Source organism: Oceanobacillus indicireducens (genome assembly GCF_014647195.1).
Lineage (GTDB): Bacteria > Bacillota > Bacilli > Bacillales > Amphibacillaceae > Oceanobacillus > Oceanobacillus indicireducens.
The window spans coordinates 1-42,545 of record NZ_BMOS01000017.1 but is presented as its reverse complement, the minus strand read 5'-3'; the positions used below and the strand labels follow the sequence as shown (position 1 = coordinate 42,545).

The window sequence follows — 42,545 nt, the reverse complement described above, 5'->3', positions numbered from 1 at the left end:
AGGGATAAGAAGACATCTTACGGATTGAAGACGATGCGGGAGCGTAGTGAAGAGCTCGGTGGAACATTTCAGCTTCGTTCAAACCCGGATGAAGGAACATATATCGATATAAGAATACCATTTTAAAGGGGGAGTAATATGGTCCGAGTAGTCGTTGTCGATGATCATGATGTCGTACGGAAGGGTATTATCGCTTATTTGACGACAGAGCCCGAGATAGAAGTCGTCGGTGAAGCAAGTAGCGGGAATGCAAGCATTGCGATTATTGAAAAGGAAAAGCCGGATGTCGTTTTAATGGATCTAATGATGGAGGACGGCGATGGTGTTGAAGCGACACAAAAGATTTCAGAAGTGCTACCAAGCTGCAAGGTAATTATTTTAACAAGTTTTTATGATGATGAACAAATCTTTCCGGCACTGGAGGCAGGGGCATTCAGTTATTTACTTAAAACGGCTTCCGCAACAGAAATTGTGCAAGCTATATTAAAAGCGGTAAAAGGGGAAAATGTGATTGAACCGAAAATAGCCGGGAAAATGCTTTCAAACTTTCGCCAGCCAGAGAAGAAACTGCATGATGAATTGACGGAGCGGGAACTGGAAGTACTCCTTTGCATCGGAAACGGAATGACGAACCAGGAGATTAGCGAACACCTATTCATCGGAATTAAAACGGTGAAAACCCATGTAAGTAATATCCTTTCTAAACTTGAAGTAAAGGACCGGACACAGGCTGCGGTCTATGTTCACCGAAATCAACTGCTCTAACGTCATGAAATAGTCATAAATTCCGAGGCGTAGAAATTGTATTATCATTTTTCCATTCGTATAATGATAAGGTGAAACTCATTCAGTGGGGGTATTACAGACCGTTAATACGTGATAAAGGAAAAGAGTCAGAAAGGACCCAAACTTATGCATTCATTGACAAAAAAGGCAGAAAATCTTTTGCTGATTATTTGGGTACAAGCCTTTGTAGCAACTACCGGAAGTTTGTTTTATTCCGAAGTAATGGGTTATATCCCTTGCGAGCTATGCTGGTATCAACGGATTTTAATGTACCCGTTAGTCATCATCTATGGATTGGCACTATGGAAAAAAGATGTAAAAATGACATTGTCAGGACTGATATTAAGCGGGATTGGGATGTTTGTCTCCACGTATCACTACTTACTTCAAAAAGTTCCGGCCTTTCATGAAATGGGAGGATCATGTAGTGGTGCCGTACCATGTAATGCAATCTATGTGAATTACTTCGGTTTCATCACGATTCCATTTATGGCTGGTGTAGCATTTATTGTCATCTTTGTTTTACATCTACTTTTGCTTAAAGAAATAAGGAGGAACTGATTCGAATGGGTAAGAAAGTCACAATAATTGTCTCCGTGGTTGTGGTACTATTTATAGCGTTATTCTTTGCGCTCAATTATAAAAACAACAAAGCGCTTGAAGGAGATAATCCATATGGAACCAATGATTTAGATCAAGCGACAATCGACCAATTAGGAGATCCATTATACGGTAATCAAATTTTACCGGATGATTTGATTGAGCAGGTGGAGAGTGGGGAACCAACTACTGTTTATTTTTACAGCCCGACCTGTGTATACTGTCAGCAGACAACACCTTATCTCGTTCCATTGACAGAAGATATGAATGTAGATATGAAGAAGCTGAACTTGCTTGAGTTTGGTGAAGAAGCGGAACCATTTGGCATTCGCTCCACACCTACTCTTATTCATTATGAGAATGGTAAAGAAGTAGCTCGCCTCGAAGGCCAGTACTCTGAAGAACAATACGAGCAATTCTTTAATGAATTCGTCTTGGCTGGTGAATAAACGAAACGAAAAAAGGTTATCCGCTTTAATACAAGCGGGTAACCCTTTTTAAACTGCTGAGTACTTTCATTCAGCGTGAGAGCAACTTAGGTCTCGAGGTCAGCAGTCCAGGTGTCTGAACTGCTCCGTGGAAGGACACCATTTTGTACGCTATTTTTATTCTTCCTCCTCTTCCTCTACATACATATCATAAGTTGCTATATAGGTGTTTTTGAAAAAATAGGAAGATGGCTTCACTTGGTCTAATTCATGTGCTTCTTGGAACTCGCCAGACTCCTTCCAGTATTCAAAATCCTTTTTTGAGGACCATTGGGTTAAAATGACATATGTTGTTCCTTTATGGGGGCGTAGTACCCGGAATGCTTGAAAGCCTGGCATTGCTTCGACGGAATGTTTCCGCCGCTTAAAACGGTCTTCGAATAAAGCTCTGCTTTCTTCAGCCACAGGGATATTATTCATGACGACATAACCTCTTTGTTGTATCTCCCCTGTCGCTTCCAGGATCTCATATTTCCGGCCAGATTGAAAAATCTCTTTTGTCGGATGTTCATAATAGAGAAGCCCACCCGCATTATTTTCCATGAGTTTTAGTTCTAATTCTTCATGTTTGTTTTCCATTTGCAGCAAGAAGTCAATCGTACCGTTTGTCATGTATGCATTCAATTTTATTCCCCTTTCTAAATTCCTCTTTACTCCTATTCTACCCTAAAACCGAACTCTGTACGCAACGACAGAAGTACTGAATGAAGTTTCACTTTATCACGTATTAACGGTCTGTAATATCCCCACTTCTAAAGGGAGGCCTAGCATGTGAAAGTGGGGGATAAACAGTCCGTAAATTCCTGCTTCTGTTCAACTAACATTCAGTGGAGGGAAAGGAACGCCCCACTGAATGAAGTTTCACTTTATCACGTATTAACGGTCTGTAATATCCCCACTTCTAAAGGGAGGCCTAGCATGTGAAAGTGGGGGATAAACAGTCCGTAAATTCCTGATTCTGTTCAACTAACATTCAGTGGGGGAAAGGAAGCCCCCCACTGAATGAAGTTTCACTTTATCCCTGTAGAAGATTGTCGTATAATGCAGAGGTAGAGGTGGAATAATGGTGAAACCGAATCAAAGGAAGATGAATCGAAAACTGAAATGGATAATCATTACGCTTGTTTCCATTATAGGTTTGGCTTTAGCTGGTTATGCTATGATTATCTACTTCGGTAGTCAGATTGTCGATGAGGATGCGCTCATCCTTGCCCAGACGACAACGATTGAAACCGCTGATGGAGAAGTCATTGCGGAACTCTATCAGGAAAATCGTGATTATATTCCGCTGGATGAGATACCTAAACATGTACAAGATGCTTATATTGCGATTGAAGACAGACGGTTTTATGAACATGCCGGTATTGATATCAAGTCGGTTACGCGGGCTGTGTATAAGGATATCATCGCGATGAGCAAAGTAGAGGGTGCGAGTACAATTACGCAACAGCTCGTAAAGAATCTGTTTTTATATAATGATAAAACCTGGACCCGTAAAGCGAAAGAAGCGGCAGCGGCTATTTATTTGGAAAGAAAGCTGTCTAAAGAAGAAATTTTAGAACTTTATCTCAATGAAATTTACTTCGGTCACGGAATCTATGGCATTGAGAAAGCAGCAAACTTTTATTTTTCGAAACATGCGAGCGAATTATCAATTGGAGAAGGGGCGCTGCTTGCTGGAATGGCTAAGGCTCCAAACGGCTACTCCCCAATAAACCATCCGGAAAAAGCTTTGGAGCGAAGGAATATCGTCCTTGCCGCGATGGAGCATGCTGGGATGATTTCGATAGAGACAAAACAAGCAGAACAAGGGAAAACGCTTGGTTTACAATTGGAAGAAGCAGCTAATACCCCGTGGATCGATAGTTATCTTGACTTAGTCATAAAAGAAGCACAGGAAAAGAGTCAGCTGCCGATCGAACAATTGAGAAGGGGAGGTTACCGGATTATCGTCGGAATGGAAGATGACGTTCAGCAAACAGCTTACGAAATGTTTACCAAAGATGATTATTTCCCTGGAAATACTTCTGGTGCAGAAGGGGCATTTGTTATGATGGACCAGGATACAGGGAAAATTATTGCCGCAATTGGTGGCAGGGATTATACTTTCGGCGATTTAAATCGCGTTACAGTCAATCGGCAACCGGGTTCAACATTCAAGCCGTTAGCAGTCTATGGTCCTGCACTGATGCAAGAGGGAACATTTACACCGTATTCGTTACTGCCGGATGAAAAAGCCGTGAATGGAAATTATCCTGTTGCCAATGTCGACGATACGTATCAAAAGGTAGTGAGTATGTATGACAGTCTCGTAACTTCAAAAAACGTGCCAGCCGTTTGGTTGCTAGATCGCATTGGTATTCCCTATGCGAAAAGCTATTTAGAAAAGTTGGACATGCATATTGAGGATGAAGACTTAGCGATTGCACTTGGTGGGCTTTATGAAGGAGTTACACCACTTAATCTCGTTGAAGCATACCGAACGTTTGCCAAAGAGGGGAATTTCATCAAAGCTTATACAATTGAAGAAATCTATGATTATAACGATACACGCATTTATAAACATAAGTCAGAAGAAAAGGAAGTATTTACGCCACAAGTCGCTTGGGACATGACAGAAATGCTCCGAAAAGCAGTGGAGTCCATGCCGGAAGCAGCTGGAACCTATTCGAAAGCACTCGCCGGAAAGACAGGAACAACACAACATCCACTCGTGGAAAACGAAGTGAAGGATGCATGGTTTGTCGGCTATACTCCTGAATACGTAATGGCTGCTTGGACTGGTTATGACGAGTCCGATGCAGATCACTATTTAACGGGTGGAAGTATTTATCCGACTCGGTTTATTCAAGATATATTGACAGAAATCGACAAGCTACACCCATTAGCTGAGAAATTTGAAAAACCGGATACGGTGGAAGCACTCGCGGAACCAGTCCGGATTGCCCCGGTAACCAACGTTCAAGCAAATTATGTATGGGGCGGTATTTCTTTAGTGCAAGGAAAAATCAGTTGGGACCCTTTAGATGATGAGCGAGCAATCTACCGGATTTATGAAGAACGGGATGGTATCGATAAAAGAATCGCAGAAGTGGAAGGGGAAAGTGAATATATGATAGAACATGCATTGTTTAAGCATAAAAAATATTATGTCGTCACCTATGACCCATTCACAAAGCTTGAAAGCGAAAGATCGGAAACAGTTATTTTGAACTAACGTTTTAGACAAATTAGTGACATTCAAGTCGAAAACCTATACAGGCTTATTAAGAATCGTTATAGTTTAAGATGGCGAAAGTGATAATGACAAAAGGATGAAATAAATGACGAAAAAGATGAATGACACAATTTTACAAGCATATCGCGGTAAAGAAACAAGCTATACACCTGCTTGGTTCATGCGCCAGGCAGGAAGATCTCAACCGGAATACCGGGAGATCAAGAAAAAGTATTCCCTGTTTGAAATCACACATCAGCCTGAGTTGAGTGCATATGTCACAAGACTCCCAGTTGAAAATTATAATGTGGATGCAGCAATTCTATACAAAGATATTATGACGCCACTACCGGCAATGGGGATTGATGTAGAAATCAAGGCAGGCATCGGCCCGGTCGTCGATAATCCAATCCGCAGCTTTCAAGATGTAGAAGCACTTGGAACGATTAATCCAAACGCGGACATTCCTTATATTTTGGATACAATTCGTATCCTGACGGAGGAGCAGCTGGAAGTCCCGCTTATTGGCTTCAGCGGAGCGCCTTTCACATTGGCAAGTTATATGATTGAAGGCGGACCATCAAAAAATTATCACGAAACCAAGAAACTCATGTATCGTGAACCGGAAACATGGTTCCTGTTGATGGACAAATTGGCGGACATGATTATTACATACGTTGAAGCCCAGGTGGAAGCGGGAGCCCGAGCAATCCAGCTTTTTGATTCTTGGGTAGGATCACTGAATGCTCCAGATTACCGTGTGTTCATTAAACCGGTAATGACAAGAATTTGTAGTGAGTTACGGAAGCTTGACGTCCCGCTCATTATTTTCGGTGTAGGTGCCCGTCACCTCCTGCTTGAGTGGAACGATCTTCCAGTAGACGTAATCGGGTTAGACTGGAGAACATCGATTACAGAAGCAAGGAATATGGGAGTAACGAAAGTGTTGCAAGGTAATCTTGATCCCGTTATGCTCTTAACCGAATGGGAAAATATCGAGAAACGCACAAAGAATATCTTAGATGAAGGCAAAGAGCAAGGGAAGCATGTCTTTAATCTCGGCCACGGTGTAACACCGGAAATTAAGCCGGAAACATTGAAAAAACTGACAAATTTAGTTCATGAATACAGCAAGCGTTCTTAAAAATAGCAGGACGCAATGAATATTAAAGATGAGGTGTTGAAAAATGGCGAAAAAAATAAAAGGCTTATTAGTAATGGCATATGGAACTCCAACTAAAGAAGAGGATATTGAACCTTATTACACACATATCAGACACGGCAGAAAACCTGAACCAGAAGCACTTCAAGATTTGAAGGAGCGCTATGATGCAATTGGCGGCGTATCCCCGCTTGCAAAAATTACAGAAGACCAAGCGAATAGTCTATGTGCTAAGTTAAATGAAGTACAAGATGAAGTGGAATATAAGGTATATATCGGTCTCAAACATATTACGCCATTTATTGAGGAAGCCGTAGAGAAAATGGCGCAGGATGGAATTAAGGAAGCTGTTTCCATCGTATTAGCTCCACATTATTCTACATTCAGCATTAAATCATATAACGAACGGGCAAAAGAAGAAGCAGATAAACATGGTATAACGCTCACTTCTGTCGTCGATTGGTATAACGAACCAGGCTATATCAAATTCTGGGCAGACGGTATTAAAGCTATTTATGACGAGCTACCGAAAGAGGAACAAGAAAAAACAGTGCTGATTGTTTCAGCTCATAGCTTACCAGAGAAAATTATCCAAGCCGGTGACCCGTACCCGGAACAGCTGGCAGAAACCGCGAAGCTTATTTCTGAAGCTACCGGAATTAAAAATTATGAAGTAGGTTGGCAGAGTGAAGGGAACACGCCTGACCCATGGCTCGGTCCTGATGTTCAAGATTTAACTCGTGATTTATACAATGAAAAAGGTTACCGTTCCTTTATTTATGCTCCAGTCGGATTTGTTGCCGATCATTTGGAAGTTTTATATGACAATGATTACGAATGTAAAGTTGTCTGTGATGAAGTCGGTGCGAACTATTATCGTCCAGAAATGCCAAACGTGGCTCCGTTATTCATCGAAACATTGGCAGATGTTGTTTTAAAAACGGAAAAGCGTGACGCACATGCGTAATATTGTAATTATCGGCGGCGGTATAACAGGTTTATCCGCCGCCTTTTACTTACAGCAAGAAAGCAAGCGTAAGCAAGAACCGATTAACCTGAAGTTGATCGAAGCAAGTGAGCGTCTTGGTGGTAAGATAAAGACGATGAAACGGGATGGTTTTACAATCGAACAAGGACCAGATTCCTTGCTCTCTAGAAAACCAGCCATTGTTGAACTTACGAAGGAGCTTGGGTTAGAAGATGAGATGATTTTTAACGAGACAGGCTCGTCTTTTATTCTCGTAGACGGAAAGCTGCATCAAATGCCAGCAGGGACGTTTATGGGAGTACCAAAAGAAGAAAAGGCAATTGTAGACACGGAAATCTTTACAGAAGCAGGGAAGAAGCGAGCGCTAGAGGAGCTTGAGATTCCAAAGGGCGAGCCGGTGGAAGACCAGTCCCTCGGTTTATTTATGCGCCGAAGATTTGGTGATGAAGCGGTGAACCGTTTAATTGCTCCGATGCTTGCTGGGATCCACTCTGGTGATATTGATGCGATGAGCTTGATGGCAATCTATCCGCTATTTTACGAACTGGAACAGAAATACGGAAGTGTCATGAAGGGATTACAGGAACATATGCCTAATCAACCTGTCACGAAGGAAAAACGTTCATCCGGAATATTTTTCTCCTTTAAAGACGGTCTGGAAACATTAATTCACCAGTTGCATGAGAAATTAGCTGAAGATACCGTCAGCACAGGAGTGGCGGCTGAACAGATTGTAAAGACAGACTCCGGCTATGAAATTTACCTGGAATCAGGAGAGAAGCTTGCTGCAGAAGCTGTTATCCTTGCAACAGAGCATTCGGCCGTTCCGAACCTTTTTGACGATCATCCCTTTTTACAGGATCTGAAGCAAATTCCTGCTGTCTCAACGGCAAATGTAGTGATGGCATTTGATGCGGATGCGATTGAAAATGATCTTGATGGGACCGGATTTCAAGTAGCTCGTGAAGGAGATATTGAAATTACAGCTTGTACGTGGACAAATAAGAAATGGCCATCAACAACACCGGAAAATAAAGTATTACTCCGTGTCTATGTCGGACGTCCAGAAAAACAAGCATTCATGAAGTTAAGCGATGAGGCGTTAACGGAACTTGTGTTGGATGAATTGAAGAAAGTAATGACGATAAAGGCAGATCCTCAGTTTACAGTCGTTACACGCTGGAAGGATGCCCGTCCGCAATATCAAGTCGGTCACCGTAAGTTCATTCAACGTATCCGCGACGAACTTTCGACTCAACTCCCCGGTATCCAAATCATCGGTAGCTCTTACGACGGTGCTGGTATTCCCGATTGTGTAGCAAATGGAAAGAAAGCCGCACTAGAAGCTTTACAATTTTTGCAGAATAATTGATAAGGAAAAACACCAGTCAGATAGCGCTAATGAATTAAGAAAACATGTATGCAAAGTTGGCGTGGCATTTATACTACGCCAACATGATTATTTTTACCTTCTTTCTTTGCTTGATTGATGGCTTTATTACAAAACTTTTCTAACAAATAGTAAACAATTCCCCTCCCTCATAGATTAACTAATAACACAAATTTCAATTAGATTTGGTATACTATTTAAAAACAAAAGTTATATTTCTCTCAAAGGGAGGGGGGATATTGTTCAAAAAACTTAAAAAAATATCTAAGCTCTTTATAATATTAATTGTTTGCTCGTGTTTTGTCTCGATATTTGTTTTTTACGACTTGGTTAAAAAAGAGCACTTTGTAATTAAAGAAATGGATAATATAGAAAATGGGCTATATCTTACACTAAAAAGTAATAAAATTTTATATCCTACTGCTAGAAATATTCTAGTAAAAGTAGATGAGTACACGACAATTATTGATAACCATGGGAATAAGTCAGTGATTGAAAAGGGGATGAAAGTGTTAATAGAATATAAAATTGTGGGTTTCTCGAATCCCCCTGTTACGAAAGCAACTAAAATCATTACGTTATCCTTAAATTAATTTCAGTCCTTACTGAAAAGACAAATACATAGTATTCTTTCTATCTTGAGGGCGGTGAGGCATATCGTTGTGTTTGTTGCTATTTTAATTGCGATTCTTGTTTACTATGCTTGGCAACTTGTTCGTGTCTTGTTAGAGTTGAAGAAAGAGATTATTTTTCCCGTAACAACAGAAGACATGGCGTCTATTCGTAAACATCCTCAGAAGCCGAACAAGGAACCGACCTACCAAGGTCAGAAAAATGGGATTATTATGTACAGTCTCATGTTTCTTTATGTTTTCCTTATGTTCTTTTTTATCACGTTTTTTTATCCAGAACCATTCTTTACAACTTATCTACTTGTGATGTTACCTTTTTTATTCTCACGAGACATTTTAAGATTATTTGCAGTTGTAAATGATGGGATCCTTTGCGGGGCACGATTTATAAGTTGGAAGAATATCAAATCGTACAAACTCGTGAAAATAGATGTAAATCATAAATTTTACGGACATGATAAAGAAGTGAATGATCAGTACGAATTGAAAATCAAGACAAAATTCTTCAGTCATTACTGTATTATTACATCGCAAGCAACGCAAGATCGTCTGCTTGCTCTATTCCATAATAAAGGAATTGAACATGAAGATGCGGAAGTTGCGGACGGTGGAAATTCCGTAGAGAAAAATTATAGCCACTAAAAATCGCCTGAAATCAACGATAAGATTTTAGGCGATTTTTCTATTTATCACGGATTAACGGTCTGTAATACCCCCACATCTAAACATGAGGGAAGCCCAACATGTGAAGGTGGGGGATATACAGTCCGTAAATCCCTGATTCTGTTCAACTAACATTCAGTGGGGGGAAGGAACCCCACTGAATGAAGTTTCACTTTATCACGCATTAACGGTCTGTAATACCCTCACTGAATGAAGTTTCACTTTATTCATTTTCATAGCTTGCAATTAATTCATCAACCAACGAACCGACATAATCAATCGTCACTTTTATTGCATCAGGCTTAGACATATCTACCCCAGCTAGTTTAATCAAATCAAGTGGTTTCTTCGTGCCGCCAGCTTTTAATACGTCTAACCAGCGATTTATAGCAGGGCGTCCTTCTTCTTTAATCATCTGAGCAACAGCTGTTGATACTGTGAGTCCAGCAGAATATGTATACGGATAGAGTCCCATATAGTAATGCTGCTGTCTCATCCATGTTAATCCGACCCGATCATCGACTGTAATACTATCACCCCAGAAATTCTTGATCACATCGAGTTTTTGCTCCGTTAACACATCAGCTGTGAGTGGCACACCTTTTTCCGCTAAATCATAGACTCGACGCTGTAATTCGCCTTCAAGTAAGTGGGTGATGAAGTTATGGTGGTAGGTACCGAGTAATTGGGTAATGACCCAGCGCTTCATCCGGACATCTTCTGTTTCCTGCAGAAGACGTTCCGCTAGCAGCAATTCATTTAATGTCGATGGAGCCTCAATAAAATAGGTTGACGGGCGTGTATTCATGAAGGATTGATTTTTCCCGGCAAGGTAGAAATGTCCGGCATGACCCATCTCATGAGCGAGTACGAATGCACCTCGCATCGTATCTGTCCATGTAATCAAAATATAAGGATGCACTCCATATGGACTCGAACAGAAAGCCCCGTTTGCCTTTCCAATATTGTCCGCCCGGTCAACCCACCGATCATAAATAGACTTCTTCATTATTTCATGATATTCCGGACCCATGATTGATAGCGCGTCTAGAATAATATCCGTAGCTTCTTCATAAGTCGTTCTTGGATTAAGTGAAGGATCGAGTGGTGCTTTTAAATCACAATAATGTAATTCCTGAAGACCAAGTTTCTCTTTCTTTAACTTTGCGTATCGCTGCATATGTGGTGCTAATTCTTTTCCGATAATATCAAGCTGATTATGGTACATTTCTTTTGTCACCTGCTGAGGTGCAAGCAGCATATCGGTTACAGACGGGAACTTTCGGAGCTTTGCCATTGTCACTTGTTTTGTAACTTCTGTTGCATAAAGGTGAGCAAACGTATTTTTATATTTATCCAATGTTTTCGTAAAAGACTTATAGGCATTCCTTCGCGTTGTTGTATCGGCTGAGAACTCATAACGGTCCTCGTATAATGATTCAGACATCGGCAGTTCGACACCTTCCGCATTGGTGATCGGGTCAAATTGCATGTCCGCTGTTTTTGCCCGTTGATAAATCTGGTGAGGGGAACTATGGACTTCATGGAGTGCTGCCAGTGTTTCCTCCACTTCGGGTGCGTGGGTATGGGGTTTATCTTCTAATGCGTCGTAAAGAGTTTTTTCATAATTTTTTAGTTTTGGTTCACTTGCTAGGAAGTGCTGGACTTTATCGCTCGTTAATTCCAGTAATTCCGAATGGAAAAAGGAAAGTTTTGCATTTATCTTTGCTAATACACTGCTGGTAAGTGCCGCGTCCCGCTGATTGGCAGGGTCAGCCCCATCTGCACTCACTTTTAAATTCGAATAGGTAGCTACACGAACAACTTTCTCCCGGTAGCTTTCGAGGGCTTTTAGTGCTTGGAGCAGAGTAGTCGCACTTTCTGTTATTTTACCTCTAAAGACAGTCACCTGCTCTGTTTCTTTTTCCAAATTATCGAGCTCAAGCTTCCAGTTTTGAGGAGTTGGGAACAAGTCCGCTAGGTTCCATTTTTGCTCCTCTGGTACATCCTTGCGTTCGGCACGTCTATTTGTATGAACAGTCATTTTCGCGTCCCCTTTTAGTTATTTATTTCGATTCTCTAAATGATTATAATACAAATAAAAATAAAATGATAGAATTTTTCAAAAGGAGGGAAAGAAAAAAATGACAGATGTTCTTATGAACAACTGTCTGAAAAGGAGAAATATGGTGTTATAATACAGTTGGAAACTAAACTAGAGTGAATGGGTTCTGTAAAACAAATGAAGAGCGCGATTATCTTGCAGGATGATCACATTCATCACAAATATTGCCATAGCAGTCAGCTTTTTCAAAAATATCCTGACCGCATTTGTTGCACTTCTTCTTTGGTAAACTTTTGAAAAACTCAACTAAACCTAGCATGTGTGGTTCCTCCTCGTTTGTTTGTCAATTAATTACCTGTTGAATATATTGTAATATAACAGTGTGTTATTTGTCAACGCTGTTTTAATACATTTTTGAAAAACTTTTTTGATTATTATATAATATGCGGCGAAAACGTTGTTATACTACACGTTAGCCTGGTTTTATTTATTGCTTTAGAATTTTGTTTCCATTAGAATATTTATATAGATAATCAAGAGGAGGCCAGGCAATGAAATTTATTGATAACAAAGGAATTACCGATCCAATGATCAACCTCGCCATTGAAGAATATATTTTGGAAAACTTCGGGGAAACGGATACATACTTGCTCTTTTATGTGAATGGACCTTCCATTATTATCGGAAGAAACCAGAACACGATTGAAGAAATTAACACGGATTATGTAGAAGCGAATAATATTAAAGTTGTTCGCCGATTATCCGGTGGCGGTGCAGTGTATCACGATGAAGAGAACTTGAATTTCAGCTTTATTACGAAGGATGACGGGGAGAGCTTCCAAAACTTCCAGAAGTTCACCCAGCCGATTGTTGATGCATTGAATGAAAGAGGGGTACCAGCTGAGTTACAAGGTAGAAACGATATTGCAGTTGAAGGAAGAAAAATTTCCGGAAACGCCATGTTTTCTACGAGAGGCAGAATGTTTAGTCATGGTACACTAATGTTAAATTCGAAAATCGATGAACTGACGAAAGCATTGAAAGTTAAAAAGATTAAAATAGAATCGAAAGGAATAAAATCAATTCGAAGTCGTGTAGCAAATATTAATGAATACTTAGAAGACAAGCTGACGATTGAAGAATTTAAAGAAATGATTTTGAAGCATGTGTTTAACGTCGATGATGTCAAAGACGTTCCACAATATGTATTGACAGATGAAGACTGGGAAAAAATCCATGAGATCTCCCGGAATCGTTATCAAAAATGGGAATGGAACTATGGTAAGTCACCGTCATTCAACATTCAGGAAGCTCATAAATTCCCTGCAGGCCTTGTTGACGTTCGTCTAAATGTGAAAAAAGGAATCATTGAGGATTGCACGATTTTCGGTGACTTCTTCGGAATTGGGGACATTAAAGACTTGGAGAATAAATTAATTGGTCTCCGTCATGACCGAAAAACAATTGAAGCAGCACTCGAAGACTTCCCTGTTTCACATTATCTTGGGAAAATCTCCAAAGAAGATTTCATTAATTTGATTTATTAAATCCTAGACTCCTAGTCAATAAACTGCTGATTTCTTTTATTCAGCGTGAGCCAACCTTCTCCTGGAGGTCCGCAGTCCAGACACCTCTCGCTTTCCGCGGGCGGCCGGCAAGCCTCCTCGCGCTATCGCGCTGTGGGGTCTCGCCAGGCCTATCCTCCCGCAGGAGTCTCGAGGTGTCTGGACTGCTCCGAGGAAAGGCCTAATTTGGAGCACTACTTTTCATTTTAGTAAGAGGACACCTATCATGGTGGGATACTTTCCATTAATAATAACACTCTCTAACAGTTCATTTGCGCGATGGACTGTGACTCCTGCGAGTCCGAAGATCCCGCAGAGCGGTAGCCCAAGGAGGCTTCGGCTGTGCTCTAGAATGCGCATCCGTCCACCGGGCAATTGAACGGCGATTAGAACGCGATAATTAGTGAACGAGCGAGACACTTACGTTGGATGAAAGTGATTAGGGAGATTTGAGTTAATAGACCTTGACGAAGATGGAATGTCTAGGTCTTTTTTTTGTTTTAAAAATTGATTATGTAACGACAAATCTATCAGTTTGTTGGTTTTTTTCTAAAAATTTGGTTTTATGTCTTTCTTTTTTAATGGGTCTTTGTTATTATATGTTCAAGCCACTTTCTTTTTCTCATGGAAAGGAAGTTTCTAAATGAATGCAAAAATATTTACCTCTTCTCATGAAATCAGTCCGTTGACAATGGCTATTATCGCGAGCCGTGATAAAGAGGGCAGACTCATCAGTTATATCTTGGATGAGTCGGCAGAGTACGTTAGCGATAAATCCCCAAGTAAACTCATCGATGAAGCCTGTATGTTCTTCGGGAGCAGTTTGAAGGGAAGGCAGGAAGGAAGCCGCGTCATTAGCGGGTTCACCCATAAAGTTCCTGTTTCCATTGATCCCGCAAGTGGTATGTATTTCCTGCCTACATACTCCCCGACAAGCCCAAAGTGTTCTTGGCTCTCTCATTCCCATGTTGATGACGTGATACCATTAACTGAAGGAGACACCGAAGTACTTTTTATCAATGGAAAAACAATCACCCTTGATGTGTCTTACGGTTCGTTAACCAATCAGGTACGCCGAACAGCCCAGTTCCGTTATAGATTGAATAGCCGTTTACACCATATGGGGAAAGGGATGATAGCCGAGACCCCGAATCCATTTGACGCGCCGAATACTTTTAAGAATGAACGCGATTAGAGTCAGTCTCAAGCGCTTGAATGAGATGTTCTTTGATAATCAGTTCCACTTTTTTGCGGATGGAAGGATTGAAATAGTTCCGTTTTTCCTCTCTGCCTTGGCAAAGAAACAGAAAAGAGGAGAAGGAATCATTTTTGTTTAGCGTAATGACTTCTATATTTTGTTTCTTCATCTTGAATTTTAATCCCCTTCGCTCTTCTAACGCCAAAGACTCCATTTTCTTCAAAAGTTCCAGATAGGGCGCTTTAATTTTAAACGGCCCTTCGTCAACATGCTGGATGTCTTGTCTCATTACAACAATTGCCATCGAAAGAAATAGGAAACGGGAAGCGATTGCGTATTCCTCTTCCGTAATAAATCGCATGAGCCATCCTCCTTTAAGAGAACATGTGTTTGCTTTAGTTTATTATACGACAAACTTGAAAAAAATACTATAATAAAAGAGAAAAAAGAAAGTGGCAAAATTTAGTGATGTTAAACTAGGATATTTCTGAAAGATAATTTAAACTATAAGAAACGTGTTCATCTATGCTGAGGAGAATGGGCTTACATGTACTTATTATCAACGACCATTACATTTCAAAATTGGAGAACGAAATTACAAAATGAAGAAATTGAGGAATTTATTCAACAACTATTGAACCAGTATGAAGGATTAGGCCCTTTACCGGGAATTTTATTGCCTTTTATTGAAGCGCTCTTGCCATTTTTACCGCTTATGGTATTTGTCTTGGCGAATGCTGCTGCTTATGGTTTATTGAAAGGTTTTCTCTATTCATGGATCGGTGCTTGTGTTGGTGCGATTCTTGTTTTCTTGCTCATGCGAAAGTTATCAAATGCTGAATGGGTGGAACGAAAGATTAAGCAAAACAAACAAGTCTCCCGGGTGACGAGCTGGGTAGAACGGCATGGCTTTGGACCATTGTTTCTTTTACTTTGTTTTCCATTTTCTCCATCTGCAATAATTAATATTGTCGCAGGCTTTTCAAGGATTAGCGCACAACAGTTTATTCTGGCTGTGCTGCTCGGGAAAGCGGTGATGATATTCTCTATCGCTTACGTCGGATCAAGTATGATGGAATTTGCCAAAAACCCGATGAAAACAATCGTTGTACTCATCGGAGTGGGGTTATTCTGGTTCATTGGCAAATACCTAGAAGGCCGATTACAGCGCAAAGTAATGGAGAAAAACTATCCAAAAAGAACAAACTAAAAATATAGGAGCAGGCTTATATCTCTGGTAAACTAGAGATATAAGCCTTTTGCTTTATACTCGGGTTCGGGAGGCTCAACACACCTACGCTTTCTGCGGACGGCTGATGAGCTCCTTCTGAGGCGGAGGCGCCTTGCGATGTCTCATTGCTGCCTCTTTTCCTGCAGGAACCTTTGGGGTGTTATACTCGCTCCCAGTAAAAATTGTAAATAAACGTCTGATTTTGTTTTCAATTAATTTTATTAGTTGCATAGACGATAAAAAAATTAAATTCAAAAAGCCTATTCAAAGTATCTCCTGGGAGCAGTCCAAAGCTTGAGATTCAAGCGGGAGCTTCATCACTCGTTCGTGGAAAGCGAGAGGGTTTGGGCTACGGGCCTTGGGAGATTAGACAAAGTACATTTAACAATTTGTAAATAGATTTTGATCATTAGAGGAGGATACCTATGGGAATACGCTTTATTACTGGGCGTTCCGGAACAGATAAAAGTCAAATTGTCATTGAAGAAATTAAAGAAAAACTGTTGGAAAGCCCGCACGGTAAACCAATATTTTATATCGTCCCCGACCAAATGACCTTCCAACAAGAACGCGCCCTATTCACCGCGGAAGGAATTGACGGAAGCATCCGCGCACAAGTAGCTAGCTTCTCACGACTCGCCTGGCGCATCTTGCAAGAAGTCGGCGGCGGGACAAGACAATTTATTAGCTCGATCGGTATTCAAATGATGCTCCGGAAGATTATTGAAGAAAAACAAGGGGAATGGTATACCTTTAAAAATGCATTGGAAAAACAAGGATTTCTCCAAGAGCTCGAACGGATGATAACTGAATTTAAACGATACCAGGTCACCCCGGAAATCTTGCAGCAAGAAATTGCGGGAATAGAAAAATATGTTCATAAGGAGCCAAATGAAGTAAGTCTGGAAATGAAATTGCGGGATTTGCTATATATTTATGAACGTTTAACCGAGCGCCTGGCGCCTCACTATATTGATAGCGAAGACCAGCTCCAATTGCTTGCGGAAAAAATCGGTACATCCCGTCTGCTGGAAGATGCAGAAATTTATTTGGATGGTTTTCATCAATTTACACCAAATGAACTTGCGGTAGTAGAAGCCTTATTGAAGAAATGTAAGACGGTTACTGTCGTGCTCACGGTGGACGATACGAGAGAAGAGCCAGCAGAGCTTGATCTGTTTTATCAGACGAAGGAAACCTATCATCAGCTCGTGCAACTAGCAGAAGCGAATGATGTTCCGCTTGAGGAGCAGCTGGAATTTTACCCGGAGAACGGCAGATTCAAGGAGCGTCCTTACTTTCTCCATATGGAAAAATATTTTGACACAAGACCTGCTCCAGCCTATGAAGGTGAAGTTCCGATTCAAATTGCTGAGGCGGTACATCCACGAGCGGAAGTGGAAGGAGCTGCTCAGGAAATTCTTCGGCTCGTTCGGGAAGAAGATTACCGTTATCGTGATTTTGCTGTCTTTATGCGGGAAGCAAATGTTTATCATGATCTAATTGATACAATTTTTGAAGATCATGGTATTCCTGTCTTTATTGATGAGAAGAAATCGATGTTGAACCACCCTTTTATCGAATTTATCCGTTCCATTTTTGATGTAATTGAAGGGAATTGGCGCTATGATGCCGTCTTCCGGGTGCTGAAAACGGGTTTTGTTCCACCTGCCGATAAGCACTATCCGTTGACGGCGGATGCGATTGATGAACTGGAGAATTATGTATTAGAGTATGGAATCCGTACAAGGGAGCGCTGGTTTGCTGAAGAGGAATGGATATTCCAACGTTTCCGCGGGTTTGAGGAAGCGGGTCAAACAGATCGGGAGCTCGACAAACAGAAGCGGATTAATCGTTATCGCCAGCAAATTGTCTACTCTTTACAAGCGTTTGATGAGGCGATACGGGAGGCGAAAACCGTTCGCGAAAAGTGTGAAGTTCTATTCAAATTATTTGAACAGGTGCGGGCGCCTGAACGATTGGAACAAATGCGGGAAACAGATGACGCAGCAGGGGAAATTGAAAAAGCGCGGGAGCAAGAACAAGTGTGGGATGGTGTCTTGAAAATCCTTGATGAGCTTGTTGAAATGGCAGGCGAGGAGGCACTAAGTCTTGATGTCTTCCGAACGACACTGGAAGCGGGTTTAGAGACGCTTGAATTTGCCCATGTACCACCGAGTATGGACCATGTGATTGTTGGGACGATTGACCGCTCCCGAATTGGCCGCGTTCAGGTTGCTTTTTTGCTTGGGGTCAATGATGGAGTCTGGCCGATGAAACCAGCAGGGGATGGACTCATCAATGAAAGGGAAAGAGAACTACTTGAACAAAATGGTGTCCGCTTGGCGGAAAGCAGTGTACGCCAGTTGCTTGATGATCAATTTTTTATGTATCTTGCGTTTACCGTTGCCAGGGACCGTCTGCATATTAGTTACACATTAAGCGATGAGGAAGGGAAGGGGAAAATGCCGTCCCAGCTCATCAAGCGAGTAGAGGATCTTTTCCCTGAGACGAAGGAAAGGTCCCTGCTTCAAGATCCGGATGACCTTGTGCGTGCTGAACGATTTATTACGAACCCGATCAAGACAAGAGCAGCCTTAACGGCGCAACTTGCCCGTTATCGCCGGGGCTATCCAGTGGAAGATGTCTGGTGGCATGTATTAAATTGGTATATGGAACAGGAGCCAAAAAACGATACGACTTATATGATTTTGCAAAGTCTCTACTACCGGAATTTGCCGACTGACCTAGCTGAAGATACGATTAAAGAACTTTATCCAAAACAGGTTAAAGCGAGTGTTAGTAGACTGGAAACATACTATCGCTGTTCTTATCAACATTTTGCAAGATACAGTTTAAACTTGGAAGAGAGAAGAAGGTATAAGCTGGATGCGCCAAATATCGGTCAGTTATTCCATGAAGCGCTCAAGGTCATTACCGAGTGGATTCGAACGGAGGGCAGAGATTACCGGGAATTGTCGAAGGAAGATTCCAGTGCCTATGCGCACCGGGCTGTTGGTAAGCTTGCTCCTATTTTACAGCATCAGATATTATATAGCTCGAATCGTTATAAATATATTCAACAGAAGTTACAGGAAACAATTGCTAGAGCAACGTTTATCTTGAGTGAACAAGCAAGGAAAAGTAATTTTTCACCTGTCGGATTAGAAGTCGCTTTCGGTGAGAATGCACCTCTAAAGCCAATGGTAATGCAGTTGCCAAATGGCTTTGAACTCATTCTTCGCGGCCAAATTGACCGGGTCGACCAAGCGAAAATAAATGACGAGCTTTATTTACGGATTATTGATTATAAATCAAGTGACCAAGGTTTGAAGCTCTTGAATGTTTATTACGGTCTTGCCTTGCAGATGCTTGCATACCTTGATGTCGTCTTGTCCCAAGCGGAGGAGTGGCTTGGAATGAAGGCGAGTCCAGCTGGTGTTCTTTATTTCCATGTTCATAATCCGATGATTAGTGAACAACCAGATATGGAAGCAAGCAAGCTGGAAAAGGAATTGTTCAAAGCGTTTAAAATGAAAGGACTGTTGCTTCAGGACGAGATAACTGTTCGTAGTATGGATACAGCTCTTGAAACTGGACATAGCGACATGCTGCCAATTGCGCTTACGAAAACGGGAAACTTTTATAAACAGTCTAAAGTGGCAACGAAAGATACATTCCACGATTTGCAACAATATATCCATGGACTGATCGAGCAGGCCGGGATTGAAATTACAACCGGTCAAGTCAAGCTCAATCCATATCAGGATCAGCAAATGACAGCATGTAAATTCTGTCCATTCCTTTCTGTCTGTCAATTTGATACAGGCTTGGAAGAGAATGAATTTCGCCGGCTGAAACACATGTCAGAAAGTGAAGTGCTTGAGAAAATAGCAGGGGAGGAGGAGCATTAATGGTACAGTGGACAAAAGAACAAGAAGAAGCGATTTATACAGCAGGAACGAATATCCTCGTTGCAGCCGCAGCCGGGTCTGGAAAAACGGCAGTGCTCGTCGAACGGATTATTCAAAAACTGTTGGACAAAGCGGACCCGGTCGATATCGACTCCTTACTAGTCGTAACCTTTACGAATGCAGCAGCACAAGAAATGCGTAACCGTGTAGGAACAGCTCTTGAGCGAGCGCTTGAAGTGGACCCGGATTCCGTGCACTTAAAGAAACAGTTATCCTTACTCCAGCGCGCATCGATCTCTACTCTTCATTCATTCTGTCTCGAAGTCATCCGGCAGTATGCCTATCTATTAGATATTGATCCGGGCTTTCGGATTGGCGATGATATGGAGATGGATTTAATTAAACAGGATGTACTCGATGATTTATTTGAGGAATGGTACGGTGACGAGACGAGTGCCGTTGATGAATTCTTTCAAGTAGTCGATCGCTTTTCGAGTGACCGGAGTGACGTCGATGTTGAGGAATTGATTTTAAAGTTATACACCTTCGCAATTCAGAACCCTTGGCCGGAACAGTGGCTTGATGATTTAGCGGAAAGCTATCATATTCCGGAAGATTGGGAGGAAGATGATTTAGACTTTCTTCCAATCCTTAAATATGAAATAAAGAATACATTGACAGGTATCCGGCAGCAAATGGAACAGGCACTGACGATTGCGAGGGAAAGTGATGGCCCCGACGCTTATATCGATACAATCACTTCTGACCTCGAAGGCTTACATGCTGCAGAAGAACGGATAGATTCCTGGAGTGAACTTGTCGAATGGATGGACAGTTATAAATTTATCCGCCTTTCGTCAAAGAAAATGGATTGTAACGAAGAGAAGAAAGAAGCTGTGAAAGCTTTACGAAAGAGCTATAGGGACAGTTTTAGTACGATCCAGAAAAAATGGTTGAGCAGGCCCCTAGAGCGTCATGTGGCGGAGATGCAGGAAATGTATCCAGTCATTAAAAAACTGACGGAACTTGTAAAGGAGTTTAAGAAAGAATTTACGAAGGCGAAGAAGGAAAAGGCGCTTGTTGATTTTTCCGACTTGGAACATTACTGTCTGGAGCTGTTACTGGATGAGGAGGCAAATGCGGATACACTGGTACCCTCCCGTGTCGCTCTTGATTTGCAAGCTAAATTTACAGAAGTGCTTGTTGATGAATATCAGGATACGAACCATGTGCAGGAAACGATTATCCAAATGGTGAGTAAACAGGAAAATCCGGGCAATACATTCATGGTGGGGGACGTCAAACAGAGTGTCTACCGCTTCCGGCATGCCGAACCAGGACTTTTCCTTGAGAAATATAAACGTTTCCGTACGGAGGAAGGTGCTGGAAAGCGAATTGATCTCGCGAGTAACTTCCGTAGCAGGGAAGAAGTTTTAAACGCGACGAATTATATTTTCCGGCAAGTTATTGATGAAGCTTTAGGTGAGATAGAATATGACGCGGCAGCCGAATTGATTTACGGGAATAAAAGCTATGATGATGTGCCGATTGCTCGTCCTGAGGCGGAGCTAATTTTAATTGATGGAGATAAAGAAGTGGAGCCCCTTGAGGGTGAAACGGAAGAAGCGGAAGATTTCCGCGAACTTGAAAAGGCGCAAATCGAAGGCAGAGCTTATGCCAAGCTGATTAAAAAATGGATCGGACGAGATGGGGAAGCTTTTTCAGTCCTCGATAAAGAAACAGGTGCCCAGCGCCCTGCCCAATACCGCGATATTGTCATCTTACTTCGAGGGATGAAACAAGCCCCGGTTATTGCCGAAGAATTAAAGCAGCAAGGCATACCAGTTTATGCTGATGTTTCGGAAGGATACTTTGAAGCGATTGAAATAAAAGTGATGATCAGTCTACTAAAAGTAATTGATAATCCACACCAGGATATTCCGCTTGCTTCCGTACTTCGTTCACCTATTCTCGGGTTAAATGAAGATGAACTGACTCAAATCAGGGTGGCAAACCAGTATGGTTCATTTTATGAAGCACTTGGAACCTATGTAAAAGCGAATGATAACAATACGACGGCAAAGCTTGCGCCATTTTTGGAACGCTTAAAAGAATTTAGGCGTGCGGCAAGAGACGGTGCGTTATCGGAATTAATATGGGATATTTACCGTGAGACCGGCTATTATGACTTTGTCGGCGGTATGCCTGGTGGAAGACAGCGCCAAGCGAATTTACGTGCGCTCTATGACCGGGCGCGAGGCTATGAATCAACGAGTTTCCGTGGACTATTCCGATTCCTGCGCTTTATTGAGCGGATGGAAGAAGAGGGGAAAGACTTAGGAGCTGCCCGTGCGCTTAGTGAACAAGAAGATGTGGTTCGGATTATGACAATCCATAAGAGTAAAGGTCTTGAGTTTCCAATTGTCATTGTCGGCATGATGGATAAACAATTTAATTTACGCGATTTAAATGAAAGGTATTTGTTAGATAAGACATATGGATTTGCAACAAAGTTCATTGATCCGGTCAAACGCCTGACATATACGACCCTTTTCTATGAAGCTGTTAAAATGAAGAAGTTAAGAGAGCAGCTCGCTGAAGAAATGCGTGTTCTTTATGTTGCGCTCACAAGGGCAAAGGAAAAACTCGTTATGACTGGTTATGTTAGGGAACTACAGAAACGATTGGATAATTGGGATAAAATACTTGACCATCCGGACTGGGTGCTGCCGGAACATTATCGTCTAGAAAAGAAATCGTATCTTGATTGGGTTGGCCCTGCACTCATCCGTCATGAACAGAACGAAATCCTAAGGACGAGGGAGCTACCAGTGGGATTAGGACATGAGATTCGTGAAGATCATTCGCGGTGGGAGATCACCATTGTCCATGCGCGTGATTTAACGAACTTGGATGCGGATGAAAGTATAGAGAAGGAGCAGTTGAAAGAACATATTGAAGCGTGGGAGCCGGTACCCGTGGAGAGTGATACGCTTCGGGAGTATGTCAATGAGCGGTTAAATTATAATTATCCAGACAAGGAAGCGACAATGACGAGGGCAAAGCAAACGGTGACGGAAATCAAACGTCAGCGCGAGCTCTTTGATGAATACGGTGCGGATCAATTGATCTCCGATTATAAACCACCGATCATCAAGCGGCCGAACTTCCTGCAGAAGGAGAAGACACTAAGTTCTGCGGAAAAGGGAACGGCAATGCATACGGTCATGCAGCATTTGCCATTGAATAAAGTTCTTACCGCCCCAGAGATTGCAGAAGAAGTCGAGCGGCTTGTGGAAAAGGAAATCCTGACACGAACGGAGGCAGATGTTATTGATATTGCTGCGATTGAACATTTTTACGGGACTCCTTTAGCGGAATACATGAGGAAGATTGAAGGGGTGTATCGCGAGGTTCCGTTCAGTCTCATGCTCAAGGCTGAAGAAGTCTATTCGGAATTTGATCCGGAGAAAAAAGAAGAAGTACTCATTCAGGGGGTAATCGATTGCCTTATTCCAAAAGATGATGGCTGGATCATCCTGGATTATAAGACGGATACAATTACCGAACCTGTTACACCTGCCTTAGAAGAAAAACTAAGGAAAAGATACGAAGTCCAGCTGTCCCTATACCGGGCCGCAGTTGAACGAATCTGGAACCAGCCGGTAAAAGCAGCATATTTATACTTTTTCGAAAAACAACTATTCATACAAGTCCCAGAAGGGTAAACTATAAGTAGAATCGGGACATTGGGGTCAGAGCGGTTGTCCCAGCTGGGACAACTGCTCTGACCCCAAAGGGAGGGGGATGGAAGGATGCAGTTCGCACCGACGAGGGTAAACAATCGTTTGGAGCATATTGATATCGTTAGAGGATTTGCCATCTTTGGCATTTTTACCGTGAATATTGGAGCTTTTTCAGCACCATATTTTATATATGGTGGTGCAGAAATGGTTTGGAATACACCGCTTGAACGGGCCATTCAGGCGTTTATTGATATCTTTTTTCAAGGTAGTTTTTATACATTATTCTCCATATTATTCGGCTTCAGTTGGCAGTTGATGAAAGAACGTCTGCAAGTGAAAGAAATCGCTTTTACACCATTTTTATTACGGCGACAATTTGGTTTAATCGGCTTTGGACTCATCCATGCATTCCTCATTTGGCATGGAGACATTCTACTATCATATGGTTTAATAGGACTCTTCCTCCTTTTGTTTATCGAAGTGAAGGAGCGTACGTTATTAGGTTGGGCTGCTGTCCTTCTTTTTGGCAGTGTTGCCTTGATTACGCCAGCTTTATATGCGGTGCGTGATCTATTAAACTTTTCGGATAAACTTGCAATCAATCAAGCGATAGAAAATTATTCGAGTAATGAACTTCCGCTTATTTGGAAACAAAATTTTTATGATTGGTCTTTAGCTAATTCGGGTATAGGTTTCATTTTTCTCACCATGACACTTTTGCCATTGTTTTTGCTTGGCATGTATTTAGCGAGAAAGCGAGTGTTCCATGAGCCGAAAAAACACGAACATACACTAAAGCGGCTGTTAATCATCACGTTTCTATTCAGTCTGCTCTTGAAGGCTGGACCATATCTTATAGGAAATCCTTTATGGCTCTCGTATGTACAAGATAACCTCGGCGGAACGGCATCTGCTTTATTTTATATGACACTGCTAACAGTTTTGGCCCAAACTGAATCAGGCAGGAAATTGCTTCGGCCACTCCGTTATGTCGGGAGAACAGCTTTAAGTAATTACATTCTCCAATCAGTTATTAGTTTTATTTTGTTTTACGGTATTGGCTTTGGTTTGTATAATTCAGTGTTACCTTCTGTTTCACTCGTAATCGTTGTGTTTATCTTTGCCTTGCAAATATTGGTAAGTAAATGGTGGTTATCCCGCTATCGATTCGGTCCATTAGAATGGGTTTGGCGAAGTTTGAATTATAAAGCAATACAACCTTTGCGAAAATAGCAAGAAGGGTGGAAGTTAAATGAAACGTCGTAGCTGGAAAGGGAAGGAAAAGCATGGGGGGAAGAAGGGATTATTTTAAGTGTCCAATTTGTTAACGAATCACGCGGGGACGCCAGCCTTCCTTGCTTCTAAAATGAATTCTCTTCTGGAACATGGTATGATGAGGATTGATGTAAACTGTACAAACAGATTGAAGGAGGTAATAATACAATGCTTCATATGCATGTCACGTCTTGGATACTCGGACTGATCCTATTTTTAGTAGCTTTATTCCTTTATAAACAAGGGAACGAAAAAGGCGGAAAAATCGTTCATATGATTTTACGCTTATTCTACCTCATCATTATTTTTACTGGTGGGTATTTACTATTCGACGTCTATTTGGCGAACTTCTCCATGCCGATGGGCGCAGAGGCAATCACGAAAGGTATTGCCGGAATCTGGCTCATTGCAGCAATGGAAATGCTTCTTGTCAAAACAACCAAAGGCAAACCGGTTGCCGGCTGGTGGGCTCAACTCATAATCGCACTAATCCTAGTACTCGTCTTAGGATACATCCGTCTGCCATTATAGGATGAGTTTAAATTCGATATGAAAAAATGAGGTTGGACTACGTGTTCCAGCCTTATTTTTTATTGCAAGCGTACTATAAAAATATAAATATTGTTGATAACTTAGATATTCAGGACTAGCCACGTCCTGGGGCAACATCGAACTACCTCCCGTCCTGGGAGGGACAGTTTGTACGTTGCTACGACGCACAGGATGTGCTAGTACAAACGCTCTTCGGTGGGACGAGTAATCGCAGTCCCAGGCGTTGCGAAGACGATCGCGTTTTTAGCCTGTAAGGGCGCTTGCGCCTTTGTTATGAAAAGCTTTTGAAGTTTTTTCAACAATTGTGGAATAGCAATTGACTAAAATTTATTTTCATTAATAATAGTACAAGACAGTAATAATTGAAATGGTGGGGATAAGATAATGAGGAAAAAACTAGTCATCGGTTTAACAATCCTATTTTCGTTTTTCATATATGTGTTACCGGTTGCAGCAGAAGATAGACAAATTGAAGATGAAATCATGTACGAAATCATCGTCGATCGTTATAACAATGGGGACTTTTCCAATGATATTGCAGTCGATGTCGATGACCCAGCCGCTTACCATGGTGGTGACCTTATAGGGATTATGGACCGGTTGGAGAATCTCGCACAAATCGGTGTAACAACGATTGTTCTGTCACCGATTATGGCAAATATGGATGATGGATTCCATGGGTATTGGGTGGAAGACTTTACAGAAATCGATCCGCAATTCGGTACGTTTGAGGAATTGGAACAGCTCGTTGAGGCTGCACATGAGCAGGATATAAAGGTTGTTCTTGAATTTGTTACGAATTACATACCGGAGGATCATTCTATTGCACTGGATCCCCAACGTGCGGACTGGATTTTAACAGAAGAAGTTACGGGTCCAGACTGGGCAGAACGTGTTGTACAATTTGATCAGGATAACCCGGATGTACAAGAATACTTAATCGACGCCGCTTCGTTCTGGCTCGATGAGACTAAAATCGATGGACTGAGTCTTCATGCAGTTGATCAATCATCTATTGACTTTTTAAATCGACTTACAACAGAGTTAAAAGAAAGTCATCCAAACAAATATTTACTCGGAGATATACTTGACGAAGAAGCTGATATAGCTGAGATTATGGAACATACGTCACTTGATGCGATTGATAATTATCAAATAGGACAAATGATTTCTGATATTTTCAGTATGCCTGATCAATCTCCAGTAGAAATTTATGAAATACAAAAAGAGATGAGCGATTTTCAAAGTATCCTTATCGTGGATGATAAATACTCGAAACGATTCTCCCAGAAATTTTCCGAAAATGGCAGGAATATTGTAACGGCTTGGCAACTTGCTTTAACGTATATGTATACAACACCTGGAACACCTTTGATTTTACAAGGTACGGAAGTGGGGATGTATGGGGAGACAGCAGAAGATTCTCAAAGGTTAGTACCTCTTAACAGTGGGGATCAAGACTTGATGGAGTTCCATGAACGGATTTCCTCTTTACGAACTGAATTCCCTTCTTTAAGACACGGTGACTTTGAATTGATTGATGAGCGTGATTCCTATGCAGTGTTTAAGCGAACTTATGAAGGAGAAACTATGTATATCGGCATCAATAATGGCAGTGAATCCAGCTATATAGATGTTACCGATGTCGGTCCGGATATGTTGTTCCGCGGCTATCTAGCAGATAACCTTGCTCGTCAGAATCCAGAAGATAATTACCGGATAGGTATTCCGAGAGAATCGGTGGAAGTCTATCAATTGATGGATGATGTAGGCTTGAACTGGACCCTTATTATAATGGTTGCTACTATCTTGTTAGGTTTTGTTTTTGTCGTTGTCTATTTATCGAAGAAACAGAAAGAACAAGAAAGAAAAGAGGCCGATCAAGGGATTCAGAAATAACAAGAATGAAGAAACGCTTGGGAAGCGGTCCGAGCGTTTCTTTAATTATTCGCTGTTACCCTGATAAGGAATGCTAGGAACAAAAAAGTGACGTGATAAAGTGAAACTTCATTCAATCGGGGTTTCCTTCCCTCCCCCGCTGAATGTTAGTTGAACAGAATCAGGTATTTACGGACTGTATATCCTCCACCTTCACATCTTGGGCTTCCTTCCATGTTTGGAGGTGGGGGTATTACAGACCGTTAATACGTGATAAACAGTGCTCCTAGAATGAGAAGCGCTTGTCTTCGTGCTGCGATCTGGTTCTTAAACGATAATAAATACACCGAGGAAAACCCATCCAAGTAGGGCGATATGGGCATGCAGTATAGGAGTATAATCTATCTATGTATGGGATGCTAATGGATATAGATGCGCATCCAGATTCCAGTAAGAGTTGTTAGAATAAAGAAGAGGAAGGTGTAGCAAGAAGGATAAAGACGCCATGTCCCCTTAAACTGCGGACAAAACGTCTTTATCGCTGTTATTTATTTGGTTGGTTGGAAAAGAATAAAGCAAGGGTACCTGGTCCCGAATGGGCCCCAATAACAGCACCGACCATTTCGATAACGATATTTTCCCTCGGAACCTTGAATTTTTCATGAATGAGGGAAGCGAGTTGTTCGGCCCGTTCCAAATCGTCTCCGTGACTGATGCCGATCGTCTGATTTTGGAAATCTGTTCCGCGTTCTTCCATTAGTTCAATCATTCGACCCAATACCTTTTTAGAACCGCGCAGTTTCTCAAGTGGAATTAATTTACCATCTTCTACATTTAAAATTGGCTTTATCTTGAGTAAGCTGCCGACAAATGCGGAAGTCTTGCTGACACGGCCACCGCGATATAAGTATTCCAAATCATCAACAGTGAAAATATGCTCCATATGTTGGGCCTGATGTTCAGCAGCTTCGACAATTTCGTCAAAAGAAGCACCATTTTTAGCCGCTTTTGCTATATGAAGAACTACAAGTCCGTAACCGAGTGAAGCGCATTTAGAATCGATAACCCGAATAGGTGCATCCGGATATTCTGCTTTTATCTGGTCTTCCATAATTTTCGCGCTTTGATACGTTCCGGATAATTTGGAGGAGAATGATACATAGACGAGTGGCTCCTTCTTTTCTGCAGAGGCGGTGAACACTTTTTTGAAAGCCTCCGGAGAAGGTTGGGAAGTCTTTGGGGCTTTGCCATTCCGCATTCCATCATAAATGATTTTCGGATCGATTTCTTTTACATCCGCATAGTCTTTGTTATCTAAATGGACATTTAATGGTACCATTTCAATGCCATATTCGATATAATAGTCTTTTGATAAATCACAAGCAGAATCAGCTATAATTTTTACGTTCATCAAATCACTTCCAATCTACAATTTGCTTGCCTTCTTCTAGTTTAAAGCGAGAAGGTCATTTAGTCAAAAAGTATTTGAAAAGTTATGAATTTGTCAAGGTTGTTCAAAACTTCCGGTAAAAAGGACACTTCGTGAAAGAGGGAGTTCTAAAAACCTTCCGCATCCAGTGAAAGCTCGTTGGCTAGTTTTTCCGCTCCTCTAATAACGTACATTTCGTTGCTAGAATCTTACTGACTCGAACTTCGACGCACAGGACGTGCTAGTGTTGGTTGTGCAAGGACACTTGTGTTTCTAAGCGAACTTGGTCTTTTTTATCTTCTTTTTTGAACAAATTATTAATACAGGAGGAACGCTCATGTTTATGATGGAAGCTAAACGAATTTTCATCGTCATTATCGGTGCTTTTCTATTAGCAGTGTCGCTTAACTTTTTCCTAATTACGGCTAACGTTTATGCAAGCGGCTTTGCGGGTGCAGCTCAGCTCTTATCGAGTGTTTTTCAGGATTTCCTTGGAATGCACATTGGAACAGGGATATTTCTATTTATCTTGAACATACCGGTATTCATCTTAGGCTGGTTTAAAGTAGGAAAAGGGTTTACAATTTATAGTGGAATCTCTGTGTTGTTTTCGACAATATTTCTTGAGGTCATGCCGGTTATTGCATTATCAGAGGATATTATGCTGAATGCAGTATTTGGTGGTGTGATTGCAGGTGCTGGTATCGGGATCTCCTTAAAAATTGGAGCTTCAACCGGGGGAATGGATATCATCGCGATGTTATTATCACGCGTGAATGATAAGCCAGTCGGCACGTATTTAATGGCGCTTAACGGAATTATCATCTTGCTTGCCGGGGTACTTTACTCACCGGAGAACGCACTTTATACATTAATTGCGCTCTATGTGACGACTAGGGTGATCGACATGATCCATACTCGCCATGTGAAACTGACGGTAATGATTGTTACGCAAAAGCCGGAAGAACTGCAAGAAGCAATCCATAGTCGATTTATTAGAGGGATTACTTTCCTTCCTGCACAGGGAGCCTATACGAAGATAGAGAAGAAGATGGTCTATCTGGTGTTGAGCCGTTATGAATTATATGACGTCGAGAAGATTATTAAAGAAGTAGACCCGGATGCATTCACAAACGTAGTGGAAACAACCGCAGTCTATGGCTATTTTAGAAAGGATTAGGTAGTGTGAAGAAATACTTAGTTGCAGTTATATTCTTATTTATCCTTGTCGGATGTGGAAATGATAGTGAAACAAACGAGCAAGCAAAATCACCGGATAACACGGAAGCACAGTATACCGTTGTTTTTCGGGGGTTGGACTTGCAGACGGAAGCTAATACTTATACCTTAACTGGTGAAGTGCGAGCTGAGAATGAGCAATTCTATTATCACCTAGAGCAAGGGGATGAGGAATTGCACCCGGAAACAGTTTACGAATTAGAAGGAGAACCGGGAGTTTGGCAAAGTTTTGAAATCACCGGGGAAATCCCGGAATCTTCTTTTGAAAAGGAAGAAACACCGATCTTAACGTTATATGGTAAATCTCCAGACGGCGAAGTACTCCACCCGAATTTTATCCCGATTGATATCACTGAATAAAAGAACAAAAGGAACTTCCATCAATGAGAAGTTCCTTTTTTCTATGTATTAATAGCCGTGTTTCTCGATCATTTCAATAACGCGCGGGGATAGTTGCTCCCACTCTACATCAAAGTGTTTATTGACGGTAATAAAGTTCTGATAGCCGAAAACGTTATCTACACCCTCAATGGTCATTAAATCATTTAAAATATCATATTCACTCGTATCTCCTGGCATGAGCGAATAGCTTTTTGTACCTTCAAAAATGACTTTATCAGATGTGAATTTCATCGCGTTTGGGTTTGGAGTACCCTCCATACGAATTGCCATCCTACACACTCCTCTTTTGTTCATACTTACTCATATAGTAGCAGATAAAGAGGAAATTATAAAGTAAAACTTCATACTGTGGTAGGGGTCGATGCTTAGAGTGTGCCAAGGCGGGTGTTGTGTTAGAACTCGCATTATGAGTTGGTGTTCCTTCTTCACTTAATGTTTAGTTAAAGAGATTCGAAAATTTATGGGCTGTGTATCAATTTATAATTCTTTAGTTTTTTACGCTTTGAGGGACAGCACGTTAAAGGGAACAAGGCTGGGAATTTACCACATATGATTAGAGGTAAGCCCCAGCCTCGTTACTATTTATAGCTGCTCGTTATTTGTTAATTGCTGTTCCAATTGCTGTAGTTCTTTTTGTTCTTCGGGCGTTGCTTCCTGGTAAGCTGCTTGGATTGCGTGTTGAACTGCTTCCTTGTCTGCTTCGGTCACATTTTCACCCATATTCATCATATCCATTACTCGTTGTCTAGCTTGCTGGAATAGTGATTGTTGTTCCATCTAATATCCTCCTCGTTTTTTCGCAAGTAAAAAGGGAAACGCTATTCACGTTTCCCTTTTAGTATGAACCCTTTTATTTTTGCTATGCATACGATCGTTTTAATTTGGTGTGTTCACTTTTAATTTTAAATATTCCTCTAAAAATGCTCCGATGCCATCTTCTTCGTTTGTTGCAGTGACATGTTTGGCGAGTGATTTCAGCTCATCAATTGCATTTCCCATAGCAACACCGACACCAGCATAATCAATCATTTCCAAATCATTGTCCTCGTCCCCGAATGCTATAATCTGGTCTTTCGGAATATCGAAGTAATGCGCGATTTTTTGAAGACCAACTGCTTTATTCATACCTTTTTTAATGATTTCTATGACGTTCCACGGTGCACCCCATTTACGGTGCTCAATCACTTCGGCATGGTAGTCGTCAAGGTGGCTTCTCAATTGTTGCACTTGTTCTTCCTCTGGATAAACGAGGATCGATGTAGGATCTTCCTCAAGTTTTTGCTTTAAGTTTCCAATTACATAAGGGGCTTCATCTTCAATTTCATCAAAGAAGCCAATCAGTTTGCTGTCGAAGGAGTCGATATACACATCATCCAGCACTTCAGCTAAGATATTATTGACACGTAAGTCATAGCAAGCTTCAATAATCTTATGTGCTGTCCGGATTGGCAGCGGGTTATGTAATGCATCCCAGTTTCTGTTTTGCGGATGGTGGATAAGAGCCCCGTTGAAGTTTACCATTGGTGTATCTAATCCAAGCTCATAATAATAATTAATACTGGCCCGGTGTGGTCTTCCAGTCGAGATAACTACTATATGTCCCTCTTCTTTTGCTTTGAAAAGCACTTGTTTCGTTCGTTCACTAATCTTCTTATCATCTGTCAGTAATGTCCCGTCTAAATCGAGCGCAATCATATGTTTTTTCATAATTTTTCAATCACCTCATCTTGTAACTAAGTCTATAAGAGAAAGGCCTGTAAGTAAAGTAAATTTATTTTAACAGCAGTCAGTTTATCACGCATTAACGGACTGTAACACTCCCACTTCTAAACATGAGGGAAGCCCAACAGGTGAAGGTGAGGGATATACAGTTCGTAAATCCCTGATTCTGTTCAACTAATATTCAGTGGGGAGATAAGGACCCCTACTGAATGAAGTTTCACTTTAGCAGGTTTCAGACTGGCGGACGAGTTTAAATATCGGTAACATAGGAGTGAGGTGAAAAGTGATGATTGGAATAGTGAAAGAAAAAATAGGAAATATACCGAGTTTAATCGTTGTAGAAACCAAAGATAAGGATAAAGCATTACCGACTGTCATCTTTTTCCATGGCTTTACAAGTGCAAAGGAACATAATCTCCCGATAGCCTTCTTACTTGCTGAAAAAGGTTACCGTGTCATACTTCCTGATAGCGAACTTCATGGAGAAAGGGAAATCAATACATCCGAACGGAAACGACAAATATCTTTCTGGGATATTGTACTTAAAAATGTACAAGAGTTGGAACAAATCAAAAAGGCGCTGGATGCAGAAGGCTTGATTTTGGATGATAGAGTTGGTGTAGCGGGAACGAGTATGGGGGGAATTACAACATCAGCAGCATTAACTCAATATGACTGGATCAAGTCAGCCGTTATCTTGATGGGTTCCCCACGCATTACAACATTTGCGAAAACACTCGTCGAAAGCTTCAAAAAAGAGGGAGCCTTGCCAGTAACCGACGAACAAATTGAAGCATTGTACGATCAACTGGAGAGATGTGATTTATCCCTTCAACCGGACAAGTTAAACGGGCGGCCAATATTGTTCTGGCACGGCGGGCAGGATACAGTTGTTCCATTTGATCACTCGTATACATTTTACGATGAAGTAAAAAAGCAGTATGAGAATGAAGAAGATATCCAGTTTATCAAAGAGGCAAATGCCGGACATAAAGTAAGCAGGCGTGCTATCCTAGAATTAGTAAAATGGTTCCGTGCGAATCTGTAACAGTTTATACGGATTCAAATACTTAATATTTTACTGGAATTATGGTTTAATAAAGAAAAGAAGGGAAAAAGGAGGTTCGTAAAATGGATGAAGCGACAAAAGAGTATCTAATGGGAGCACTGGAAAATGTGATTGACCCTGAATTAGGTATAGATATTGTTAACCTCGGTTTAGTTTACGATGTTGATCTTGATGAAGAAGGTTTATGTACGGTTACGATGACCCTAACAACGATGGGGTGCCCGCTTGCCGGTCATATTGAACAGGACATTAGATTTGCCTTAGCCGATCTTCCGGAAGTTAAAGAGACGAAAACAAATATCGTATGGGATCCACCATGGGGCAAAGACAAAATGTCCCGCTATGCTAAAATAGCATTAGGCATCCCAGACTGATCTTACATTAAACATAAAAAAAGCAGCTACCAGGAGGGAGCTGCTTTTTATAATGATAACTCAACAATATATTTTTAAAATGACTATTGATTCCTTTCATTTAGCGTAAGTGTTTTGCGCATTCACTAATTTCGGTGTTCTAATCGACGGGCATTGAACTGGTAGAGAGGGTTACTATTACCGGAAACTATTCCACTATGATGAGAGTTCTAATTCCTTAAACGAAAAATAGTGTTCCAAACAGGGCTTTCCTCGGAGCAGTCCAGACACCTCGAGACTCCTGCAGGAGGATAGGCATAGGTGAGACCCCGCAGGGCGACAGCCCGAGGAGGCTCACCAGCCGCCTGCGGAAAGCGAGAGGTGTCTGGACTGCGGGCCTCCAGAAGAAAATTGCACTTACGTTGATTGAAAGGTTTTAGAAGAAAGCCGAAAGTCAGGTTATAAGAAAAAGATTACAAGTAATCCGACGACGACACAGTAATAGGAGAAATATTTCAGATTACCATGTGCCATAATATTCATAAACCATTTCAAAGCAAAATAAGTCGCAACAAAAGAAGTAACAAAGGCAATGATATTCGGAATGAGCAGTGCTTGGAACTCCGGACTTGCAACCAATGACGGAACTTCCAGAATGGTTGTCCCTAAACTGACCGGAATATAAAGTAAGAATGCAAAGCGTAGTGCGGTATCCTGTCTCATCCCGACAAGCATCGCGGAAACAATACTTGCACCAGAACGGCTGATTCCCGGTGTAACGGCAACTGCTTGGGCAAGACCGACAATTACAGCATCTTTCATCGTTAAATCGCCCTCAAGTCGTCTCCCGCGAAGATTACGGATGAACCAAATAGCTACTGCTGTAATTAATAAAGTAACACCAACTACATTTGTCCCGCTCAACACTTCTCCAAGATAATCGCCAAATAATACACCGACCACACCAACCGGAATAGTTGCAATTACGAGATAAACGACAAACATAAAGTCACTTCTTGCCGTTTTATCTCTTTTAAATAGAAATAGGTACGTATTTTTGATTAGTCGGATGATGTCCTCCTTGTAAATTAATAAAACAGCGAGTAATGAAGCGAAGTTTACGAAAATCTCAAATGAAAGTCCTTTTGCCTCAATCCCAAAGAGCTCGCGGAAAATAATCAAATGTCCGCTTGAAGAAATTGGAATCGGTTCGGTAACCCCTTGTACAAGTCCAAGAATGAAATACTGAATAATAACAATTAAATCTTGAATGAAATCCATCCTATTCTCCCCTTCAATACATCGAATCCATCCTCAAATAGACAAGTTCCTATTTTTAACTAGGTGAATAGTCTAATTGGTGAGGAGGGTTGATTGATGTGACAATGAAACATGATTCTAAAAAAATGTATGAACAATGTAAAAAACATATGCATTCTTATGTGCTTATTGAAACGATAGAAGGGGCTCGTATTGATGGCATCATCACTGGCTTAGATGATGAATATGTATATATGGCCGTTCCTATCGATGCACAGACACAAATGGCAGCAGCCCCTCATGATGAAGGGCATGATTACCGGCAATTTGGACCATATGGCTGGTATGGACCAGGATTTGGGTATGTTCCTCCAAGACGGTTCAGCCGGGTGATTCTTCCACTCGCAGCCCTTGCAACACTTGGCTTACTTGCGTGGTATTAATACAAATAACAACCCCTTGCCACTTTCCTTGGCGGCAAGGGTTTGTTATTTGTTAATTTTTCTTCTCTTTTAATATTACGTCGCCCATCAAGAAAGTGACAATCATAAAAATCACTGCCAAAATGACCGCTTCAGATAAGATGAATGGTTCACCAGCCATACTTGTTAGCACGTATGTAACAGCCGCACTAATTAGCAGTGACCAAATAATCGTGAAGATGTAACGCATATTCTACACCCCGCATTTCAAAAATTTCATATGTAAAAAGATTGAATGCTACTTAAATAATATCCTTCTATAGTTTAACAAAGAACGAAAAAAAATAAAAGCCTTAATCCTGACATATACTAATGAAAAGGAAGATTGACTCTACACTTGTTAGAACAAAGGCGCAAGCGCCCTTACAGGCTAAAAACGCGATCGTCTTCGCAACGCCTGGGACTGCGATTACTCGTCCCACCGAAGAGCGTTTGTACTAGCACATCCTGTGCGTCGTAGCAACGTACAAACTGTGCCTCCCAGGACGGGAGGTAGTTCGATGTTGCCCCAGGACGGAGTGAACTTAATCGAACTTCCCCTTTACGGAATGAGATAAAGGAAACACAACGAACGATAGTGAGTTGATGTTGACTTATCGATTGGAGGAGTGTGAAGTTTGCTAGTTGCTGGGCGCTGGAGCCGGACGTGGCTAGTCCTGGATACCTAAGTTATCACAGTATTTTTGTTTTAAAGCTTCTTATGTTTTAAAAAGGGGGAAACAAGCACGATGGAAGTCCTTGTTTTCAATGTTTCACACTGGATTGGCTATCATATTGCCAATCGACTTTTGCAGGAAGGGTATAAAGTGAAGGGAATAGAGGAGGAGGCATTCAATAATCATCTAATAGATTTTTTCTTAAGAAACAGTAATTTTGAATTAATCACAAGTAGAGCTGAAATAACTATTCCGCTCGCCATCTGTGTGGGAGAGATACCTGAACGAGTTGAATGCAATTATGATCAACTTATTCAAATCAATGGAAAAAACCCCCATTCTACAGATACAATAGCAATCCACATCCCTTATTTATTTGGTGAATGGATGCCGATGACAAAAGAAGCATGTTACATTGAAGGAAATCGCGTCAGTTTTTCTTCTCAAGAGTTCCTAGAAGAAGGCGTATATATTAAAGATTTTCTTGAATTATTGCTCAAGTTGTTGGAAAGTCCACCAGCAGGTCAAGTATTCTTTGTGAGATCTGCACGAAATCAAAGTTTAAAAGGGAAAAAACTTGAAAAAACTTTCCTATTAGATGAAAATATTGCTATAGAAAAAAATTTAATTCAAGTAAAGGAACATTTTCATAAGTTCCAAACTCTTTATCCTATCGTGGAGGATAGACTTTAATAACATATAAACAGGAGGGGCAGTATGAAAAAACAACTGATACTTACCATTATAATAATGATTATGATACTGCCTGGCTGTAATTATTTTTCAGATGATAATAATTTGCAAAATGCAGGAATGCTGTTTGAATCGGAAATTGCAGGAAATGCCTGGAATGAGAAGGGATATGAAGGCTTACTTGCGATTGAGCAGGAATTCAATATCGATGTCTTTTATAAGGAAAATACTAGTAAAGAAAATGATGTTATTCAAGCTGTTGATGAATTTGTCCAAGAAGGTGTCAATCTGATTATTGGGCATGGAAATAGTTATGGACACCACTTTGTCGATCTAACGAAAACGTATCCGGAAGTACAATTCATCTATATGAACGGGGACTTGTATAATCCGAAAGTTACAAGCTTAAATTTCGATTCCCATGCGATGGGTTTCTTTGGTGGAATGGTTGCTGGTGAAATGACAGAGACTGATGAAATTGGTGTGATTGCTGTCTTTAGTTGGCAAGCTGAACTGGAGGGTTTTTATGAAGGGGTAAAGTATCAGAACCCGAAAGCGGAAGTTCATATTGATTTCGTCAATGATTGGGATGACAAAGAACAGGCGATGATCATTTATAATGAATTTGTAGCAGCAGGGACGGATGTTATAGTTCCAGTCGGAAATGCGTATAGCAAGGCAGTAATTGAAGCGGCGGCAAAAGATGATATTTATTCGATTGGTTATGTTGCAGATCAGCATGAGTTGGCGCCGGAACATGTACTTACGAGCATGATTCAGCATGTCGAAGCTGTTTATCTGAATGCAGCTGAGGATTTTAATGAAGAAGCATTGATGGGCGGAATCCGTTCTTATGATTTTCATGATGATTATATCACATTAGGCATGTTCAATGAGAAGATAAACAGTAATTTTGAGAAAAAAATCACAGAAGCGATAGAAGAATATAAGAAAACGAACTTGCTGCCCATTGAGAACTAAGGAGCATGTTAGAATCTCCCTCTTGTCAGGAGGGATTTTTTGCTTTAAAATTAGTACCAAGTCATAATATTTACTCGTATAGATTTCTTTTAACAGAAGCGATGCAAAATAGATTGTTAGTATTAGTTAAACCTCGGGAGGAAGTATGAAGGAGATGTTAAAATGAATGTAGGTATCTTGGGAACTGGCCATTATGTACCGACAAAGGTCATGACGAATAAAGACATGGAAAAGATTGTAGACACAACAGATGAATGGATCCGCACGCGAACTGGAATTGAGGAAAGAAGATTTGCAGAAGATGAAATCGACACATCCGATATGGCTTATCACGCTGCAAAGGAGGCGCTTAAGGAAGCAAATATTTCTCCAGAAGAAATTGATTTAATCCTAGTTGCAACGGTGACGCCAGATACACCATTTCCATCGGTTTCCTGTATGATTCAAGATCGGCTCGGTGCAACAAATGCGGCGGCACTAGATCTCGGAGCCGCATGTGCCGGGTTTGTATATGGCCTTGTAACAGCTACACAGTTTGTCAAAGCAGGTGCGTATAAAAACGTGCTTGTTGTCGGAGCGGATAAGCTTTCTAAAATTATTGACTGGGAAGATCGTTCAACTTGTGTTCTCCTGGGTGATGGTGCAGGTGCCATTGTTGTTGGTGAAGTTGGAGAAGGGAAAGGAGTCCTTTCTTTTGAATTAGGTTCGAAAGGTTCTGGCGGGAAAGATTTATTACAAAATAAAGAAGGATTTATGGAAATGAATGGGCGAGAGGTATTTAAATTCGCTGTCCGTCAGATGCCGGAATCAACGGTAAATGTTGTAGAAAAGATTGGCCTTCAGAAGGAAGATGTGGATTACCTCGTTCCGCATCAGGCGAATATTCGTATCATGGATGCAGCAAGAGAACGTCTCGGTATGGCTTCAGATAAAATGGCCAAAACGATAACGAAATATGGAAATAATTCTTCCGCGTCTATACCTATGGCTTTATCTGAGTCTGTAAAGAATGGTAATATCAAAGATAATGATTTAATCGTATTAGTCGGATTTGGCGGCGGGTTAGCATGGGGAGCTGCGGCAATCCGCTGGGGAGTCTGATTAGATTGGAAAGGAGCAGAACAATGGATGAAAGAAGAGTAGTAGTAACTGGCCTAGGTGCAGTAACTCCGGTCGGTAATGATGTTACAGCAATGTGGGACAGCATTAAAAATGGAAAATCTGGAATCGATATTGCAACTCGTGTTGATGTGGAGCAATATTCAGCGAAAGTTGCCGCTGAGGTGAAGGGCTTTACACCGGAAGATTATGTGGAGAAGAAAGAGGTCCGTCGTATGGACCCATTTACACAATATGCGGTGGCAGCTGCGAAAATGGCTGTAGAAGATGCAAAGCTTGTCATTGATGATAGTAATGCACACCGGGTAGGTGTCTGGATTGGTTCTGGAATTGGCGGGATGAAAACATGGGAAGATCAGCATTTGAAGTTGATTGAAAAAGGCCCACGCCGGGTCAGCCCATTTTTTGTGCCAATGATGATCCCTGATATGGCGGCAGGACAAGTCTCCATTCAGTTGGGTGCAAAAGGAATTAACTCTTGTACCGTAACTGCTTGTGCCTCTGGAGCAAGTTCGATAGGTGATGCATATCATGCGGTCAAACGCGGTGACGTTGATTATATTATCGCAGGTGGGACGGAAGCACCGATTTCCAACATGGCATTTGCCGGTTTTTCTTCCGCGAAAGCTTTATCAACGAACCCGGATCCGAAAACCGCAAGTCGCCCATTCGATAAAAACCGCGATGGGTTTGTAATGGGGGAAGGTGCGGGAATCTTAATTCTTGAAACATTGGAATCCGCTTTGGAACGTGATGCGACTATTTACGGGGAGATTGTCGGTTATGGTGCAACAGGGGATGCATATCATATTACCGCCCCTGCAGAGAACGGGGAAGGAGCGGCCCGCGCAATGCAAATGGCAATTGATGCTGCCGGGATTTCGCCGAATGAAGTCGATTATATTAATGCGCATGGAACAAGTACAGATTTAAATGATAAATATGAAACGACTGCAATTAAAGCAGTATTTGGCGATCATGCGTATAATCTTACCGTTTCTTCGACAAAATCGATGACGGGACACTTGCTGGGAGCTGCTGGCGGGATTGAGTCTGTCATTTCCTTAAAAGCAATTCAGGAAGGGATTGTACCTCCAACCATCAACTATGAGACACCAGATGAGGAATGCGATCTTGACTATGTACCGAATGAAGCGAGAAAACAAGATGTAAACGTCGTTGTAAGTAATTCGCTTGGATTTGGCGGGCATAATGTGTCATTAGTATTTAAAAAATACGAGGCTTAATAAATGAAGAAGCTGATCCTTTTGCGGTCTGCTTCTTTTTGTTTACCTTTATTGAGACCAAGCATTAAAAACACGGGACAAGCATACGATGTAACAAGAAGCGGGACGATTGACTGGTCCATATGGGTGGTGTTTTCATGTTCTATATATTTTGGTTTCTAATCGGTTTTGGCTTAACGGTCACTGGCGGAGTCACGTTCATTGGTTATCTTAATTTGCTTCCTGCCGGGGTATCCTGGTTAGAATTTCTGCAATTTATTACACTGCGAATAGAATGCTATTTTTTCCCTATTGGTATCGTCATTATGCTGCTTGTTCTGTATCGCTACCCGAATAATTCCTAAACCGTTACGAGCGGATGAGAATAAATTCATTCTTTATTGGTCATAATGATTCTAGATTAATTTTCCAAAGAGGTGAGGGTGAAATGCTATATTTACATGATGTTTGGGTAAATTGGTTTGAAAGTGAAGAGAACGGTTATCAAGTTGCCCGTTACCATGAGTGGAGGAAGGAAGATAAGATCGAATTATTGGACCAGACACCTTTGTTATACATAAAGAATGATCTATTTGAGTATATTGAGAATGATTTGCAAGAGATTCCGGAGAGCCTATTAGATACAATTTATAAACGTTCATACAACCGGAAAGGCCAGAACCGGAAAGCTATCGAATATGCTTGTGTCATTACGAACGGGGTGGAGACCCTCGCATTTGATACGATTGGTTATACCATTCCTGTTCGAAAAAGCCGGCTTATTCCAAGGCAGGAGCAGCTCGTCTATGATATGATCAAATCTGCAAAAGCTCAGAATTACGGTTTTAAAAAGAGAAATTACAAGAAAGAGTATCATATTTTATCGATGTCACCTGAACAAGTATTTGGCTTAACGCGGCGGGAGCGAGAGATTAAACATATCCTTATGATAGCCCTTGATCAACTGAAAAGTTCCGGAAATCTGGAAGAGTTGAGATACTGGTTGACTGAATGGGACCCGAAGCTTTACCCGACAGTGAAATTTCTAAACGCTGATGCAGCGTGGGAAAAGCTCTATTCCGGTATTAAGGAAGGATTTAGCAAAAATCATGAAGAATTCTGTGAAAAGATTGTCCGCGGTCAGCCATTTTTAGAAAAACTGTGGGACTTGGAAAAGGAATATGCACAAGACACATCAAAATCTTGAAAAACATACCGATTCACCACTGGAAAGTGAATCGGTATTATTATTTATTTTTTCACACGTCCCAAGCCCATTGCTTTCTTCGCTTTGGCCACAGTTTTATTGGCGATTGCGGAGGCACGATCTGCTCCCTCGTCAAGAATCGTATCAAGCTCAGGAGAGTCGATTAACGCTTTGTATCTTTCTTGGATAGGCTCAAGAAGATTAACCACAGCGTCAGCCACACCTTGTTTGAAATCCCCATAACCTTTCCCTTCATATTTCTTCTCCAACTCCTCAATCGATTCACCAGTACAGCTCGAATAGATTGTTAACAGGTTGGAAACGCCGGGTTTGTTCTCTTTATCATATTTGACAATTCCTTCAGAGTCAGTCACTGCACTCTTGATTTTCTTCTCAATTTGTTTCGGCTCGTCAAGCATGGAAATAAATCCTCTTTGATTTTCGTCCGATTTACTCATTTTCTTTGTCGGCTCCTGTAGCGACATGATACGCGCTCCGACCTCCGGGATACGGATCTCCGGGATGGTAAAGATATCATTGAAACGATTATTGAATCGCTGTGCAAGGTCCCGCGTCAATTCCATATGCTGCTTCTGGTCATCGCCAACAGGTACAAGATTCGCCTGATACAGCAGAATATCTGCCGCCATGAGCGCAGGATAGGTAAGTAATGCTGAGGACACAGCTTCCTTTCCTGTCGATTTATCTTTATACTGGGTCATTCGCTCCAATTCACCGACATAACTGATCGATTGCAGCATCCAGCCGAGCTGTGTGTGTGCTGGAACCTCCGATTGGATAAATAATGTCGCTTTCTTAGGATCAAGCCCAGAAGCCAAATACAGCGCTGCAAGCGAACGGATATTTTTCCTTAATTCCAAGCGATCTTGCGGCACAGTAATAGCATGTTCATCTACAATGCAGAAGTAACATTGATATTCGTCTTGAAGCTCCACGAACTGGCGGATCGCTCCTAAATAATTTCCAAGTGTCAATGTCCCACTCGGCTGAATTCCTGAAAAAATCGTTTGCATACGAAACACTCCTTTAAATTGTCCATAAAAAAAGCCCATTCGCATCCCTATGGAAGGGACGAATGAACCGTGGTGCCACCCTTATTATCCTGCTTTTACAGGATCACTCAAATGTTAATATAAGCTCAGAAGCCCAATTCCAATTTGCCTTGATACTTGTTTCCACCAACCACAAGCTCTCTATCATTCAGCGGGCAATTGTACTATTATCTCCGTCATTGCTTGAAATATTTATTTTAATTTATTATATAGAGTTTTTGAGGGGAATGCAAGGCAAGGGGGAGAAGAGTTTGTGTCAAGATTTTCTCGGTACCCTTTCCACT

39 protein-coding genes, 1 pseudogene and 1 other annotated feature are annotated in these 42,545 nt (G+C 41.3%); of the genes and pseudogenes, 29 read left to right on the top strand and 11 right to left on the bottom strand.

Annotated features, from left to right (window positions below):
- From IEX94_RS19850 to IEX94_RS12250, 4 genes and pseudogenes are all read left to right on the top strand, one after another.
- Positions 1-126 (top strand): annotated as a pseudogene (locus IEX94_RS19850) (sensor histidine kinase); the annotation flags it as partial.
- Between the two features lie 12 nt (positions 127-138).
- Positions 139-765 (top strand): response regulator, encoded by a 627-nt coding sequence (locus IEX94_RS12260; protein WP_188857805.1) that lies wholly within the window; start codon positions 139-141, stop codon positions 763-765.
- A 147-nt stretch (positions 766-912) separates the two neighbouring features.
- The gene (locus IEX94_RS12255; protein ID WP_188857803.1) at positions 913-1,347 is read left to right on the top strand and encodes a disulfide oxidoreductase; all 435 of its coding nucleotides are present in this window, start codon (positions 913-915) and stop codon (positions 1,345-1,347) included.
- 5 nt (positions 1,348-1,352) lie between these two features.
- A complete protein-coding gene (locus IEX94_RS12250; RefSeq protein ID WP_188857800.1) occupies positions 1,353-1,835 on the top strand; it encodes a thioredoxin family protein in 483 nt (160 codons plus the stop codon).
- 156 nt (positions 1,836-1,991) lie between these two features.
- Here IEX94_RS12250 and IEX94_RS12245 read toward each other — a convergent pair whose 3' ends face one another.
- Entirely contained in the window at positions 1,992-2,498 is a 507-nt protein-coding gene (locus IEX94_RS12245) for an antibiotic biosynthesis monooxygenase family protein (RefSeq protein ID WP_188857798.1), read from the bottom strand.
- A gap of 439 nt (positions 2,499-2,937) precedes the next feature.
- Between IEX94_RS12245 and IEX94_RS12240 the strand changes: the two genes are divergently transcribed.
- The 6 genes from IEX94_RS12240 to IEX94_RS12215 all read left to right on the top strand — a co-directional run bounded on the left by IEX94_RS12240 (position 2,938) and on the right by IEX94_RS12215 (position 9,905).
- Complete coding sequence (locus IEX94_RS12240; RefSeq protein ID WP_188857796.1) at positions 2,938-5,091, top strand: transglycosylase domain-containing protein; 2,154 nt, start codon at positions 2,938-2,940, stop codon at positions 5,089-5,091.
- Positions 5,092-5,197: 106 nt separating this feature from the next.
- Positions 5,198-6,235, top strand: a complete 1,038-nt coding sequence (gene hemE, locus IEX94_RS12235) for a uroporphyrinogen decarboxylase (RefSeq protein ID WP_188857794.1) — start codon at positions 5,198-5,200, stop codon at positions 6,233-6,235.
- Positions 6,236-6,278: 43 nt separating this feature from the next.
- A complete protein-coding gene (gene hemH, locus IEX94_RS12230) occupies positions 6,279-7,220 on the top strand; it encodes a ferrochelatase (RefSeq protein ID WP_188857793.1) in 942 nt (313 codons plus the stop codon).
- A complete protein-coding gene (gene hemY, locus IEX94_RS12225) occupies positions 7,213-8,613 on the top strand; it encodes a protoporphyrinogen oxidase (RefSeq protein ID WP_229782701.1) in 1,401 nt (466 codons plus the stop codon). Before hemH ends, hemY begins: the two co-directional genes overlap by 8 nt.
- A gap of 257 nt (positions 8,614-8,870) precedes the next feature.
- The gene (locus tag IEX94_RS12220) at positions 8,871-9,224 is read left to right on the top strand and encodes a hypothetical protein (protein WP_188857791.1); all 354 of its coding nucleotides are present in this window, start codon (positions 8,871-8,873) and stop codon (positions 9,222-9,224) included.
- Positions 9,225-9,293: 69 nt separating this feature from the next.
- On the top strand, positions 9,294-9,905 hold the full coding sequence (locus tag IEX94_RS12215) for a hypothetical protein (protein ID WP_188857790.1): 612 nt from the start codon (positions 9,294-9,296) through the stop codon (positions 9,903-9,905).
- A 244-nt stretch (positions 9,906-10,149) separates the two neighbouring features.
- Here IEX94_RS12215 and pepF read toward each other — a convergent pair whose 3' ends face one another.
- Together pepF and yhfH are read right to left on the bottom strand one after the other, a co-directional pair.
- Complete coding sequence (gene pepF / locus IEX94_RS12210) at positions 10,150-11,970, bottom strand: oligoendopeptidase F (RefSeq protein ID WP_188857788.1); 1,821 nt, start codon at positions 11,968-11,970, stop codon at positions 10,150-10,152.
- Positions 11,971-12,181: 211 nt separating this feature from the next.
- Positions 12,182-12,310, bottom strand: coding sequence for a protein YhfH (gene yhfH / locus IEX94_RS12205; protein ID WP_188857786.1), 129 nt, complete (start codon positions 12,308-12,310; stop codon positions 12,182-12,184).
- A gap of 232 nt (positions 12,311-12,542) precedes the next feature.
- Between yhfH and lplA the strand changes: the two genes are divergently transcribed.
- Both lplA and IEX94_RS12195 read left to right on the top strand, forming a co-directional pair.
- The gene (gene lplA, locus IEX94_RS12200) at positions 12,543-13,538 is read left to right on the top strand and encodes a lipoate--protein ligase (protein ID WP_188857783.1); all 996 of its coding nucleotides are present in this window, start codon (positions 12,543-12,545) and stop codon (positions 13,536-13,538) included.
- A gap of 661 nt (positions 13,539-14,199) precedes the next feature.
- Entirely contained in the window at positions 14,200-14,751 is a 552-nt protein-coding gene (locus IEX94_RS12195; RefSeq protein WP_188857781.1) for a competence protein ComK, read from the top strand.
- On the opposite strand, the gene IEX94_RS12190 is transcribed toward IEX94_RS12195, so the two are convergent.
- On the bottom strand, positions 14,732-15,115 hold the full coding sequence (locus tag IEX94_RS12190) for a YhjD family protein (RefSeq protein ID WP_156854611.1): 384 nt from the start codon (positions 15,113-15,115) through the stop codon (positions 14,732-14,734). The two genes, IEX94_RS12195 and IEX94_RS12190, sit on opposite strands and share 20 nt — an antisense overlap.
- Before the next feature lie 186 nt (positions 15,116-15,301).
- Between IEX94_RS12190 and IEX94_RS12185 the strand changes: the two genes are divergently transcribed.
- The 6 genes from IEX94_RS12185 to IEX94_RS12160 all read left to right on the top strand — a co-directional run bounded on the left by IEX94_RS12185 (position 15,302) and on the right by IEX94_RS12160 (position 27,371).
- The gene (locus IEX94_RS12185) at positions 15,302-15,964 is read left to right on the top strand and encodes a TVP38/TMEM64 family protein (RefSeq protein WP_156854610.1); all 663 of its coding nucleotides are present in this window, start codon (positions 15,302-15,304) and stop codon (positions 15,962-15,964) included.
- Between the two features lie 446 nt (positions 15,965-16,410).
- A complete protein-coding gene (gene addB / locus IEX94_RS12180) occupies positions 16,411-19,899 on the top strand; it encodes a helicase-exonuclease AddAB subunit AddB (RefSeq protein ID WP_188857779.1) in 3,489 nt (1,162 codons plus the stop codon).
- Positions 19,899-23,627: a helicase-exonuclease AddAB subunit AddA gene (gene addA, locus IEX94_RS12175; protein WP_188857777.1), complete on the top strand. Its 3,729-nt coding sequence runs from the start codon at positions 19,899-19,901 to the stop codon at positions 23,625-23,627. The genes addB and addA overlap by 1 nt, the downstream gene beginning before the upstream one ends.
- Before the next feature lie 87 nt (positions 23,628-23,714).
- The gene (locus IEX94_RS12170; protein ID WP_188857774.1) at positions 23,715-24,878 is read left to right on the top strand and encodes a DUF418 domain-containing protein; all 1,164 of its coding nucleotides are present in this window, start codon (positions 23,715-23,717) and stop codon (positions 24,876-24,878) included.
- 210 nt (positions 24,879-25,088) lie between these two features.
- Positions 25,089-25,451, top strand: coding sequence for a YisL family protein (locus IEX94_RS12165; RefSeq protein WP_188857772.1), 363 nt, complete (start codon positions 25,089-25,091; stop codon positions 25,449-25,451).
- A gap of 405 nt (positions 25,452-25,856) precedes the next feature.
- A complete protein-coding gene (locus IEX94_RS12160) occupies positions 25,857-27,371 on the top strand; it encodes an alpha-amylase family glycosyl hydrolase (protein WP_188857769.1) in 1,515 nt (504 codons plus the stop codon).
- A gap of 523 nt (positions 27,372-27,894) precedes the next feature.
- Here the strand turns inward: IEX94_RS12160 and fakB are convergent.
- The gene (gene fakB / locus IEX94_RS12155) at positions 27,895-28,761 is read right to left on the bottom strand and encodes a DegV family protein (RefSeq protein ID WP_188857768.1); all 867 of its coding nucleotides are present in this window, start codon (positions 28,759-28,761) and stop codon (positions 27,895-27,897) included.
- 355 nt (positions 28,762-29,116) lie between these two features.
- On the opposite strand from fakB, the gene IEX94_RS12150 reads away from it, so the two are divergent.
- Together IEX94_RS12150 and IEX94_RS12145 are read left to right on the top strand one after the other, a co-directional pair.
- On the top strand, positions 29,117-29,959 hold the full coding sequence (locus tag IEX94_RS12150; protein ID WP_188857765.1) for a YitT family protein: 843 nt from the start codon (positions 29,117-29,119) through the stop codon (positions 29,957-29,959).
- Between the two features lie 5 nt (positions 29,960-29,964).
- Positions 29,965-30,378 (top strand): putative periplasmic lipoprotein, encoded by a 414-nt coding sequence (locus tag IEX94_RS12145; RefSeq protein ID WP_188857762.1) that lies wholly within the window; start codon positions 29,965-29,967, stop codon positions 30,376-30,378.
- A gap of 48 nt (positions 30,379-30,426) precedes the next feature.
- Here IEX94_RS12145 and IEX94_RS12140 read toward each other — a convergent pair whose 3' ends face one another.
- From IEX94_RS12140 to IEX94_RS12130, 3 genes are all read right to left on the bottom strand, one after another.
- Positions 30,427-30,690: a NifU N-terminal domain-containing protein gene (locus IEX94_RS12140; RefSeq protein ID WP_188857760.1), complete on the bottom strand. Its 264-nt coding sequence runs from the start codon at positions 30,688-30,690 to the stop codon at positions 30,427-30,429.
- A gap of 312 nt (positions 30,691-31,002) precedes the next feature.
- Positions 31,003-31,197 (bottom strand): DUF3813 family protein, encoded by a 195-nt coding sequence (locus IEX94_RS12135; protein ID WP_156854592.1) that lies wholly within the window; start codon positions 31,195-31,197, stop codon positions 31,003-31,005.
- Between the two features lie 99 nt (positions 31,198-31,296).
- Positions 31,297-32,127, bottom strand: coding sequence for a Cof-type HAD-IIB family hydrolase (locus tag IEX94_RS12130; RefSeq protein ID WP_188857758.1), 831 nt, complete (start codon positions 32,125-32,127; stop codon positions 31,297-31,299).
- Positions 32,128-32,428: 301 nt separating this feature from the next.
- Here IEX94_RS12130 and IEX94_RS12125 point away from each other — a divergent pair, with 301 nt between their 5' ends.
- A complete protein-coding gene (locus IEX94_RS12125) occupies positions 32,429-33,190 on the top strand; it encodes a prolyl oligopeptidase family serine peptidase (RefSeq protein ID WP_188857856.1) in 762 nt (253 codons plus the stop codon).
- 83 nt (positions 33,191-33,273) lie between these two features.
- Positions 33,274-33,585 carry a metal-sulfur cluster assembly factor gene (locus IEX94_RS12120; protein WP_156854588.1) on the top strand — a complete coding sequence of 104 codons (312 nt, stop codon included), beginning with the start codon at positions 33,274-33,276 and terminating at the stop codon, positions 33,583-33,585.
- Between the two features lie 438 nt (positions 33,586-34,023).
- Here IEX94_RS12120 and IEX94_RS12115 read toward each other — a convergent pair whose 3' ends face one another.
- Entirely contained in the window at positions 34,024-34,836 is an 813-nt protein-coding gene (locus IEX94_RS12115) for an undecaprenyl-diphosphate phosphatase (RefSeq protein ID WP_370459698.1), read from the bottom strand.
- Positions 34,837-34,949: 113 nt separating this feature from the next.
- Between IEX94_RS12115 and IEX94_RS12110 the strand changes: the two genes are divergently transcribed.
- The gene (locus IEX94_RS12110) at positions 34,950-35,267 is read left to right on the top strand and encodes a hypothetical protein (RefSeq protein ID WP_188857855.1); all 318 of its coding nucleotides are present in this window, start codon (positions 34,950-34,952) and stop codon (positions 35,265-35,267) included.
- Between the two features lie 52 nt (positions 35,268-35,319).
- Here IEX94_RS12110 and IEX94_RS12105 read toward each other — a convergent pair whose 3' ends face one another.
- Complete coding sequence (locus tag IEX94_RS12105) at positions 35,320-35,496, bottom strand: DUF2929 family protein (RefSeq protein ID WP_156854584.1); 177 nt, start codon at positions 35,494-35,496, stop codon at positions 35,320-35,322.
- Positions 35,497-36,034: 538 nt separating this feature from the next.
- Here IEX94_RS12105 and IEX94_RS12100 point away from each other — a divergent pair.
- From IEX94_RS12100 to IEX94_RS12075, 6 genes are all read left to right on the top strand, one after another.
- A complete protein-coding gene (locus IEX94_RS12100; RefSeq protein WP_188857755.1) occupies positions 36,035-36,655 on the top strand; it encodes a hypothetical protein in 621 nt (206 codons plus the stop codon).
- A gap of 24 nt (positions 36,656-36,679) precedes the next feature.
- Positions 36,680-37,636 carry a BMP family ABC transporter substrate-binding protein gene (locus IEX94_RS12095; RefSeq protein ID WP_188857753.1) on the top strand — a complete coding sequence of 319 codons (957 nt, stop codon included), beginning with the start codon at positions 36,680-36,682 and terminating at the stop codon, positions 37,634-37,636.
- A gap of 162 nt (positions 37,637-37,798) precedes the next feature.
- Positions 37,799-38,737, top strand: coding sequence for a beta-ketoacyl-ACP synthase III (locus IEX94_RS12090; protein ID WP_156854578.1), 939 nt, complete (start codon positions 37,799-37,801; stop codon positions 38,735-38,737).
- A 23-nt stretch (positions 38,738-38,760) separates the two neighbouring features.
- A complete protein-coding gene (gene fabF / locus IEX94_RS12085) occupies positions 38,761-40,002 on the top strand; it encodes a beta-ketoacyl-ACP synthase II (protein WP_156854576.1) in 1,242 nt (413 codons plus the stop codon).
- Positions 40,003-40,139: 137 nt separating this feature from the next.
- Entirely contained in the window at positions 40,140-40,346 is a 207-nt protein-coding gene (locus IEX94_RS12080; RefSeq protein WP_156854574.1) for a YuzI family membrane protein, read from the top strand.
- A gap of 83 nt (positions 40,347-40,429) precedes the next feature.
- The gene (locus IEX94_RS12075) at positions 40,430-41,188 is read left to right on the top strand and encodes a DUF3603 family protein (protein ID WP_156854572.1); all 759 of its coding nucleotides are present in this window, start codon (positions 40,430-40,432) and stop codon (positions 41,186-41,188) included.
- 44 nt (positions 41,189-41,232) lie between these two features.
- Here the strand turns inward: IEX94_RS12075 and trpS are convergent, their stop codons facing one another.
- Positions 41,233-42,222 (bottom strand): tryptophan--tRNA ligase, encoded by a 990-nt coding sequence (trpS, locus tag IEX94_RS12070; protein WP_188857751.1) that lies wholly within the window; start codon positions 42,220-42,222, stop codon positions 41,233-41,235.
- A gap of 51 nt (positions 42,223-42,273) precedes the next feature.
- Positions 42,274-42,450: a binding site (T-box leader), on the bottom strand.
- Positions 42,451-42,545: the final 95 nt, after the last annotated feature.

Coding starts and splice junctions, on each gene's coding strand:
- trpS (WP_188857751.1), bottom strand. CDS start 42,222: ATGCAAACGATTTTTTCAGGAATTCAGCCGAGTGGGACATTGACACTT.
- IEX94_RS12075 (WP_156854572.1), top strand. CDS start 40,430: ATGCTATATTTACATGATGTTTGGGTAAATTGGTTTGAAAGTGAAGAG.
- IEX94_RS12250 (WP_188857800.1), top strand. CDS start 1,353: ATGGGTAAGAAAGTCACAATAATTGTCTCCGTGGTTGTGGTACTATTT.
- IEX94_RS12095 (WP_188857753.1), top strand. CDS start 36,680: ATGAAAAAACAACTGATACTTACCATTATAATAATGATTATGATACTG.
- IEX94_RS12120 (WP_156854588.1), top strand. CDS start 33,274: ATGGATGAAGCGACAAAAGAGTATCTAATGGGAGCACTGGAAAATGTG.
- IEX94_RS12090 (WP_156854578.1), top strand. CDS start 37,799: ATGAATGTAGGTATCTTGGGAACTGGCCATTATGTACCGACAAAGGTC.
- IEX94_RS12105 (WP_156854584.1), bottom strand. CDS start 35,496: ATGCGTTACATCTTCACGATTATTTGGTCACTGCTAATTAGTGCGGCT.
- fabF (WP_156854576.1), top strand. CDS start 38,761: ATGGATGAAAGAAGAGTAGTAGTAACTGGCCTAGGTGCAGTAACTCCG.
- IEX94_RS12195 (WP_188857781.1), top strand. CDS start 14,200: ATGAATGCAAAAATATTTACCTCTTCTCATGAAATCAGTCCGTTGACA.
- IEX94_RS12185 (WP_156854610.1), top strand. CDS start 15,302: ATGTACTTATTATCAACGACCATTACATTTCAAAATTGGAGAACGAAA.
- IEX94_RS12100 (WP_188857755.1), top strand. CDS start 36,035: ATGGAAGTCCTTGTTTTCAATGTTTCACACTGGATTGGCTATCATATT.
- IEX94_RS12240 (WP_188857796.1), top strand. CDS start 2,938: ATGGTGAAACCGAATCAAAGGAAGATGAATCGAAAACTGAAATGGATA.
- fakB (WP_188857768.1), bottom strand. CDS start 28,761: ATGAACGTAAAAATTATAGCTGATTCTGCTTGTGATTTATCAAAAGAC.
- IEX94_RS12260 (WP_188857805.1), top strand. CDS start 139: ATGGTCCGAGTAGTCGTTGTCGATGATCATGATGTCGTACGGAAGGGT.
- addB (WP_188857779.1), top strand. CDS start 16,411: ATGGGAATACGCTTTATTACTGGGCGTTCCGGAACAGATAAAAGTCAA.
- IEX94_RS12140 (WP_188857760.1), bottom strand. CDS start 30,690: ATGGCAATTCGTATGGAGGGTACTCCAAACCCAAACGCGATGAAATTC.
- IEX94_RS12125 (WP_188857856.1), top strand. CDS start 32,429: ATGATTGGAATAGTGAAAGAAAAAATAGGAAATATACCGAGTTTAATC.
- hemH (WP_188857793.1), top strand. CDS start 6,279: ATGGCGAAAAAAATAAAAGGCTTATTAGTAATGGCATATGGAACTCCA.
- IEX94_RS12150 (WP_188857765.1), top strand. CDS start 29,117: ATGTTTATGATGGAAGCTAAACGAATTTTCATCGTCATTATCGGTGCT.
- hemY (WP_229782701.1), top strand. CDS start 7,213: ATGCGTAATATTGTAATTATCGGCGGCGGTATAACAGGTTTATCCGCC.
- IEX94_RS12080 (WP_156854574.1), top strand. CDS start 40,140: ATGTTCTATATATTTTGGTTTCTAATCGGTTTTGGCTTAACGGTCACT.
- addA (WP_188857777.1), top strand. CDS start 19,899: ATGGTACAGTGGACAAAAGAACAAGAAGAAGCGATTTATACAGCAGGA.
- yhfH (WP_188857786.1), bottom strand. CDS start 12,310: ATGCTAGGTTTAGTTGAGTTTTTCAAAAGTTTACCAAAGAAGAAGTGC.
- lplA (WP_188857783.1), top strand. CDS start 12,543: ATGAAATTTATTGATAACAAAGGAATTACCGATCCAATGATCAACCTC.
- pepF (WP_188857788.1), bottom strand. CDS start 11,970: ATGACTGTTCATACAAATAGACGTGCCGAACGCAAGGATGTACCAGAG.
- IEX94_RS12170 (WP_188857774.1), top strand. CDS start 23,715: ATGCAGTTCGCACCGACGAGGGTAAACAATCGTTTGGAGCATATTGAT.
- IEX94_RS12255 (WP_188857803.1), top strand. CDS start 913: ATGCATTCATTGACAAAAAAGGCAGAAAATCTTTTGCTGATTATTTGG.
- IEX94_RS12130 (WP_188857758.1), bottom strand. CDS start 32,127: ATGAAAAAACATATGATTGCGCTCGATTTAGACGGGACATTACTGACA.
- IEX94_RS12190 (WP_156854611.1), bottom strand. CDS start 15,115: ATGCGATTTATTACGGAAGAGGAATACGCAATCGCTTCCCGTTTCCTA.
- IEX94_RS12110 (WP_188857855.1), top strand. CDS start 34,950: ATGAAACATGATTCTAAAAAAATGTATGAACAATGTAAAAAACATATG.
- IEX94_RS12135 (WP_156854592.1), bottom strand. CDS start 31,197: ATGGAACAACAATCACTATTCCAGCAAGCTAGACAACGAGTAATGGAT.
- hemE (WP_188857794.1), top strand. CDS start 5,198: ATGACGAAAAAGATGAATGACACAATTTTACAAGCATATCGCGGTAAA.
- IEX94_RS12165 (WP_188857772.1), top strand. CDS start 25,089: ATGCTTCATATGCATGTCACGTCTTGGATACTCGGACTGATCCTATTT.
- IEX94_RS12160 (WP_188857769.1), top strand. CDS start 25,857: ATGAGGAAAAAACTAGTCATCGGTTTAACAATCCTATTTTCGTTTTTC.